Here is a 57,671-nt window from a genome sequence, read left to right as displayed (position 1 = left end):
CACTAGTGGTTTAAGAGGAGAATTAGCAGAAGAAATTTCAAAGGGATTAATGAATGAACCAGTGATTATTAGATCACATGGTGGAAGAGCAAGGGCAATAGAAGATGGTGAGATTAAGATTGATGTAGCATTTCTAGGTGCACCTTCCTCTGATGAATATGGCAATGCAAGTGGATCAAGAGGCATTGCCAATTGTGGTTCAGTAGGTTATGCAAAGATGGATGCGATATATGCAGACAAGGTAGTTATCATTACAGATTTTCTAGTTTGTTTTCCTAATATGCCTGCAAGTATTCTACAAACTAATGTTGATTATGTAGTCAAAATAGATAAAATAGGGGACCCTGCTGGAATAGCGTCTTGTGCCACAAGATATACTAAAAACCCAAAGGAACTATTGATTGCAGAATATGCAAGTAAGGTAATAACAGAATCTGAATACTTTAAAGAGGGATTCTCATTTCAAACTGGGACTGGAGGCTCTGCACTTGCTGTAAGTAGATTTTTAAGAGATAAGATGATAGAAAAAGGAATTAAGTCAAGTTTTGCATTAGGTGGAATAACTAAGCCGATTGTTGAGATGCATGAAGAAGGTTTAATAAAACATATTTTTGATGTACAAGGTTTTGATTTGAGTGCAGTCCAGTCAATAGATAAAAATCCAATGCATCATGAGATAGATGCATCCTTTTATGCAAATCCTCATAATAAGGGGTGTATAGCCAATAAATTAGATGTAGTAGTTTTATCAGCATTAGAAATAGATACCGATTTTAATGTAAATGTAATGACTGGCTCAGATGGGATTTTAAGAGGAGCATCAGGTGGACATTCTGATACAGCAGCTTGTGCAAAATTGACTGTTATTGTTTCCCCACTAATCCGTGGTAGAATACCTTGTGTGGTTGATTCAGTTAATACAGTTATTACTCCAGGTGAAAGTATAGATGTTTTAATTACTGAAATAGGTATTGCAATAAATCCAAGAAGAGTAGATTTAATAGAAAAGTTTAAATGTATAAATGTTCCAATATATACAATTGAAGAATTAAAGAAAAAAGTTGAATGTATTGTAGGTGTTCCTGAAAAAATTCAATATGATGATGAAGTTGTAGCAATCGTTGAATATAGGGATGGAAAAGTTATTGATGTTGTAAGGAAAATAAAAGAATAAGGTGTTGGTCTTTTAAATATTGTTTATAAACCTTCTTATATAAAAAGTAATATAAAACTATAGCTTTATATTACTTTTTATATCAAGTACAATCTCTTCAATTATATCCTTGATTTGCATAGTCCTTGTGCCGGGTATATAAATACCATGTTTTTGTAGTGGAAGTATATATTTAGTACAATCCATATTAAATATTGACGTGGCAATCATGGGGGTAATTTCACCGTTAATGCCACCACTACATATTATTCCAATTGGACCGATTATGCTATCAATTTTATTTTTCTTGCAAAATGAGCAAATTGATTCCTCTCCACTTATACCAATATTTGCACCAGCTCTTACCATATTTGAACAAGCAAATGTATTTGTACCAAGTGCAACAATATAGATATCTAGGCCAATCTCTTTACGAATTTTTTTTATGATTGTTTGACCAAGACCTGCCCCTTGTGCGTCTATTACAGCTATTTTCATGGTAATACCTCCAAAAAATAAAATTATAATATTATTATACTATAATGTTTATGTATATTCTGTGTTTAGTTCAAATAAAATTACAACGTTGGTATAAATAAAATGATTATAAAAAAGCAAAAAAAATTCTCCCATAAAGGTATTAATTTTATAATTCGAGGCAAAATAAAGAAAATAATATTAATAATATAATTGATATAAATGAAGGGGAGAATTTAGTGAAAAACGAGGAAAGTATAAAGGTTATTCCTTTAGGAGGCCTTGGAGAAATAGGTAAGAATATAACAGCTTTTGAATATGCGAATGAAATCATTGTTATAGACTGTGGTATAGCCTTTCCTGATGAGGAAATGTATGGTGTAGATTTAGTAATTCCAGATATAACTTATTTAAAAAATAATGCAGAAAAAGTAAAAGGTATTTTTTTAACTCATGGACATGAAGATCATATAGGGTCGCTTCCGTACATTCTAAAACAATTGAATGTACCTATTTATGGTACTAGGTTAACGTTAGGGCTAATTGAAAATAAACTAAAGGAGCACAATATATTATCTAATTGTGAACTTCACAATGTAAATGCTGGAGAAACAATAGAACTACAAAATCTTAAAGTTGAATTCATAAGGGTTACTCACAGCATAGCAGACTCCTGTGCTATTGCCATCCACTCACCACTAGGTGTTATATTACATACTGGTGATTTCAAAATTGATTATACCCCTATTGATGGATTGGTCATGGATCTTGAACGTATCTCAAATTTAGGTAAAGAGGGCGTGCTACTTCTTATGGCGGATAGCACGAATGTGGAACGTGAAGGGCATACAATTTCTGAAAAAACTATAGGGAAGACTCTAACTAGAATAATTTCTAATGCAGAGGGAAGGGTTATTGTAGCTACATTTGCTTCAAATATTCACAGAATACAGCAGATCGTAGACGCCTCTGTGAAACATGGTAGAAAAATTGTTTTTAGTGGGAGGAGTATGGACAATATCTCACAAGTAGCTATTGAACTTGGATATCTCCATGTACCAGAAGGTTACATTATAGGTATAGATGATATGCAAAATTACCACAATAAAAATATTACAATAATAACTACCGGAAGTCAGGGCGAACCTATGGCAGGACTTGCTAGAATGGCTTTTGCTACTCATAGGAAAATCACCCTTGAACCAGAGGATTTATTTGTTATTTCTGCATCCCCAATTCCAGGCAATGAGAAACTTATATCTAGAGTAATCAATGAGCTATTCAAAAAAGGGGCAGAGGTAATTTATGAGGATTTAGAAGAAGTGCATGTATCCGGTCACGCATATCAAGAAGAATTGAAATTAATTCACGCATTAGTTCATCCTAAATATTTTATGCCAGTTCATGGTGAATACAGACATTTAAGTCACCATGCTAAGTTAGCACAAGAATTAGGTATGCAAGGCAAAGATATATTTACTATGGAAACAGGGCAGGTTTTAGAACTTACAAAGGATGAAGCTAAAGTAACAGGACGGGTACACACTGGATCTGTATTTGTAGATGGACTTGGTGTTGGGGATGTTGGAAGCATAGTGCTTAGAGATAGAAAGCACTTAGCAGAAGATGGCATGCTCACTGTTGTGGTTACTTTAGAACGCGAATCTTATAGTATTATTGCGGGACCAGACATAATAACTCGCGGATTTATATATGCAAAGGAATCGGATGAATTAATTAGTGAAGTAAAAGAAATTGTTAGGGTTGAGCTTAATAAGTGCTTAGACAAGAAAATTATTGAATGGTATGTATTAAAATCTAATATAAAAAAATCCACAGAGCGATATTTGTATGAAAAAACAAAGCGTAGGCCAATTATTCTTCCAATTATTATGGAGATTTAACAGTTTTTTTAAGCTGGTGGTATATACAAAAGGCCAGCAAAAATCATATAGTAAAACTAAAAAATTGCAGTAGTTAGTTCTACTGCTTTTTTATATTGCTATTGTATCTAAAAATAGTATTAATTTTTAACATAACAAAAGACTGCCCTGTTAGGTACAGTCTTAATTGTGATATTGTAGCATCGAAGATGATGAACAGAATCGCAGGTTATGATTTAACGTGCTGTTTTTTTCATGAATTCTTCAGAATTTACTATGTACCTTATATGAATTCCTTCACCTATTTTACCCATGTCATCATAGGCTTCCACCTTAAAGAACAATTTTTTGCCTTCTGCCTTTGATAATAAGGCTTCAGCTCTAACCTTAACGCCAACAGGTGTTGCCTTTATGTGTTTAACACTAATCTCTATACCGACGGTTGTGAACCCATCAGGTAAATTTCGTTGAACACAATTTGTTGCTGCATTCTCCATAAGCGCTGTCATAGCTGGAGTAGCATAAACATCTAGACTTCCAGATCCATAAGAAATCGCGGTGTCACTGCTGTTAATAGTCTGCTCCATAGTAAATTTCAAGTCTTTATTAAAATTGAATTCCAATTTTATCACTCCATTCCGTTTATTATTTTTTACTATACCAATACCTTATTATACCATGTTAACACCTTTAGGATAGTGTTATTATGATATGTCTTATGATATAAATTAAAATAGAACCCCATTACTGGAATTCTATTGTTTAATTGCATGGTTATATGATCTTTTAAAATATTCAAATTGAAATAATATCATAACGAATAATTCATTTCTTACTGTTTGGGCTAATTATTTAGCCACATCTATACAGTTTTCTTTGAATTTCGGAATTACTGTAATTATACAACTCTACTAATTTTATTCCTTTGGAATCAATGTGTATTTTATCTTCACAAATCATAACTACATTATTATTATATTTAGGGCTACGACTTCCACATTTTACAAAGGCTTCTTTCTCTTCATATTTTACAAAACCTAACCTTTTTAATTTTCCCAAATAGGAAGCAAATTCTTGATTCTTCTCTTTTGGATCTTCCTCTGTTAAATTGTAATTTTCAATTTCGAATGACATTCCTGGCAACATATCAGCATCGTAAATGTCAATTAGCATCTCGCTTTCTAATGTGTTTAATTCCATATATTCCCCTCCCGCTATAGTATAAAACAATGCCGGTTAGATAATTTACATATAAAGGTAAAATGCCTATCCGCAATATTTTAATTATACCACAAAGCAATACATTATTTTGTAATATTGTGTTATCATTGGTAATAATTATTCTGCAAATTTCTGCAATATTTCTAAAAATGTGCAAAACTTATTTATGTTGAGTTTACAAAACGGTATATGGGGAGGAAAGATTTTATTTGGTTTATATTTTTGATAATTCTACTAAGGCACATCCATCTATTACTTGCATTCCACTTGATTTACAAAAATTAATTATTTCAGGGCTTTCAGCTCCTGGTTGAATAAGGACTTTATCTATTTTTAAATCATGGGCTTCATGAAGAATTTTAATACCTTTATATGGATTAATGCATAAATCTAAAACTTCTACCTTGTAGGGTATATCACTTAGGGTGGTATAAATCCCCTCATTTTCAATAGATGGATTTACCCCCACTACGTTAAATCCATGTTTTTTTAAGGAATTCAATATTTTATAAGCATATTTGGAAGGGTTTAATACATCCCCAACTACAACCCAGTTTTTATAATTTAAAAATTGACTAGCATCCAATGTTGTCATCTCCTAATAAAATTAATTTCTATAATATTATCATTCCCTAGTAGCGATAAAAAAAACATGCTAATTAGCATGTTTTTTTACAGGTTGTTTACAAACCCAGTATAATTTTTTTATTATACTGGGCTTTTTACATGCAATTATGCGATAGCGCTTTGAGTTATGGATAAATTTAAAATAACAACTATCTTCTTAGTTAGAAAATCAAAAAACAGTAAAGATAGCAGGCTAGCTATCTTTTTCATATTCTGCACTGCTGCTGTAAGCAGACACTGCTCTTGCACATTTTCTAATCCACGCATATGGCAATAGCGAAGCCCATGCAGTTGTTTTGAATCTGCGAAGCTTCGCTCTATAGTTTCTTTTCTTCTTCTATATATATTTCTGCCTTTATCTGTTCTGGTGAACTTTACAACATCTTCTTTATACGTTTCCCAAACATGTCTTCTAATAGTTTTAAACTTGCTTTTTGCAGAAAAGCATTGAGCTCTATTTGGACATATCTCGCAATATTTTGCATTACCAACATATTCTTTATATCCTTCTCTTGTTGTCGTTTTATAATGTAAAGCCCTTAAGTCAGGGCATACGTAAATGTCCTGTTCTTTAACATATTGGAATTTATTTTTTGTGTACATTCCTTTTGTATGTGGAGACCTACGGTATCCCATTACAGATTTTAATTCCCTCTCATATAGTTCTTTACATATAAGATTTGTAGCATAACCAGCATCTGCACCAACATATTTTGTATTAAAATTAAACTTTTTTATTTGCACATCTAATCTATCGATATAAGGATCAACATCATTTATGTTTCCAGGAGTAACATACACATCAGTAATTATATTATGTCTGCTATCGACAGTTCTGTGATCTAAATATGAGAAGCCTTCCGGCTTGCCATCTCTCATCATATATCCACTGTCGGGGTCGGTTGTGCTAACTTTAGTTTCTTTTATTTTGGTAACAGGTTCTTTTTCCTTTAAAGGTTTTTTACCATGGTTTATTCTATCTTCTTCCACTGCTTTATTAAGTTCAGCTACATATTCTTTCGGCGTTTTTTCAACTTCAATTTTCACAAGCTTTCGCTTATTAGCATTTGCTTTTAGGTGTGTAGAATCTGTGTAAAGTATTTTACCGGTTACCATCTTAAGATTTATAGCCTTAAATACTACTTCGTCAAATATTTTTTGAAACACATCTGTACCTTTAAACCGTCTACGTCTATTTTGGCTAATTGTTGAATGATCTGGAATAGGATCAGTAAGACTTAGTCCTAGAAACCATCTATAAGCCACATTTACTTCAATGTCCTTTACAAGTTGTCGTTCAGATTTTATTCCAAATAAGTACCCAATAAACAGCATTTTAAAAAGTATAATAGGATCTACGCCAGGTCTTCCATTATCTAAGCAGTAATATTTTTTAGTCAGTTCTCTTATAAAAGAGAAATCCATGTATTTATCTATATTTCTCAGAATATGGTCTTTAGGAACTAAATCTTCTAAATACACCATTTCTAGTTTTTGTTGTGTGAAGTTCTTTTCATTAATCATAATAATGCCCTCCGAATTATAAAGTTTGTATACTATATATATTCGACATTGATGTCCTAAAATCCTTTTTGAATATGAAAAAAAACACTCCAATTTTAAATTAGAGTGTTTTACATTTTATGTTTGTCAACGGTCTGAAAAAAAACATGCTAATTAGCATGTTTTTTTATTGTTATTTTATCAAAAGAAATTTGGATAATCTGTTCTTCGCTTTTTTTATTTCACTATGAAACATAAAAAACCTAACTGAATTATATGCCTATTTAAAATTTACAGAAGTAACTAAATGTCTTATATTATCGATAATTGGATTTATCACCTGTAAAAGATAGCTAAGAAAATCAGTTAATACAGGTATTGCAATACCTATTTGTTTAAGGACATATATTAAAAGGAAGACACCGAGTGTAATGCTTAATATCCTTCCAATTATTTTAAATACTGCAATACCAAGATAAGCAAGTAATATAGCTAATGCAACCATAATAATGGTATTCAGATTAATATTAGAAAAATCAACATTCATAAACACACCTCCATTATTTATAAAATTATAACTTAAACTCTAGGGCTTGGCAAAGGTAAAATATCCTAAAGTCCAATTTAAGGGTATGTGAAAATGTATTGACATAAAATATATATGGGATTATAATATAATTCGTAAGCTAAATATACGGATACGAAATATTAGTACACGAAATACATTTAAGGGGGTAATTAAGTGAAAAAAATAAATGAAAGCGTAGAAGTTGCAAGACTTTTTCAAGAGGTTATGCAGCTATTTAAACATAATATGAGTAAAGTTCTTTGTGATACAGGTATTTCTGCGCCTCAAGGTATGGTTTTGGGACTTTTAAGTAAAAAAAAGAAACTTAAGATAACAGAACTTAGCAATGAGCTTTGTTTATCAAATAGTACAGTCTCTGGAATTATTGATAGGCTTGAAAAGCAGGAAATGGTAGTAAGAGAAAGAAGCGATGTGGATAAGAGGGTAGTCTACGTAAGTATGTCACCAAACTTTAAAGAGATGCATAAAAACTTTCATAACCAATTTGAAAAAAACATTGCAGATATAATGAGTAAGGGAAGTACAGAAGAACTTCATAAAATATTTGAAGGCTTAGATACACTTAAGAAGCTTTTAAATGACCAATAAAAATAATGCAATAACAAATGAATGGAGATGATACTTTTGATTAAATTATTTAGATTTTTAAAAGAATACACATTGCAAATAGTGCTAATAGTTATATTGATTTTTACTCAAGTACTTGCGAACCTATATTTGCCAACCTTAATGGCTAATATAGTTGATAAAGGTATAGTACAAAAGGATGTAGTTCAAACTATTTCATTTTTAGGATTCAGTGGAACTTATAAAGGAATAGATTATATTATTAGAATAGGCGGACTTATGCTATTATTCTCAGCAGGTGGAGCTATATGCTCAGTTGTAGCTGCATTCCTATCGTCAAGAACTGCTGTAGGGTTTGGCAGGATTATTCGTAATAAATTGTTTGCTAAAGTTGAAGGGTTTTCGCTGCATGAGTTTGATAAGGTCGGTACTGCAACCCTTATAACAAGGACTACAAATGATGTTACTCAGGTTCAAACAGCAACTGTAATGATTTTTTCTATTATGCTTTTTGCACCTTTAACTGCTATAGGTGGTATTGTTATGGCTTTAAGAGAGGACGCACATTTAACCTGGATTTTTGCAGTTGTAATTCCGTTACTTGGAATTATTATTGGAATAACCCTTAAATTCGCTATGCCATTATTTAAATTAATGCAAGTGAAGATAGATAAATTGAATCTTGTATTACGTGAAGGACTTACTGGTATTAGGGTTGTACGTGCATTTAATCGTATAGATACTGAAAAGGCTAGATTTGATGATGCAAATACTGATCTTATGAATAATGCTGTAAAAGTGAATAAAATCATGGCATTTTTATTGCCAGTAATGATGTTAATTATGAATGTCACAACAGTTGCTATTATTTGGTTCGGCGCTAAAAGAATAGATGCTTCAAGTATGGAAGTTGGTTCATTAATAGCATTTATACAATACGGAATGCAAATTTTATTCGGATTCTTAATGCTTGCTATGGTATTTATAATGATACCAAGGGCGCAAGCTTCTGCAATAAGAATAAATGAAGTATTAGAAATGGAACCGGAAATCATTGATCCAAAGGTTATTAAATTGGCTGATAAACAAAGTGGATATGTTGAGTTTAAGGATGTAACATTCGGCTACCCAGGTGCAGATCAACCAGCCATTAGCCACATAACATTTAGTACAAGACCTGGTGAGACAACAGCTATTATTGGTGGTACAGGTTCTGGTAAATCAACTCTTATAAACTTAATACCGCGTTTTTATGATGCAGTTAGTGGCTTAGTATTGGTTGATGGAGTAGATGTTCGCGAAATGAGTCAGGAAGCTCTAAGGTCTAAGATTGGTTTCGTTCCTCAAAATACTGTACTCTTTTCTGGAACTATTGCCGAGAATATTAAATATGGTAAGGATAATGCTACTATTGAAGAAATTCAGCATGCAGCTACGGTAGCACAAGCTACAGATTTTATTAATGGAATGAAAGAAGGATATGACCATCTTATTGCCCAAGGAGGAACAAATGTTTCTGGTGGACAAAAACAGCGTCTATCTATTGCACGTGCCTTAGTTAGAAAACCTGAAATATATATTTTTGATGATAGTTTTTCAGCACTTGATTTTAAAACTGATGCAAAACTACGTGAAGCACTTAAAAAAGAAACAGCAAAATCAACGGTAATAATCATTGCCCAAAGGGTTGCAACAGTTATGGACGCAGATAGAATTATAGTTTTAGATGAGGGCAAAATTGCAGGCATAGGAACTCACAAGGAACTTTTAACTAGTTGTAAGATATATCATGAAATTGTATCTTCACAGCTTTCAGAGGAGGAATTATCATGAGTGAAAATAACAAGAACAATAAATCAGGTGAAGGAGCGGGAAAAGGCATGGGGCGCTCAGGTGGACCAATGGGATCCTTCGCAGGTCCTGTAGTGAAAGCAAAGGACTTCAAAGGTACATTAAAAAGGCTTTTAAGTTATTTAAAGCCTCAAAGAACTAATTTTATTCTGGTATTTATATTTGCGATAGTAAGTACTGTTTTTACAATAGTAGGACCTAAGGTTTCAGCAAGAGCTTTAGATAAATTATTTGAAGGCATAATGAGTAAAGTTGGGTTACTTCAGTTGCATGCTCAGCAGGGCAAAATAGCAGCTTTAATAAAGTCTGATCCAGCAGTTGCAAAGAGGCCTGAAGTAATTGAGGGCCTTGCCAAAATTAAAACTGGAATTTCTAAAATAATGGATGTAAATGGTGGAAAGATAGATTTCATATACATTCGAAATATTATTCTTTTATTATTTGCATTATATATAGTAAGTACAGTTTTTGCATTTCTTCAACAATATATAATGGCTGGAGTTGCGCAGAAAACTGTTTATAATTTGCGTAAAGAAGTTGAAAATAAGCTTTCGCGGTTACCACTTAAGTTTTTTGATTCAAGAACTCATGGTGAGATATTAAGTCGTGTAACAAATGATGTTGATAATATATCAACAACGCTTCAACAAAGTCTTACACAGCTTATTACGTCTGTTGTTACAATCGTAGGTATTATCATTATGATGCTCACAATAAGCCCATTAATGACGCTGGTTGTTATATTAACTTTGCCACTATATATTGTTGTGACAGCGTTTGTAGCAAAACGATCCCAAAAATATTTTGCAGCGCAGCAAAAGGAAATTGGAGCACTTAATGGTCATGTTGAAGAGATGTATACTGGACACAAAATTGTTAAATCTTTTGGACATGAGAAGGATTCTATTGAGGAGTTTAAAAATATTAATGACAGATTATATGTTTCGGGTTGGAAAGCTCAGTTCATATCGGGAATAATAATGCCTATGATGAGATTTGTTAGTAATATAGGTTATGTAGTAGTTTGTGTTGTTGGTGGATTTTTAGCAACGCAAGGTAAAATTAGTATTGGTAATATTCAAGCCTTTATTCAATATTCTAGTCAGTTTACTCAGCCAATAGTTCAAACTGCAAATATTGCTAACATAATTCAATCAACAGTAGCTTCAGCTGAACGTATTTTTGAATTATTAGATGAGGTCGAAGAGCTTGTAGAAACTGAGGATACCAAGGTAGTTGAGCTTCCTAAGGGAGAAGTTAAGTTTGAGAATGTTGACTTTAGTTATAAAGCAGAAGAACCTCTTATTAAGAATATGAACCTCGATGTAAAAAGAGGTCATACAATTGCAATTGTTGGACCAACAGGTGCTGGTAAAACTACACTTGTTAACTTGCTTATGAGGTTCTATGAGATAGATGCAGGTTCAATTACAGTTGATGGAGTGGATATCAGAGACATAAAGCGTGGAGAACTACGTAATATGTTTGGGATGGTACTTCAGGATACATGGCTCTTTAATGGTACTATAATGGAGAATATTGCGTATGGTAAAGAGGGAGCAACTAATGAAGAAGCTATAGAGGCAGCAAGAGCAGCTCATGCGCATCACTTTATAAAGACTCTTCCTGATGGATATAATACAATACTAAATGAAGAAGCTTCAAATATATCACAGGGTCAAAAACAACTTCTTACTATAGCTAGGGCAATACTTGCAAATCCAACTATTATGATACTTGATGAAGCTACAAGTAGCGTTGATTCAAGAACAGAAGTTTATATACAAAAGGCTATGACAGAACTTATGCAAAATAGAACAAGTTTTGTAATTGCACATAGACTTTCTACAATTAAAGATGCAGAGTTAATATTAGTTATGAATAAAGGAAGTATTATTGAGATGGGGAGTCATAATGAACTTCTTGCTAAGAATGGATTCTATGCAGATCTTTATAATAGTCAATTTAGTGGAGCAAACTTAGATAATGAAGTAGTATAAATAAAAGAATAATGATAAATGAAATTTTTAAATACCCTATAGAGTAGACAAGTAAAAAAAGTCTGCCCTATAGGGTATCTTTATGCATAATTATGTTTGGGATATTACTTGTAAAGGTATAGGCATCATTTTCATCTTAAGAAATACCAGCAGAAATGCCAATGCATTGATGTTTTAGATTATTAAAACAAACATTCAAAAAGTAGTAAGAGTGACTCTTACTAGTATTTTTTTATGAAAATTTATCATGTCACGATATTTTAATATTGCAAATATAATGTAGTGAGGTGGTAATTTAATGAATCAAAAAAATTGTAAAGATAGATACGAAACACTTTCGAAAACTGTTGATATTCCTATAGAGCTGTACGAATCTATGCGTGGACAATATTTTATTGGGTATGCTGATGATTTAGTATTTGGGAAAGGTACAAGTGCCTGGGCAAGATTATACAATCCAATTAATTCAGGTGTTATTTTACATGTGAATGTTTGGACTGTAACTGATGTTGCAGAGTCAGCTTTCCGTGCACAGTTTTGGTTTAACGCAACTCCTCCTGAGTCAGATGTTAAGTATGCACTTGTAACGCCTACAAATTTAAGTGTCAAACCACAACCTAGAGCAAAGGTGAAATTAGAATACGCATCTAATGTTATAGGTGAGCCAACTGGTGGAATCAAAGCTTTTGTAAGACGTGCCCAGCCTGAAACAACATTGGTGGAAAGTGAAAATGGTAAAATAATTATTGGCGAAGGTGGTAATTTCTTAATATTTCTATCAAATCCAGAAACACCAGAAGTTTTAACAGAAGGTAGGATAGCTTTTGGTTGGTGGGAAGAAAGCATAAGTAACAAATGTAATAATTAACACTTTTCTAAGCTACAAATACGTACGTTGTAAATCATACAAATAAAAAAAGACCATTAAATAGTATAACTATTTAATGGTCTTTTTTTAATTATAAAACTGAAATGTTTTCTGCTTGTGGTCCTTTAGGTCCTTTAACGATGTCAAAAGAAACTCTTTGACCTTCATCAAGTGATTTGTAACCATCTGAATTTATTTGAGAAAAATGTGCGAAAACATCTACTCCGTCTTCTCCTGTAATAAAACCAAATCCTTTTTCTCCATTAAACCATTTAACTGTACCATTCATATAATGTATACCTCCGAAATTTTATTTTCTTAAATGCTTTGTAATAGCTCACTAATAAAATTTCGATATTAAAATACTATATTTAAAAGTACCAATTGAAATATATATGTGCTACATTAATTACTATTCATTTAAGTCAATTCTTATGTTATCATAGTTTATTATAAAAAGCAAGTTATATTAACTAATTGTTTTATATTTAGCATAAAATTAATTGTAGATTAGGAGGATTAAAATGAAAGAAAATCAATTTTAAAAGGATTTTTAGATGAAAAGGGTCAGTAAAATATGCTACTATATATGTAGATAACTAATAAAGTTATAAAGATAATTATGTGACCGTAGTTATTGAAATGATTTTATTGGACAGGAACCTAAGATTCATAAGATATATGAAGAAGGCTATTCCACAAATGGAAAAGACGAGGACTAGGTCTGTACAGCGCAAAACAGATTATAGATAAAAAATATCATAATGCATTCTTAAATACAAGCATAGAAGGTAACATGTTTGTTCAAGAATTGTGGATAAAATATATTTAAAAAGCATCCTATGTGGATGCTTTTTTTGATGCATAGGAGATGCTATATAGTTTTCATAAACGTTAATTTTTTAAGACTCATCGTAAAAATAAGTTTTTTCATGAAGAACTAAGTTTCACTTGGGAAGACTTGGATAATATAGGGCCAAAAGTTTGGTCCTATAAAGTCATCAAACAGAAATGAAGGAAGTGACATTATGGGTATTTTAGAATGTGAAAATGTTCGCAAAAATATAAGCAATAAGGAAATCTTAAAAAATATCAATTTCGAATTAAATAAAAATGAAATTGTGGGTTTGGTTGCCCCAAATGGTGCAGGTAAAACCACCTTGATGAAGCTAATGGTAGGTTTATCTAGTATTACTCAAGGAAAAATAAAGCTCTATAATTTTGATGTGGAGCAAGAATTTTTAAAATACATTAAAGAAGTTGGTGCCATCATTGAGGTGCCCATTTTCTATCCAAGTTTAACATGTTTGCAGTGTTTAAAGTTTTATGCAAAACTTAGAAATGTGGATAAAGACTCGTTATCAAAAACTATTCAATTAGTGGGTTTAGAAAATTTATAGGGTTATTTAATATTAGCACCAAAATTAATAAATATATTCTACCTACTATTGTATTTTTATTAAGGTGCTTTCCCTTCAAAATATCCCATTCCAAACTCTCTTAATATCTTAGGTACATAATTGCATCTACATTTAAACAGGAGCAAGATTTTGCATTAACACGGAATTAACATTGGATAATGTATAATAGAGTTCAGTCAAAAAATTATAATTTACAATAAACGCTTTTAGAGACAATGATTATGATTTAGTTGAAATAGCATGGAAATCAGTACTTAGGTCTATAATAGGGTTAATACTATTTAAAAGATAAATCGAGTTGGAATTATATGAAAAATCATAAGCTGGTGAAAATAATTTAAATTAGGGAGATAAGTCATTGATATTTTTAAGTTCATAAACACAGTCACGAAATTGTGACGTGATGATTTTTATGTAAAAACAAATTAAGGAATATCAATGGCTTGAGAGTTTTCGAGGGTACGGTACTACAGGATAGTTTGAGAGGTGATTAAAAATGCGTCTACTTATCATAGAGGATGACAAAGAATTGTCATATGTAATGAAAATCGGACTTGAAAAAAATGGGTTTACTGCCGATGTCGCGAACACAGGATTTGAAGGTGAAGAAAAAGCCTTTGCAAATAGTTATGACACAATTTTGCTTGACCTTAATCTTCCGGATAAAGACGGGATAGAAATTTTGTCCTTTTTACGTGAAAACAATATCCACACACCGATTATTATAGTTTCAGCGCGGGATGAAGTTCAACAAAGGGCGTTAGGACTTAATAGTGGTGCTGATGATTATATCATCAAACCATTTGACTTTGTAGAGCTTGAAGCGAGAATACAGGCCGTTGTTAGGCGTTTTTATGGACGCACGAAAAATGAAATCGATCTTGGAAAAATTAAGGTTTATCCAAATACGCGCAAGGTGTTTGTGGGTCAATTTGAAACAGTACTGTCGGCAAAGGAATTTGACATATTGGAATATCTGGCAAGTAGAAGCCCGGATATTGTATCAAGTGAAGATATTGTAGAACATGTGTATGATGAGTTTTATGACCCTTTTTCGTCCGTTTTACGCGTTCACATTGCAAATTTGCGCAAGAAGCTGACTCGGAAAGGCGGAGAAGGATTGCTGATTACGATTAAAGGGAAGGGGTATCAGTTATGCGAAAAAAAACAATGAAAATTAATTGGCTTCTTCTTTATTATTCCGGTGCGGTAACAGCACTTTTAATTCTTGTTTTCTATATTTTTGTTAGCACAATATCTGTTCCAAAATCAAATTTGCCAAAACATTTATTTGTTGCAAACGAGAAAAACATTGCTTATTCTATGCAGGGCGAAAGTATGGAAATACCTTTTAATGACAAGTACACTTCTGTTGTTACAAAAACTAATTTGGAAAATTATTATATAAGTGCGTTGCTTAAAAACATACCGATTCTTATTATATGCATTATAGGAATGTTCATTGTTGGAACAATTATCTTATCCAAAATACTAAGAAGGCAAAACGAGGAGCAGGCGCTATTGCTTGCAAAGCAGCTTTGTAATATTGGCGAAGAAAATTCGTTACCAGACCAACACCCAGCTGTTGTCAAAGAATATCAGAAAATAAAGGACAGATTGGAGGCTTATGCACTTGATTATGTCCGTCTAAGCTCCTATGTGACACACGAGCAAAAAAACATTCTTGCATTACTTCGGGCAAAACTACAGCTTTCGGAAAACTCGGATTATACGGCTGAGGTGGATAAACTCACCGATAGTTTGAACGATGTTTTGACCCTCTCCGCAACAAAAGACAGTGGGGAAACTGAAATTGTAGACGTTGCTTTAGTGTGTGCGGATGTATGTGACGAATACAGAAAAATTTACCCGCAGGTTGATTTTAATTTTGACGATTATGCTAACAATTTGGTGTATGGACGTGAACTATGGATTAGCCGCGCGGTCTCTAACCTTGTCTCAAATGCTATTAAGTACGGTGGTAGTGGAGAAATACAGGTTTCAGTTGAAAACAAAAAAGGTAGCATCATTATTACTGTTTCCGATGAAGGAGAAGGTATTGATGAAGAGGAACAGGAAAAATTATTTGATTACCAGTATAGAGTAGGCAAGCTCAAAAGAAATGGATATGGCATTGGATTAAGTATTGTGAGGCATGTCTGTGAGCTTTGTGGTGGTATTTGTTGGGTGGAAAACCGGGATGTGCGTGGCACAACCTTTTTTATGATTTTACCTGAGGCCTTAACGTTAGATTAACATTAGATTTGCTAAAATGAAATTGTTCCAAAGTGAATTCGTCTAAAAAGAAATCTTCAGATGAACCACTTTGTGAAATCTAACAAATTAATTCAAGGAGGCAAAGCAATGTACATTTTTCAAAATGCAATAAAAAACGTAGGCAGAAACAAGGGACGAAATATTCTTATGGGTATTATTATCCTTATCATCATAATTACGACAGTGGTATCATTGATAATAAACAACGCAACAAGTGAAATTATTGACAATTACAAATCTGAATTCGGCGCAAAGGTTAGTATAGCGCCTGATATTGACAAAATTATGGAAAGCGGTAAGCGGGGGGGCAGATTAACTGCTGATCAATATTTATCATTTGCTAAATCTGATTATATTAAAGAAAGTAAGTTATCCGCAGAAATACAAACTAGTAGTGAGAAACTAAAGGGAATAGGTCAAGATGAAGATGAGAAAGCTAGGAAAGAAGAAGGGGAAGGAGGGTCCATTTCATCAAATGGTTCAGGTAAAGAAGTACAAATTCCAACAATGAAGCTTAAAGGCGAATCAGATATTGATAATCTTGAAGAATTTAAGGATGGAAAAAGAAAGATAATAGACGGCAGAATTTATAAAGCTGAAAATGAATGTATTTTGAGCAAAGAATTTGCAAAGCTTAATAATATTTCTGTTGGTGATAGTATTACTGTCAAAGGTAATGGAAAAAGCATTAAATTAACTGTAACAGGATTGTATTTCGATACAACAGATGAGTTCGGAGGAATGCCGATACACTCTAGTTGGGCAAATAGACGTAATGAGATTCTTACCACGTTTAATACGATAATTAATGCGAAAGATGAAGGAGTTATGATTAATGCGTCATATTATCTAAAAAACCCTGATTTATTGCCTAAGTTTGAAGCTGAATTGCGTACAAAAGGACTTGCTGACACTTTTGTGGTAAGTGCAGACGATGCAGGCTATGACAAAGTAGTCGGACCTGTGGAAGGTTTAAAAAGCATATCCATGACATTTATGATTGTTGTCCTAATATTGGGAATGCTCATTCTTGTTTTACTTTCTTCCATCTCAGTAAGAGAACGTAAATATGAAGTCGGAGTTCTTCGTGCAATGGGAATGAAAAAAGGCAAGGTAGCGGCGGGATTTATAACTGAATCACTGATAATTACCACAATATGCCTTGTAATAGGGCTTGGTATAGGAAGTGTATCATCACAACCTATAGCAAACGCCTTACTTAAAAATCAGATAACAGCGGCAGAAAATGCTTCAGCTGGCGCTGATAAAATGATGTCGTTTGGCTCAGATTCAGATACCAGTAATGATAAACCAGTCAGTGAACTAGGTGCTCATTTGAGTCTGGACTCTCTTTGGAAAATATCGCTTATTGCCCTGCTACTTGCATCAGCTTCAAGCATTGTAAGTACCAGCAAGATTACGAAATACGAACCTATCAAGATATTGATGGAAAGGAATTAGGAGGGTTAAAATGAGTGTATTAACATTAAAAGATGTGTCGTATCAATATGAAGGCAGTAAGAAATCAGTTTTCAAAAACGTCACTGCGACGTTTGAAGCTGGGAAAGTATATACTATTGTTGGGAAATCCGGTTCGGGAAAATCAACATTGTTATCTCTTGTTTGCGGACTAGATGTCTGTGCGGGTGGAGAAATATTGTATGGTGGTACAAGTCTTAAAATATTGGACCGTGACGAATACAGGTCAAAAAGCATCGGCGTTATTTTTCAGGGTTTCAATTTGATTACTAATGCGACAGCCATGGAAAACATCGTTCTTTCCATGAATATAAGCGGCAGTAAAGAAAAAGATAAAAAAGCGTTTGCATATGCGCTTTTAGAGAAGGTTGAAATTGACAAAGAAACAGCAGATCGCAAAATTTTAAGGCTTTCCGGCGGAGAGCAGCAACGTGTCGGCATTGCCCGCGCATTGTCGCACAATCCTGATGTCATTATTGCCGACGAACCCACAGGAAATCTGGATAGTGAGACTGAAGCGGAAGTTTTGAAGATTTTAACGTCACTTGCCCATAATGAGGGAAAGTGCGTTATCATCGTCACCCATTCCAAAAAAGTCACATCCAGTGCAGACGAGGTTTGGGGAATAAATGGTGGAAAATTGCTTTTAATTAAATAGTGATAATTCATAGAAAGGGAGTAAATGAAACAGGGGTAAAAAGAAAATTCCGATTTTTAGTATCATTTTATATGTATTTGCCGTTTTACTTGTGCTTTATACGACTTGGGCAGTGATCCACTGCCAAGACCAAATTTCTACGATGATTGCACAGGGAAAGTTGGAGCTAAAAGGAAACGAGTATGATATCGTAAACTTCTACATGGCAAACTGTGCACAATATGTGTTGTTTGCAGTTATTATATTTACGCTGGGGTGGATATTGCAAAAGAATTCATCCGATACGGAAACAAAGCTTAACGTTGAGAATCAAGTAACCCCTTCACCATCCAACATTTCTAAAGATGATGAAATAAAGGATGAGGATTTTAAGGATTGGCTCAAGGATAACGATAAATAATATAATCCTTAAAAGTGTTTTGTCCGTAAGCGGTAAATAACCAGTCATGGAGTAGTTCACTCATATTCTTAAAACATCTATTAAGTTATTCCAGAAGATTCAACTAATTTAGCATTACTTGGACAGTTCTGTGAAATAGAAGATGATGCACTTAAATCTTTGCAAAATAATTTAAATAACATTAGGGAGTTATAGGCTTTTAAGTTAAAAGCCTATAACTCCCTTTTAATCTCACACAAAATAAATACACCAGTTATTTTATGAAAGTTACTCTTTTTTACAAAGAAAAGGATTTTTTATTTAGAAATTGAATTAATTTAAACTATGTAGTATTATATACTATATAGAAAAATATATTTTAATGTTTTTTAGCGGTTGGACAAACTGAAGCTTAGTTTGATTCCGAGAATTTTGTTTCTAGGGCGGGAAACTCTTATTTGAGTCCCGCCTTTTTATTTTTTGATTAATAAACATTAAAAATTATTTATAGATACTAATACAAGGAGGCAATGATATGAATTCTCAAGATATGATTGTAATTGTTACTGTTGGAATATTAATTATAGGATTTGTTTATATTAATTTTATTTTTTTTCCAAAAGTTGAAAAAGAAAGAAGAGAAAAAGAAGAACAACAAAAAAATAAATAAAAAGTAGATTCATTTTTTAAGTGGCAAACAGGACCTTATTAAAGAAATTAGTTATGGATGGGATCTTTATGAAATATTATGGAAACACCTCTTTATTATTTGTCATCCGGGCGATGTTTAAGAATACAGATAGGAATAGTAACAAAGTTGTTAATTATTATACAAAAAAACTAGTAGCAGGGGAACAAAAGAAGCCTTACCCCTACTACTAACATCTTAACTGATAGCTACTTTTCTATTCATATATCACTTTACTTACGCTGCGAAGTCTACCTTTGATAGGTGTTTCTTGTAATTCCTTAAATACCAACTCACCTTTATTATTTAATATTTCTACAAAAGTAGATATATCAATTATATTGATGATTCCTATATCATCTTTTGTCATGCCGTTAATACTGCAAAGTGTACCTACAATATCCATTGCTCTCATCTTTGTTTTCTTACCTGCGTTAATATGTAATTTCATAATTTCTTTGCTTAGCTCGGCGCCTTTTGCTTCTTTAACTTCAGGTCTTGTATTCATTTTTCTCGCAAATTCTTCTTTGGCATTACTTACGGTTTCGGTTGAAGGTCTTTCGTTTAAAATAATCTCTTTGCCAATATATTGATGTATATCATTTAAAAATCTGCTTTCGTTTCTGGTTACAAAGGTAATTGCATGGCCTGTCTTTCCTATGCGTCCAGTTCTTCCTATCCTATGGACATAGCTTTCTTTGTCGCCCGGTATATCATAATTAACTACAAGGCTAATGCTATCTATGTCTATGCCTCTAGCTGCAACATCTGTAGCCACTAGATATCTAAAATAACCTTTTTTAAAATCATTCATTACTCTTAATCTATCAATTTGTTCCATTCCACCATGTATTTTTTTACAAGTATACTCGAGATTTGCCAGTTTATTATAAACTGCATCTACTTTTAGTTTTGTATTGCAGAATATTATACAGCTATCAGGGTTTTCTACTATGGTTATATCTCTTAAAAGGTCTATTTTATCTAGTTCATCTACGTTATATCTTTCTTGACATATATTACTTTTTAATTTATTTTGGTCCTCTATTTCTATGTATATAGGATCTTTCATGTAGTTGTTACATAAAGTCTCTATATCTTTGGGCATTGTGGCTGACAATAACATAGTCACACGTTCTTTTGATAAGCCACCTATTATTGTTTCTATCTGATCTACAAATCCCATATTAAGCATTTCATCAGCTTCATCTATTACAAGATACTTTACATTTGATGTATCAAATGTACCTTTTTCTAAATGATCAATAATACGACCAGGTGTGCCAACTACTACATGTGTTTTTTGTTTAAGTTCCTTTTTTTGATCATAGAAAGGAGACTTTCCATAAATTGCAGATACTTTAAGTCTTTTAAATCTACCTATATTAAAAATATCTTCTTTGACTTGAATAGCAAGCTCTCTTGTTGGTGTAAGCACTAATGCTTGGGGTTTATTTTCTTCCCAATCTACTAATTGGCAAATAGGAATGGCATATGCGGCAGTCTTCCCACTTCCGGTTTGGGACTTTACTACTACATCCTTTTGCGCGATTACCGCTGGTATAACCTGCTTTTGGACTTCTGTGAAATTCTTGAAATTTAACATGTTAATTGCTTTTAATAACTCACTGCTTAACTTACAATCGTTGAAATTTGCATTTATCATTTGATCATCTCTTTCCTTATAATTCTATTACTATTATTGTTAGGATTATATTTTTTTATGCTCCACATACAAGGATTCTCCGTTTTTTTATTTATTGCAGATAGGTACATTGTCCCTATCATTACATTGGGATCACCAATATACACACTAACTTTTTTATTATATCACACCCATGTATTTCAACGTAAATATTACCACCGAAACAGGAAAACATTGAAAACAGCTAAATTTAATTGGAAGTAATGACTTCATACCAGCTATTATCGATAATAGCAGGGTACTAATGTTTTGCAATATAAATTCATTGATAAACAGTGAATTTGCATTGTAAAAAAAAAACTAATGTGATAATATTGTTTTAAAGTTCATATAAGTTAAATTACAATTTTATATCATTTAAGAATCTGGAGATAAAAAGCAAACAACATAAATTGTTGAAATTAATAACATTGATTTATACTTACTTGTTAATATAAAGTAGCATTTAATTTAAAAAAATAAAAGTACAAGTTATGGAGGAAATTTTTATGAAATATTATGGAAAAACTTCTTTATCATCCCTACTAAAGTTAATGCTAGATGGTTTAATTGTTATAGGGTTTATTGTGTATTTATTAATACTTAGAAAAGCATTGGTGGCTGAGCAAGTAAACTTACTTAACTTTAAAAATATTATCACCTGCGTTCTATTCGTCCTAGGTGGTTTTGCATTACTTTGTATAATGTATTATCTTAGGTGCATTATGAATTCATTAGTTAAAGCAAACCCTTTTGTATGGAAGAATGTTGAAAGTTTAAAAATTGTTGCTGCTTCATGTTTTATAATTGCTGCTTGTTATGTGCTCAATTTTTTTATTAACAATCAATATTTAAATTTAAAGTTAATAGAAATTGATGCTAAAGGGATTCACACAGACATTGAGTTTATAATTTTTTTCTTTGCAGGTTGTTTTACATTAGTTCTTTCTAAGGTTTTTAAACAGGCGATTGAAGTTAAAGAAGAAAATGATTTTACGGTATAGATATTTGCGTTATATAAACAAATTGAGGTGAAATACATGGCAATAATAGTGAATTTAGATGTAATGATGGCCAAAAGAAAAATTTCTTTATCTGAACTGGCAAACAGAGTGGGAATTACAAATTCGAATTTGTCTATATTAAAAACCAATAAAGCAAAGGCAATAAGATTCTCTACCCTTGAGGCTATATGTAGTGAGCTTCAGTGTCAGCCAGGAGATATTTTAGAATACAGAGAAGAATAGTAACAAAAAACTTAGTGAAAGCTATCGAAGGTAACTACTGAAATATACATATATTTCAGTGGTTTTTTGTCGTTTAAATATAATTTACTTTAATACAAATATATGGAGAGATAGTTTTATTTTTCTTTTAAAATGCTTGTTATTTTGGTAGAATGAAATTAGCGGAGTAACTCCGTTATTGTAGATAAGGGGGAGATTTTTATGGCAATTCGAAATATTTTGTTTGATTTGGATGGGACTTTGTTAGATACAAATGAACTAATTATACAATCTTTTCAGCATACTTATAAAATGCACTTGAACAAGCAAGTAGATAAAGAGGAGATTATTAAAAACTTTGGAGAAATTTTAAAAATTACATTAGATAGGGAATTTGGTGATGACAGTGAAGAAGCCATTAAAACCTATCGTAGATTTCAAACCGGTAACTTCGAAAAGTTGATTACAATCCACAAGGGCGTAAGGGAAGGAATAATAGAGCTCCATAGACAAGGATATAATCTTGGAATCGTTACTTCCCGTTTAAATGATTCGGCCATTAAAGGATTAAAACATTTCGGATTAATGGATTATTTTGAAAGCATTATAGGGGCAGACGATACAGACCAACATAAGCCAGATCCTACCCCAGCACTTATGGCTTTAAAGGAATTGAAAGGGAAGCCAGAGGAGACCATCTTTGTGGGGGATAGTCCATTTGATGTTTTATGTGCCAAAAATGCAAAAATTACATCCGTGGTTGTTGGGTGGAGCGCACTGCCTATGGACATGATTCTTAAGTATGAGCCCGATTATGTTGTAAACAGCATGGAAGAATTTATGAGATTGGTTGAAAAAGTAGTATAATTTAAAGAGAAATAGATTTAATATTGAGATTTTGAATGTGAGGAATATATATGATTGAATCCATACTTCTAGCTCTTTTTATTGCAAAAATAAAAGGGTACAAAGTAAGACCACTTTTTAAGACATGGGCAGTATATCCTGTATTAGCATTTGTACTAATATATGTAATTTTAGAGGTAATGCTATTTCATGGTAATTATGCATTTATAAAGTATGCTAGCACTTTTCATTATTTTTATCTTTTAACGTTTTTGATTTTGATTATTAAATATAAGCTTAATGTTAGTGCAATTATAGGGTCAATATTTATTTTTATTGGAACTGCTTTGAATAATACTGCTATAGCAGCTAATAATGGGAAGATGCCAGTATTTCCAACTTTAGCATACTTAACTGGTTATGCAAAACCAGATTCTTTTATGAAAGTCAATGACATACATATTATGGGGAGTGAAGTAACTAAGTTGAAGTTTTTAACAGATATAATTGATGTGGGTTATAGCGTTATGAGTATTGGAGATATATGTATAAGAGTTTTTGCCTTTATTATTATATTCAATACCATAAAGATCATTAATGAAACAGAGATAATGAAGTCTGAGGGTTGCACTAGTAGTATCTGAAGTTTTATTGAATTGTATTAAGAATTATATCCTATTTTGTAATATTAATGATATAATTGGCAATATATACATAGATATTTTAGAAGGGTGTTAGGGGAGAAGTAAAATATGTTGAAAATAACGTTGTTAGAGTTTTTATTTAGAGGTCTGCCGGAAGGATTTCTAATTTTTTTCGCAGTATATGTATTTTCAAAGACTGTTATTAATATAAAAAGATATATAATATCAAGTATTATTTTTATTATAGCAGTTTATTTAATAAGATTACTACCAATTCAATATGGAGTACATGCTATTCTTAATATTATAGTAATTATTGTATTAACGGTTAATATAAATAAAATTAGCATAATTAAATCCATAAAAGCAGGCATAATGACAGTAGTTCTGGAACTTATTTGTGAGGGAATTAATGTTTTTATAATTGATAATATCTTTAAAGCAGATCTTATGTATGTGTTAAGCGAACCTTTATTAAAAACATTATATGGAATTCCATCATTGTTGGTTTTTGCAATTATAGTATCCACATATTATTTATATGTTGCTAGAAGAAAAAAGATGAGCGAGGTAATAAATGGAGAAATTATCTGATAATATTGCTAATAAAGTAGCATTAGAATTATCCCTTGATGAGGATAATAGAGAGGTAATTGCCTATGGCACTTTTGCTTTAATGCAGATGTTTATTTCTATAATTATTGTATTTTTATTTGGATTGTTGTTTCATGTAGCGTTTGAAGCTCTAATAATTTCCTTTACAGCAAGTATTCTTAGAAAATATTCTGGAGGAGTTCATGCAAGTTCACCAGGAATTTGCACTTTCATAGGAACAATTGTATGTGTAGGAGAAGCGGTATTAATATCGCTTTTAATGAGCTCAGTGGTTAATTTAAAATTAATTATAATAATAGGAACATTGATTTTTATATGGTCCTATTACATAATTTACAAATTAGCCCCAGTGGACAGTGCCTCAAAGCCTATAGTAAAAGAAGAAAAAAGAAAGCGGATGAAAAAAGGATCTACAATACTTTTAAGTGTTTATTTAATCATTTCAGTATTTATTATCCTGTTGTATATAAATAGTGGTGGAATAAATCTACTTTTTTATGCTCTATGCATATATTCAGGCATCTTATGGCAAGCATTTACGCTTACAGCTCCAGCACACTTATTAATAGGTAAAGTAGATACCTTTTTAAATCATAAATATTAAGAAAAGGAGGTAAAATTAGTATGAAGAAAATAAATAAACACCTATTCACTTTAATTGCAGTGGTAACTACATTTGTGGCGGCTTCTGTAGCTTCTTCAGCATGCTGGTGGTTTACTTATCAGCCTGTAGAACCAAAATGTCTAAGAGAAAAATAATAAAGAAATGAGGTCAGTTTTACTGACCTCATTATTTTTTTCGTAGTGCAGACCTTACAATAAAAGCAAAATTTATAAAGACGCTATTGATGAGATTAGTAGATCTAGCGGTAATCAGTTCGATAAAGAGATTGCTGATGCCTTTATCCAAGTTATTAGGGGAAGTGAAAATGTACTTGGTGATAGAGAGACCTTGAAAATATAAAAAGCATTGATATTATAAAGAAATTATAAGATAATACATTAGTAGCGAATCAAATGAAGAAGGAGTTTTATTTTATGAATGAATTACTTAAAGAAATTGAATATAATAATGGGAAATTTCCAGAAGCACAATTAAAGGAAATAATAAACCGCAAAGAAGAGTTCATACCTGAATTACTTGAGGTATTAAAAAATGCCAAAGAAAATTATGGAGAGATTTTAGAAAAACCTAATTATTTTGCGCATATATATGCCATTTTCTTGTTAGCACAGTTTAAAGAAAAGCAAAGTATTGAGCCGATTATAGATTTAATTAGTTTACCAAATGAAATTTCAGACGATATTTTTGGTGATTTTCTTACAGAGGATTTACACAAAATTTTAGCATCAGTTTGTGGAAGCGATATGGATCCAATAAAAAGATTAGTAGAAGATAGCAGTGTTAATGAATATGTTAGAAGTGCTGCGATTAAATCCTTTATTGTACTTCTGGGCGAAGGAGTTATATCACAAAGTGAAGTTATTGAATATTACAAAAGTTTATTTGAAGAGAAACTTGAACGGGAATTTTCACAAGTTTGGAATGAACTTATATATGATTCTTGTGAAGCGGGTCCTAGTGAATTATATGAACACATAAAAAAGGCTTATAAAGATGGACTAATAGATGAGGAGTGCATTTCTTTAGAAGAAGTGGATGGGGCTATTAAAATCCATGATAAAGAAAAATTTCCAAAGTTAAAAGAGGAAGGGTATTCATTTCTTAAGGATACTATAGAAGAGTTAGGGTGTTGGAGATGTTTTCCTAGAGAGAGTATTGAGTCTAAGTCGCAATATATGCTAGGAATTAACAAGATGAATAAAAATAAAAATAAAAAAAAGCAGGTAAAAGCTACAAAAAAAAAGCAAAGAAAAAAATAGAGGATAACCCGTAGATTGATTTCTACGGGTTTTTTTAGGTTATAATTTTTTTAGCAATAACCATTATTTCATTATCAAGTTCATATAAATCCCAAGAATTTCATAGTATTACAACAAGGTAAAAAGCCTAAAATAAGAGTATGAAATTTAAAAAAAAGAGGAGGTTTTTTTATGTCACACAATAATAATATACATTATAATGAAGATCGTGATAAAAACCAAAAAGATAATGCGATAGCGGTGCTAAATAATATAGCAGAAAGTCATAGTATAAAAGATCGAGTTCTTAAAAAACATTCTGATATTGAGTCATTAGAAAGTGTGAGTAAGGTGAGAACAAAGAAGGATGAGAGTGAAGATAACAGTGATGGAAGTTATAAAATTTCAAATTTTTTATAAGGTACATTAAAAACAGGCAAGATCCTAAGGAACTTGCCTGTTTTATTTTCTATTATATAATTAATTCTCTTCAATATAATTTATGATATTGTCAGGATTTCTTAGTGCTAATAAATCCACACCTTTTTCATACTTTTTAATATCGCCTGTTGTATAAATCTCAAATGAACCGTTAGTCTTATCATTATTAATAATATTATTTTCTTGTAAATACTGCTTTAACTCAGCACATTGTTGTAAAGCAGGATTTATAAAGTTTATATTGGGATAACATTCCTTAAATATATCCATTATTAGTGGGTAATGAGTGCATCCTAAAATAATAGTATCAACATTTTCTTTAGTAATAATAGTTCCGATATGATTTTTTACTATACACTTTACAGCCTCAGATTTATAATCGGAACTATCAATGATTTCTGCTAGTTCTGCACTCCCTTCTGATATAATTTGTATTTTACTATTAACTTTTAATAAAGCTTTATTATAACAATGAGTATTTACTGTAAAACATGTAGCTATTAAACCAACAGCATCTTTGTCTGTACTTTTACTTATAGTATCAATAACAGGATTAATAATACCAATTATTTTAATGTCATAATCCATACTAAATAGTTCTATTATACTGGATATTGTATTACAAGCAATTGCTATCACCTTTACGTTTTTACTAATTAGAAAATCAATCATACGTTTTGTTAAACCCGTAATCTCGCCTACTGTTTTGTTCCCGTATGGTACATTTTTATTATCTCCAAAATACATTATATTCTCATAAGGCAGGAGAAGTTGAAGTTCTTTAACAACTGATAAACCTCCTATTCCTGAATCAATAACTCCTATAGACCTATTATTATTTATCACGATATCACCCCTTAAAATTAAATTTGTCTTTCTGGAAAAATATTAAAAATATTCCCCATATTTGAGTTAATTGTTTTTCTTATTTATATATATGTAGGGTATCTATGTACCGTTAATGAACATGTTAAACTAAAGTAAATATAACATAAAGTTTATTTAGCGTAAAGAATTACATTATGATTTATAAGACTAAGACTAAGACAGAGGCCATTATGGCTGCTATTATCGTATTTTGAGGACTATAGAGGTGCATTTTTTACAATAAAATCAAACAATTGGTTTATAAGTGAAAGTAGTAGTTGATTATAGGTTACTAATATTGGTATAATTGTATAAAGCAAGGCTAGTGATTGCACTAACCTCTAAAATTAGGGAGGTAAATTATGAATGATACAAAAAAACTTGGCTTATGGACTTTGGTAATGTTAATTTTTGTTCCAACATTTGGATTTGGGAATATTGCTTCAAATGCAGTGGCACTCGGACCGGCAGCTATTCCATCATGGCTTATAGTTGCTCTATTATTCTTTCTACCTTTATCAATAATGATAGCAGAGTTAGCTTCTTCTAATAAAGACAAAGAAGGAGGTTTATACACCTGGATAGAATGTTCAATTGGTCCAAGATGGGCGTTTATAGGTACCTGGTCATACTTTGTTGCTAATTTATTCTATTTGCAAATGGTTTTTGCCAGAATACCAGTCATGGTATCATGGACTCTTTTTGGTGAAAATAGATTTAACGATGCCAATGCATATTTGTTACCTTGGATAGGATTGGGACTAGCAGTGGTATTAACGTATATAGCTACAACTGGAGTTAAAAGATTCTCGAAAATCAGTGATTTAGGTGGAAAACTAACTTTAGCAGTTACAGTTATATTTATATTATTTGCAGTTGTTGGAGCATTAGTTGGTAAGCAACCATCAGCTACAACTTTCACAAAAACAACACTTATTCCCAAGTTTAATGCTGACTATTTTTCAACTTTCTCGTGGCTGATTCTCGCTGTTGCAGGGGCTGAGGTGGCAGGGACTTATATTAAAGATGTTGCAAATCCTAAAAAAGTTTTCCCAAAGGCTGTTCTTATAGCAACTACATTTATAGCTGGAGCATATGTACTAGGATCACTTGCAATATGCTTAGTTGCATCACCTGAATTAATAACCAAAGCTGGTGTTAAGGATGCAGGTTATGTTGTTTATAAGATATTAGCAGAATCCTGGGGTTTAAATGGTAAAATATTTGTTCAAATATATGCTTTTATTTTAACTGTATCGTCTATAGCCGCATTTGTGGTTTGGTTAGAATCCCCAATTAGGGCTATGTTCTCAGAGGTTCCGAGTGGCACCTTTCCTAAATTTTTAACTAAGAAACGTGAAGATGGAACACTAGTTAATGCACTTTGGGTTCAATGTGGAATCTTATCAGCATTAATAATAGTACCACTAATAGGATTGAATTCAATAGATACTTTTTTTAACACATTAACTACATTATCCGGTTTATGTCTTGCAATACCTTATATTGTTCTTGCAGCTGCATATTTAGTATTTAGGCTTAAAGGTAATGTACCTCCATTTGTAATGTTAAAATCAAAAGCGGCTGTAGTTACATCTTCAACTATTGTTTTCGTATTAGGTGTATTAGCATTCTTTGGCGCTGGCTGGGGAGATATTGCAGGAGCTACAAGTTTCAAAGAAGCAATAGTTCCAATATTAAAGAATTATGGTGGGCCAGTAGGATTTATAATTTTTGGATTTTTTATAACATATTTAACAAAAATATTTACTAAGAGTGATATTAAAAGATAATTTGCTAATGAAATAAAAATTATAATAGGACATTTGTTTAAACGGACATCCTATTTTTTAAGGATTATATATAGGAGTTACAAAGAAAGAGGTATAGCAGGATTTTGCTATACCTCTTTCTAATTCAAGCTAATTTAATTAAAGAGGGGGGGGGGATGCAATGAAATTATTGTTCTATGTGGAAACATAGAAGATTTAAAAATAAGTTAGAATATTTTTAGGAATTTAAATATAGACTAATAAGATGTAATATTGAAACAATTACGATTCCATCTAAAACGTATATATAGTAAGCATATAAGCGGATGGGGATTAAAATGTTATAGTTTTGTCAATTTAGTCGGGGATTTGTTTTTATTTTAGCTTAAATGAAAGAATACAAAATTGAAGTCTTTGAATCAATACTATATAATAAATAAATAAATAAATATAGTAATGAAAAATTCTATAATAGAGGTGTAATTATGTTTTCAAAATTAAGAGAACTACTAATAGGTAAGACACTAAAAACAGAAGAATTAGAAGGAGAAAAATTAAATGTTTTTTGGGGACTTCCTATATTATCTAGTGATGCCGTTTCTTCAGTTGCATATGCAGGGGAAGAAATTTTAATTGTGTTAATTAGTGTTATAGGTATTATAGCATATAGATATATGTTTTATGCTGCGTTGTGTATTGTCGTACTATTATTTATACTTGTTTTTTCTTATAGGCAAACTATTGATAGCTACCCATGTGGTGGTGGATCATATATAGTCGCAAAGGATAATCTTGGTACAAAAGGTTGGAATGTTCTTAAAGTGGAAAAGAAGTAGAACTCTGGGATGGAAACATAAGGAACTTATAAATGGATTAGGTGCAGTTGTAACTTTTATTACAGTAATACTCATAGGTATAACAAAGTTTTTCCACGGAGCTTGGATAGTTTGTATTGTAATACCTTTACTTGTTTATCTTATGGTTAAGGTTAAGCAACATTATACTAAGATAGCGCAACAACTTAAATTATCATTAGAACAAAGACCTAATGAAGGAGCGACAACGAATAACCAACAACATGTAATAATACTTGTAGGAGCATTAAATAAATCATTTTTAAAGGCATTAAACTGTGCTAGATGCCTATCACAAAATGTAGTTGCATTTCATGTATCAACTGATGCTGAAGCTACTGAAAAATTAGAAAGAAAATGGGAAGAGTATAATCCTGGGATTCCATTAATAATAAAACATTCCTCCTATAGAGACATAATGAAACCATTAATGAATTTTATAGAATCTGAAGAACGTGCTTCAAAACATGGAGAAACTGTGACAGTTGTAATATCACAATATGTCATTACTAAGTGGTGGCATAATTTACTTCATAACCAAACAGCATATTTTATAAAGAGTATGCTATATAAAAATAGAAATGTAGCAGTGCTTACTGTACCATATATAATAAAAGAGTAGAAACTCTAAAATTCTTTGCCTAGACCTATACTTCATGCTATAGAAATAGTTGGTCATTATTAACATTATTAAGAAAAATTAAATAATTTAAACAAAAGCACTTAATATGATTAAGTGCTTTTTTCAGAGCACATTATACATCTACCTTAAACTCTAAATGTTTCGCTTTTTCAAAGTTAGGAGTTAATTTTAAGAAAAGAACTAAATTTCTAGAAATGTGCGCAGGCAAGTACCGCCGTTTTAAGTGGTTTAGTTCTTAATTATTATAGGGTTACTCTATTTTTGACGTATAAACTGTTTTGAGTTGAACCAGTTTGTTTTAATTGTAATAAATCTAAATAATGCTAAGGCTGATCCGATTGCAGAGCGAAGCATAAGATGATCTAGTCAAAAATCACAGCAAAAAAGATTGCGATGGAGGAGCATTACAAAGCAATTAGAATATTATTACTTATAATATTTCATAGCTGCATTATGTTATAATTAAAGCTAATAATATGTAAAGCAGATTGTAGTAGAATATTGCTTTCATTGTAAGAGGTGAAATTATGGAGAAAAAAGTGCTCATTATAGAAGATGAGGAATCTATTAGAGGGTTTATTAAAATTAATTTCCAAAGAAATAACTTTTTAGTGCTTGAAGCTGTATCTGGAGAGGAAGGTTTAGAAAAAGTCCACCAGGAGCGACCAGATTTAATAATCTTAGATATAACACTTCCTGGTATGGATGGGTTTAAAACCTGTGAATTGTTAAGGGCGGATTTTCCGAATTTGGGTATTATCATGCTTACTGCTAGAGGACAAGATATGGATAAAATAATGGGCCTTGAGTATGGTGCTGATGATTATATGGTAAAACCATTTAATCCTTTAGAACTTATTGCCAGAGCAAATTCTCTACTTAGACGAATGAGTCATAGTGAAGAGAAAAATCCTGAGCGATTAATATCTGGGTGCTTCATCATAGATACTGTTTCAATGAAGGTATATAAAAATCGCCAGCTTCTAGATTTAACTCCTAAAGAATACTTGATTCTGAAGGCCTTCATGGAAAATGAGGAAAAAGCTTTTAGTAGAGATGATTTATTAAACTTAGTATGGAATTATGAATACTTTGGAGACTCTAAAATTGTAGATGTTAACATACGACGTCTTAGAGAAAAAATTGAAGATACTCCTTCTAAGCCCAAATATATAGAAACAGTATGGGGCGTTGGATATAGATGGAGAAAGAGGTGATATTTTGAGAGGAATAAAAGCCAGACTTGTTTGGAGTTATCTATTAGTGATTTTTTTTACGGTAATTACCTTAGAAGTTTTTCTTACGGTTTCTATAGAGAAATATTACTACAAAAACATGGAGTCTTTGCTTTCGAGCCAAATTAAGGGGTCTGTTGATTTTTATAATAATTATTTTTCTTCATCAAGTTTAAAGGAAAATGTGGAGAATAATGCTGATATTTTTTGGAAAAACACCTCTGCTGAGGTCCAAATTATTGATAACTCAGGAATGATGCTAATGGATTCAATTGGTAATTTTAATGAGAAACCTATTGAAGATGATGATGTAAAAAAGGCATTGATGGGGGGACTTGGAACCTTTACTAAGAAAGATAAGTATACAAAAGAAAATTTTATGTACGTTTCATACCCCTTAAAATCCTCTAATAAAATAGAGGGTGTACTGCGTTTTGTTACTTCATTATCTGAGGTAGATGCACTGATTCGTAAAATAACATTTCTTTTCTTAGGAGTTGGGGCTCTTGTAATTGTGATTTCTGGTGTTTCTAGTATATTTATATCTAATACTATTGTGGAACCCTTAGAGGAAATAAAAAACCTAGCTAAGAAATTTGCGTCTGGAAACTTCAATGAAAGACTAGAAAAAATAAGAAATGATGAGATTGGAGAACTATCCGATACATTTAATTTTATGGCTGAAGAAATTGAAAAAAATCAAAAGTTGAAAAATGAATTTATTGCGTCGGTTTCTCATGAACTTAGAACTCCGTTGACATCTATAAAAGGTTGGGCTGCAACTATTAGTTCTGGTAGTTTAGAAGATAAGGAAGAAATCCTAGATGGACTTAGCATCATAGAAAAGGAAAGCGATAAACTTACAGGAATGGTGGAAGAACTGTTGGACTTTTCTAAATTTATATCTGGAAAAGTACCACTTACAAAAGAATATGTAAATATTCAAAGCATTATAGCCTATATAGAAAAACAGTTTATGCCCAAGTCAATACGTCACAATATTAATTTTACTGTTAAAATACAAGAAGCTTTATCTCCAGTTTTTGCAGATGAAAAAAGGGTGAATCAAGTTATTATTAACGTTTTAGATAACGCCTTTAATTTTACAAAAAAAGGGGGCAATGTAACACTCGAAGCATGCATTGCCGGTAATAATATTTGCATTATTATAAAGGACGATGGAATAGGAATTTCACCGGCGGATTTGCCTAAAGTCACAGAAAAATTTTTCAAAGGCAGAACAAGTATGTCACAAAATGGAATAGGACTTTCTCTTTGTAAAGAAATCGTAGAAATGCACAATGGTAAACTTGAGATTTCAAGTGAACACGGCATGGGTACAGATGTTAGAATATTCTTACCGTTGGCATAAGAAATAATAAAATTTAAATATATAAGAGGTGGCTCGCAGTGAAAAAGGCGTTATGTTTATTTTTTGTTTTATTTTCTATTATAATTTTTATATGGAGTCAGTATGTAGGATTAAATTTAAACTCTCAGGGATTACATAAAAAACTCAAGGTGTCTCCTATAGGAGGAAGCTGGACAGTAGAAAAATATGTTTCTATTGGTGGAGCTACAATAGATGATAAAAAGGCAAAAGAATTAATTGGAAAGAGTGCTTATTTTAGTGAAGATACAGTTGACTTTAATGGTGACATTTCTAATAATCCTCAATATAAAGTTAAGTCCGTGAATACTAAAAACTATTTTTGGAATACTGTAAAAATAAGTGCTAAAAGTTTAGGAATACAAAATGATGATGTGCAAATTATAACCATTAACTCCAATAATATTTTTTACGATGAATACATAAAGTTGGATGAGGTAACTTTAATAAAAAATTATGAGGGCATTTTATTATATTTTCATAAAGTAAAAGATTCTAGTACTACGCATTCATATGATAAAGATAAAGAAGATAACACAAAAATTTTAATCAGTAAGGCAGAAAAAGAAATAAGATCTAAGTCAGGATTATTACTTGGACTAAGGTATGAAAACCCTAAAGCGGAAGATGGGCTTAGCAAATATTTATATAAAACATTAATGATTAGTTCGGTAAATGATAAAATTCTACCCATTGTGGAAACTAAAGATTTGCTACTTCCAAGGCAAGATGGATTTTGGAAGGTAGGGATAAGTAAGAAAATAGAAAATGGAGATGCTAAGGATGTACTTTGGTCTTATCCAATTAATCCAATTAATCCGATAAATACAAATTCAAAACAAATAAAGTATACCAAAACGGAAGGTAGTATGGCTATTAAATTTGTAGGTAGCAATTATGTTTCAATTGATACTTTAGAGGATGTAAATAATAATTATTCAGAAAATAAATACACTAATAATCAGCTTAAAATTCTTCCTATGGATAATCTATTGGGAGAATCCATAAAACTTACAAGCATACTGGGAAGGGAAATAGAAAAGTCTACTTTGGCAGGTACACTTTTAAATGCACCTAAAAACATTAAAGATGAAAATCTAAAAAAAGTGGATACTAATTGGGGTGTAATAAGAAGGAGTGGACGATGGATACTAAGGGGAAGAATGGAAACGAAAATAAATAGTAAGAATTCATTTATAGATTTTGATATTCCTTATGCTACACCTAAATCATTAACTACATATGATAATTTATTTCCTTCTTTTAACGTAATAAAAACAAAGGTTCCTAGTGCAGTGGATGCTTATTCCTCACCTAATAGAGACTTTGTTGTTGTTCTAACCAATACAGAATTAATGGTTTTTACTATAAAAGGATATAACCTTGGAGAAAAATCATTAACTTTGAAGTTTAAATCAGGAGAGCTGCCAGTAATGGCCCATTGGGCTACGGGTAGTTATGTGGATGATTGGCAAAAAAAAGTAAAATAAGTGCTAACGCGACTAGTCGCGTTAGCACTTATTTTATTGTTTTAAATTCATATCCTTGACCCTTTAAATATTCTATAATTTGAGGTAATGCATTAGCAGTTCCTATTTTACCATAAGTATCATGCATCAATATAATTACTTTTTCTTTTGTTCCAACCTCTTCCTTTAATATGCTAAGGAACTCTTCTGGACTTTTATTGCGCTTACCTTCCGCGTCTTTAATTTGAGCATTCCAATCTATACTGACCATGTTTTTTTTCTTTAATATTGTATCAAACTCTGGTAAAGTTGGATCTTTATAATATGTCCTGGACATATATCCTCCTGGCACCCTTAAAATATTTGTATTAAAATCCTGGCCAAGAATATTTTTTAAAGCGTCCTCGGTTTTTTTTACATCATTCATGAAAACAGGTATATTAATTTTGTTGTTAGGAAACAACACATTCAGGCTATGACAATAAGTGTGATTGCCTATTGCATGTCCTTCATTAAATTCACGCTTTACAAGTTCTTTACTTTTTTCATTCTCTTCTATATTTTCTCCAATCAAAAAAAATGTTGCTTTAACGTCATACTCTTTTAGAATATCTAGTATTTGGGGGGTTACAGTGGTAGATGGACCATCATCAAAGGTAAGAAATGCTATCTTCTTACCATCATTTTTTTCTTTGTAATTTACTATGGCATTTACCTTTGTAGCATCATAAATGTACTTTTGTCCATCTTTATTTACGGTATAATTTTTTGGTGGTTTATTGATGGTTTCATTATTATGCTGTAATGCATTATTATTTGTAGCAGTAACTGGTTCAGCTTTAACTTCTTCTTTAAGAAAATTTTTACCTATTATGAGAGCACCTATTAAAATTAAAAAAATGCAGCCAGATAATAAATTTATTTTTATAGTTCTTTTATTAAGTCTCTTTGTTTCATTAATATTTAACACTTATTTAACACTTCCTTAACAGCTTATTTGCAAATAATAAACACTGAATAAAATTACAATTAAATACAACTTGTCCAAAATTTGCAATATTATCATCTCATATGTAAAATGTTGTCGTATCTATACATTTATAATACTACTTATTCTAATTTAAGAGATTACAGAATTATTACAATTTCATTACATATTTCATATTACGTTTAAATTTAACTTGCTAAGCACTCAGAAAAAATAAGGATTAAACAAAATAATGAATATGATGTAGTTGTATTAGATGAGCTTACTATAGAATTATATTTTAAATTTATGGATATAGAATGTATATTGGAATTAATAAAAAATAAACCAGAAGTTTAGAACTTATTATAACAATGGTGTTTTGTCGAGGAAAGGTATTGTGGGTACTTGAGGGGCCCACTTGCTGATTTCTTAACATAGTGATATTATTTTAATGTAACTAAAACCAATTATTAGGAACAATACATATATATATTCTCGATAATAGGAATTGAATATCTTTTACACGTTTTTAAAAGTGTCTAGAATTTGATATTCGTACTTTACATTATAAAAATAGGAGAAGTGATAAATTTGAAGCAATTTGATAATGATATACAACTTATAAAATATGAGGTAATAACAGAGGTAGTTAAACTTGCGATTAAAGGAACTCTAAAAAAAGAAGGTAGAAATCTATTTAAGGTTCTTGTTCCAGGCCCTAAAGCAAGAACTCGTTGTTGTATTCATAAGGAAAGAGCAATTATTGGGGAAAGAATAAAACTTGTAATGGGCGGATGTAAAAAAAACAAAAATGTTATTGAAGTAATAAGTATTGCTTGTGATGAATGTCCCATACAACGATTCACGGTTACCGAAGCTTGTAGAGGTTGTTTAACACACAAATGCATTCAAGTATGCCCTGTGGATGCAATTCACTCTATAAATCGTAGATCTTACATTGATACAGAAAAATGTATTGAATGTGGCAAATGTGAAGCTGCTTGCCCGTACAACGCAATCTCTGATGTTATGAGACCATGTCGTAGAGCTTGCAGTGCAGGCGCATTAAGTATTGATGAAGATAAAAAAGCAGTAATAGATAATGATAAATGTATACAATGCGGTGCTTGTGTTTATCAATGCCCTTTTGGTGCAATTATGGATAAATCATCAGTAGTAGATATTACTAATGCATTAATAAAATCAAAAGAAGATAAAAATATGCATGTATATGCTGTCGTTGCCCCTGCAATCGCTAGTCAATTTACCGATGTTAAGATTGGTCAAGTACTTTCAGGTATAAAAAAAATGGGCTTTTATGATGTCGTAGAAGCAGCTATTGGTGCAGATATGGTAGTTCAAAATGAAACAAAAGAATTTATAGAAACTATCGAGGAGCTCAAAACTATGACAAGCTCTTGTTGCCCAGCTTTTGTTTCATATATCAAGAAAAATTACCCAGAGCTCGGTAAACATGTATCAAGCACAGTTTCTCCGATGATAGCAATTTCTAAGCTCATTAAAAATACAGATCCTTTAGCTAAAGTTGTATTTATTGGACCTTGTACGGCTAAAAAAATGGAAATAAAGCAATCAGATATAAAAGGCATTACTGATTATGTAATGACTTTTGAAGAACTTCAGGCAATGCTTGAGGCATTTGAAATAGATCTTCAAGAGTGTGAAGAACTTCCTTTGAATAATGCTTCTTATTATGGAAGGATTTTTGCTAAAGCTGGTGGTCTTACCGAAGCAGTAAAACACTTAGTTGATGCTGAAAATGTTTCAGTTGAGTTTAAACCTATTAGTTGTGACGGCCTTATTGAATGTGATAAAGCCTTGAAATTATTGAAATTTAATAGATCAAACGGCAATTTCATAGAAGGAATGGCTTGTTCTGGTGGATGCATAGGTGGAGCAGCATCCCTTAAACATGGTTCACGAGATAAAAATGAAGTAAATAAGTACGGAAAATTAGCGTTAGAAAAAGATGCTAGCGATTCACTCAAAGTAATAAAGATAGAGGAAATTGATATGCACCGTGGTAAAAACTTCATGTCTAAATAATCTTTTATAAGAAGAGGTATAGCAAAATTTTGCTATACCTCTTCTTATAAAAGATATTCTATAACTTTATATACTACTTAATCAATTTATTTTCCCTCAAAAAGTCTTCGGCAACCTTTGCTGGTTCTTCGGAAAGCTTATCAACTTTATAATTTAAGTCTATCATTTTTTCTTTCGTAATCTTGCCGCCTAATTTATTAATTAAAGGTTTAAGTTCTGGATGTTTTTCAAGAGTTTTACTACTAACTATGGGTACACAATCATAATTTGGGAAGAAGTTTTTATCATCTTTTAAAACCTTAAGGTTATATGACTTTAATAACCCTTCAGTTTTAAAAGCATCTATAGCATCTACTTTTTTATTGTCTAAGGCTGTATACCGAAGTCCTCCATCAATCGCGCTAGAACTTTTAAATTTCAAATTATATACTTTAGTTAATCCTGAATAACCATCTGCTCTATTGCAAAATTCTAATGTAGCACCGAGATTAAGCTCGCCTCCTACTTTTGCAAGGTCTGAAATGGTCTCTAGATTGTATTTTTTAGCAGTGTCTTGTCCTACCGATAATGTATAAGTATCATTAAAACCAAGGGGTTTTAGCCAAGTTATACCGTAGTTTTTAATGTAATAATCACTTACAATTTTATAAGCTTTAGCTGGATCATTAATTGGGGACCTCTTCATAATACCGACTAAACTCATTCCAGTATACTCAGGGTACATGTCTATTTCACCAGTTTTTAATGCAGAATAAGCGAGGCCTGATCCTCCTAAATTTAAATGTGTCTCTACTTTGATATCTGTATTTTTTTCTATTAGTGTTGCTAGTATATTACCTAATATAATTTGTTCGGAACTGTTGTAACAACCTACCACAATAGTGTCAGTCTTTTTAGTGGACATATACACACCGCTAGCTATCAGTATCATAGCTAAACTTCTAGCTATGATTTTTTGCGTTTTACTAAACTTATGTTTTTTTCTCTTAGACAGTTTAATTGTTCCATCTGCTTTTCTGATTCCTGGAGGTGTTACCCCTTGTTCAATTTTCTCTACAATAGAGTCCATTAACAGTGCTAATAAACATGCAGGAATTGCTCCAGCTAGAATCATATTATTATCTACCGTTTGCACACCTGAGAATACCATATATCCAAGTCCGCCTGCACCTATAAATGCTGCAATTGTCATAAGTCCAACAGCAGTAACTGCTGATATTCTTATACCAGTCATAATTACTGGGAACGCAAGTGGTAATTGAACTAATTTAAGTACTTGTTTATTTGTCATACCCATGCCTTTAGATGACTCGATTACATCTGGATTTATATTCATAAGGCCAGTATAGGTATTTTTTATAATAGGAAGTAGTGAATATAAAAATACCATAAGTATTGCTGGCGTACTACCTATTCCAAGTATTGGTATTAAAAACCCTAATAAAGCTAAACTAGGTATTGCTTGTATTAAATTCGCAAGACCTATAACGGGCCCCGATAACTTCTTAACTCTAGATATTAATATACCTAAAGGGATTCCAATAATTATGGCTATAACCACAGCAAATACGGTTAATTCAATATGTTGAAGTGTTAAATCTATTATTTGACTCTGCCTTGAAACTACAAAGTCTTTAAAACTAACTATTCCATTTAATATGCCCATTATTCATCATCCTCCTGGTTAATATACTGATTGCTTAAAACAATCAACAAGCTACTCTCAGTAATTAATCCAACTAATTTAGAACTGTCATCTACAACTGGAACATATCCAATTTTAAGTTCATTCATTAGATTTAATATATCTATTAAAGAGTCATCTAAATTAACGGTTTTAATTTCTGTGCCCATAATAGTATTTACCTTTATAGAACCTATATAATTCCTTATAATATCTTTTATTGTAATGATTCCTTCCAGCTTATCTTCTTTATTAATAATTAACAAGCTGTCCACTTTGTTTGCCTTCATGATTTCTAAAGCTTGGACTACTGTTCTGTTGCCACTAGTTGTAATTGGCTCTGTAATCATAATATCCCTAGCTTTTATAAACCCTGGTTGCTGCCATATTCTATTTTTACCTATAAATTCTTTAACGAAATCATTAGCAGGATTATTTAAAATTTCTTCTGGAGTATCATACTGAACAATGTTTCCGTCCTTCATAATACAAATTCTATCACCGAGCTTAAGGGCTTCATCCATATCATGAGTTACGAAAACTATTGTCTTTTTAGACTCTTGCTGAAGATTAAACAATTCATCTTGAAGCTGATTTCTCGTAATTGGATCTAAGGCACTAAAAGGCTCGTCCATAAGGATTACATCTGGATTTGTTGCCCAGGCCCTTGCTACCCCAATTCTTTGTTGCTGACCTCCGCTTAATTCACATGGATATCTATCAACATACTCTTCTGCCTTCATTCCTACCATCTTTAAAAGTTCAGTTGTTCGGTCAAGTATTTTATCTTCTGGCCATTTTTCCAGCATTGGTATTATTCCAATATTCTCTCCTACAGTCATATGTGGTAAAAGTCCTGTTTGCTGAATGACATACCCCATATTCCGTCGTAGCTTAATTGTATCACCCTTTAATATATTTTTACCATCCAAGTGTATGCTCCCTGATGTTGGTGAAATTAACCTATTAATCAATTTTAAGGTTGTGGTTTTACCGCAACCACTTTGTCCTACTATAACTACAAATTCTCCCTTATTTACAGTAAAACTAATGTCGTTAATTACGGTTTTGCCCTTGAAAACCTTCCTTATATTCCTAAACTCTAACATATAACCTCTCCTCAATAAAATAATAGAATGTCAGTCAAATTTTATTAATTAAAACTAACAACCTATATGGTATCATAGGATTGTCTGTTTACAAAACTCCATAAATTGAGAATAAATGTGACAGGTCTGTCAATATTGGGGTATAGGTGATATACGGATAAAAATGGAACATATGCTAGATAATAGTACCATTACTGGCTATATGGTCTTTTATAGGGGCCGAATATAGGCTATTTATGTTTTAAACATTTTATATTTTGTTTCTGTAGTACAAATCGAGTTTGTTTTAGTCGCCCACGTAAGTTTTACGTTTTAAGTGATGACGGTAAAGAAGCATATCATTGTTTAAAAAGTGAGTGGAAATCTCTTTCAAAACACTTAGATGTATTATTAATGGAGGATGGGTTTAAAACTTGGAAACCCTAGTTATAAATTGTTCACAATATTGACACTTAAATGCAACAATTATTTGTTACTATTATTAAAAGAAGCAGAAGTGCTGAAAAATAATATCAGTATTAAAACGAAATTATAATATAGCCTTTAATGGCGGAAATGGGGACGAATTACTATGAAAATCAAAGCAAAAAATGCGTCTAAAAAATCAGGAAAATCTGCTATTTCAATTACTTTGTATGTTGTCGCTTCAGTTGTTGCAATTATGGGAGTTGCATTATTAGTTAATAATGTTTTCTTATATAGAACTAACTTTAATCAAGCTGTAGCTCAGGGTTATTCTGCCGCTACTGTAAGGGATGCGTTAGTGCCATCACAATTGTTGCCAGGAATATTTGAACCAGTTGCAATATATGGAGGTATCGCATTTCTTCTATTAGGAGTGGGTGTAGTAAACAAAAAAGTTTCAAAATGTTTAATATGCTTAACTAAAGCTGAGGTTTGTAATGATATTGTTGAAGAAGATATTGATGAAGAATATTTTGATGAGGAATATATTGTAGAAACAATTAATCAGGAAGAAATTGATGGAAAAATTCAAAAAGCTTAATCGAAATACAACAAAAAGACTTGTCTCATTATACGAGGCAAGTCTTTTTTTCGCCTAACCTTATAATTTAATTAATATCTACAATGGTATTTTTATCTACAATGTTCCAGCAAGTTTTTCCAGGATTTAATGGCAAATTATTACCACCCTCATCAGTTAGAAGTGTTTGCGAAGTGGCATCTTTTTTAGCCCAATGCATTTTTATAAATTTACCATTACTAATAACATAACCATCCCCCTTACCTACAAGAGAAATGTCTAAATGTTGTCCATCTGCTTGTTTTTTAATGGAGGTGATTTGCACCACTATGGTTTTAAATGCTAGTGGAAGCTTATTCTCTTTATTAGTTGATGATTTTCCATCCATGCTTTTGAGGTAAAGGCCATCCTTATAATTGTAACCAGTGTTGTAATTTTTGTTTATTTTTAAAAGTACATCTATAGCTTTCGGTGATTTAGCGTTATCCCAATAGCCTTTGTCAAATTTTAATTTTACAGTAGGAGCTTTGACAAAATCTTTTCTTTTAACAAGTTCTCTTAATTTTTCTGTGGAGGTATAAAGATTATGAGGAGCCTTTCGCAGCGAATCTCTCCAATAAGTAGAAGCATGTGTCATTTCATTCATACTCATCAAGTTTTCATTTTTTATTTTAACAAGAGCTTCCGAACTTCCACCACAATGAGCAAAGGGCAGGTTATATTCTTTTGAAATATCTAAGAAGTAAGGCCTGGCACTTCTAATTGGTCCAACCTTTTCAGCATTGTTTTTTTGAAATAATGCAATGAATCTAGGTGTGCCACCTTCAGCCATGGTCTCATAAACTATATCCGCAGCATTCAAACCCGATTGAGGTCTTGCAGCTACTGAGTTTTCTACTACCACAAGCACAGCAATATTATCTAATAGTTCTTTTTTTACCGCTTCACCCGTATAAGGAGAGAAGTACTTTTGTGAGGTCTTTACAGCTGATTCTGTTTTTTTAGGGTTTGATTGCTTTGGCGTAGCAATAGATTCAGCTTTTTTGCTACAACCCTGCGAAATAAAGCTTATGGAAATAATTATACAAAATAATAGTATAGATTTGTTTTTCAAAGCAACATCTCCTTAGTTAATTTTAGAGGAAAACGTCATTACATTCATTCCTCTATTTTAATCTATTCGAAATGTCGTGTATATAGAATAATATAAAAACTAAAAATGCCATAGGAGGATTAAATTCGCTCATAAAAACCACGGCGGGCATAGCTCATGTAACTAATTAGCAATGTAGTGTTTTTTTGTTGGAAATGGTATAATAATAATGTAAATTGTCATATTATTATAAGTTTTAGTTTGAATTCTTATTAAGGTGGTGCTAAAATGCTTGATATAATTATTTGTGAAGATAATGAGATGCAAAGGGAAAAGATTGAATGTATTATAAAAAATAAATTAATAGATTTAAAGCTTGATTTAAAGATAGTTTTATCAGCTGATAATTCTAAAGATGTAGTTAATCATCTTAAGAACAACATAGAAAAAAGCTTTATTTACTTTTTAGATGTAGATTTAGGCACTAAATCAAATGGAATAGACCTTGCAAAAGAGATAAGAAATTATGATACAAAAGGATATATTGTTTTTATAACTTCACATGCTGAGTTATCATTTTTAACATTTAAATATAAAGTACGAGCTTTTGATTATATCTTAAAATTTGATGATGAGGCTCTTAAAAGCAGCATTTCAGAATGCTTAAGTGGAGCCTACAATAATTATAAAAATGTTAATGTTAAAGAAAAAGAAGTCATTTCAATAAATCTAGTGAATAGGATTGAAAACTTTCTATTTAATGAAATCCTATTCTTTGAAACAGCAGATATTGGTCATAAATTAAGGGGTCATACGACTAATGGCCATTTTGAGTTCTATGGAAAAATGAAGGATCTAGAAGCTAAATTACCATCATATTTTTATAAATGTCACAGATCTTATATAGTTAATACCACCAAAATTAAGTTTTTTGATAAAAAAAATAAAACTATCTATATGATAAATGATGAAATCTGCTATAGTTCAGCATTATATCTAAAAGGATTAATTAAAAAATGTTTAATATGATAATGGAGTTATTATATATATTTATTATTGCATTAAATTTTGGTATTATTATGATTAATATAAGTTATATGGAAATAACTAAAAAAAACCTTTTAGTTATTAATAGTGTTTTATTTTCTATAATTGTATTATTGAATAATTATAATGAAAACAAGTTGATAATTCCTATTACAACAATAATAATGAGTATATATTTATATATACTTTTTAAAAAAGTATACTATGCTCTATTAATTTCTATTTTTATACAATTGATTTTTGCTTTTGGTGATGCTGTTACTGGGGTTATCTTAGTTTTTATTTTAAAAATTAAATATTGTGATATACTAAATAATCCTAAAATTAAATTATTAACAGCTTTATTAATCTTAATAGTATGTTATTTTCTAAGTAAATTTTCATGTAAAGTTTTAAAAAATAACTATGTTAAAAATTTTTTGAATATAAAATCAAAAAATATTTCTATTTTAGTCTCCACTGTAGTAATATCACTTATTTCTATATATTCTTATTCTTTATCATTAAAAATGATATTTAATAAGCCTAATAAATTTTTTATTTCATTAAACCTTTTTTTGATAATTAGCTATTTTATTGTGATATTAATATTAACTCATACAAATAACGAAAGTATTAAAAAAGATTTAGAATGGGATTACAGAGAAAAGGAATTGGCCCATCTTAAAGAATATACTATAAATTTAGAAAATCTTTCAAATGACTTAAGAAGTTTTAGACATGACCAAATTAATATATTCCAAACAATAGGGGCATATATTGAGTCAGAAAATATAAAAGGGTTGAAGGAATTCTATTATAAAGAATTAATGCCTGAAAGTAAAAAAATATTGGAAAAGAATCGATCTTATACATCACTTATGCATATAAAAATTGATTCGTTGAAAGGACTACTTTCTTCTAAAATTATTAAGGCTCAATCAAAAAACATAAAAGTCAAAATAGAGATTGTGGACGATGTTAATGAATTGTCAATATATTTAATAGATATCTGTAGGATTATCGGAATTGTTTTTGATAATGCAATAGAAGCTGCGATATTATGCGATAACAAATTTATTGAATTTTTAGTATATAAAAATAATAATAGTACTACATTTATTATAAAAAATTCTTGCCCGGAAAATACTGCATCTATTCATAAAATATACGAGAAAAATTTTTCAACAAAAGGCGTCAATAGAGGAATAGGCTTAAAAACTGTTAAAGATATTTTGAATGAAAAATATGATAATGTATATTTAAATACTAGTATTGATAATTTCGTTTTTACACAAGAACTAATTATTGTTAATAATTAGTTCTTGTGTTGTAAATTTTCATAGTCATTATTTGATTTTCTGAAAATAAAGAAGTCTAAGAGAGTAATTTATTGATAAAAATTAATATTAATTACATTTCACGCTCAAAAAAGCCCAACTTAGGAAATAATGTAGAATCAAATAATTAAACATGGTAAAATAAAGTCATGGTAATTCAAGTAAATCGATAGAAGAACTGAGGAAAAAGGGTTTATAAGATTGTGCTAAAAGTTTGGATTTAGTGCTATAGAAATAGACTAATAATTACATTGTATGTAAACGATTGTCTGAATTGAATAATTATTAATCATGATGATATCTTGTTCCATTCTTTTGTTTAGGTATTTTAGTTCTCGCGAAACTAAAATACCAAATCATGAGCGGGAAGCAAGTTATTTATATAAATTATTAAAATATAATGGGGTAAGTCAAAGATAGATTAATATTTTTGACAATACCACAAAAAAGGGGTGTCTTATGGAAACTTATTTATGTCCAAAAATAGATTGTACTTCAGTTGAAGTTACTGAAGATCAAGCGTGGGTTATAGTATTTATGGCAGCGTTACTAGCGGTAGGTGTTACATGGATGGTAGGCATGTCAGTGTGGTGTGTTAGTAATGGTTACAAGGGATTCACTGGTGATTATAGCATAGTTGAATGGGGATTAAAAGTCAATTTTGAATGTAAATAAAATGTAATAATAAATTTATTTTATTATTGCAACATCTTAGACAAGCTTATAATTAGGCTTGTCTAAGATTTATTTATAATCTATATTTGGATACTGTAAGGATATTTAGAATTAAAAATATAATAATGTATATTTAAATATTAGTATTGATAACTTCGTTTTTACACAAGCACTAATTATTGTTAATAATTAGTGCTTTAAAGTTGCAGATTTTTATAGTTATTATAAGGTTTTCTGAAAATAAAGTAGGCAAAGGGAGTAATTAAAAAGGATTCTTGGAAGATGGAATAAATAATTATATTTTTATAAATTGAATTTGGTAATAATAGACTTACTGAACACGAAATTAATACAACAGCGATAGATTTTAGTTTTAAAGCTTTTCTTAATTTTTTGCTTACAAGGGGACGCTCAGCTGTATCGGCAGGAGCATATTTAACAACTAAAATTAAGCTTATTAAAAATAAGATAATTATTGAAGTTCTATTTAGAGTGAAATTTAGACTTAAAAACACATTTCCTAAGAAAATTATATAATTTAAAAAAATACACTTTAGGCTAGAGTCTGCATGAACGCCATTAGCAAAAGATCTAAGGAAGCCAAAAACTATAAATGCTATTAATGTATAGGTGAATACTTTAAGAAAATATGATGTTACAAACAGAATAATCAATTTGTATATACTAATTAATATAACTTGAGTGCCATAATGGAGTATTTCAAGTTCTTCCTCTGTCTTATCTAAATTTTTTTTGACAAATTCCATGTATAAGTTGCTTAATTTTTCATTTATATTCATATAACGCCACCCTAAACAATAATTTATTGATAAAAATTAATATTAATTACATTTCACGTGCAAAAAAGCCCATCTTAGGAAAAAATGTAGAATTAAGCAATCACAATATGGTAAAATAATATCATGGTAATTCAAGTAAAGCAATAGGAGAACTTAATAATAAGGGGTGGAAAAATGAAAAATTTAATATTAGAAAAAGTAGCTTCAATAACTTGTTCTGGTGTATCGGCAGTGGCGAAAGCTTCATCATCAATGTGTATAGTTTGGTCATTTAATGAATGTAAGATGCCTAAATCACTATATAAGGTTGATAAAAAATTATAAAGAGATTTGGTATGGGTTTGTATTTTAGGTAAGAATATTAAAAGGACAACCCTTAAAGGTTTATAATATGGTAGTAGAGGAATAAGGGTAGTAATTATTTTGTATGTAAACGATTGACTGAATTGAAGAATTATTAATCATGATGATATCTTGTTCCTTTCTTTTGATTAGGTATTTTAGTTCTCGCGAAACTAAAATACCTAATCCTGAATTGGAAGCAAGTTATTTATATAAATTATTAAAATAAAATTGGGTAAGTCAAAGATAGATTAATATTTTTGACAATACCACAAAAAAGGGGTGTTGTATGGAAACTTATTTATGTCCGAAAATTGACTGTACTTCAGTTGAATATACTGAAGATCAAGCGTGGATTATAGTATTTATGGCAGTATTACTAGTAATTGGTGTTACATGGTTCATAGGTATGTCAGTGTGGTGTCTTGCTAATGGTTACAGTGGCTTCACTGGAGATTATAGCATAATTGAATGGGGATTAAAAGTCAAATTTGAATGTTATTAAATGAATAAAATGCAATAAAAAAGCTATTTTATTGCATCATTCTTCAACTTAGACAAGCCTATAATGGATAATAAGCTTGTCTAAGTTTCATTTAAATTTATAGTTGATTGCAAAATAAAATTTTACAAAAACAATATTCTATTTAGGGAGGAGAACTTTTATTATGTTATCAATTAAAGACCTTAGTAAAAAATATTCAAATAATTTTTGGGGCATTCAAAATTTTGATTTAGAACTAAAAGAAAGAGAATTGGTTTCAATTGTTGGTCCAAACGGTTCTGGAAAAACTACAATAATTAATTGTTTACTTGGAGTTATTTCTCCAACCAAAGGGACTTTGTCTTTATACGGTCAAAAAAATAATACTAAGAAATTTAAAGAATATATTGCATATGTACCGGACGAACTATTACTTATTGAGTCTTTGACAGGTAAAGAATATATTAACTTCGTAAAATCAATGTATCAAAATGTAAATGACGAAAAGATTAAAAAACTTGTACAAATATATAATATGGCAGAAGCTATGGAGCAAATAATAAAAAATTATTCACATGGAATGAAGAAAAAGCTTCAATTAATTGCAGCATTTATGTTAGAAGGCAAATTGATGGTGTTAGACGAGCCATTTAGAGGATTAGATGTAGAATCGATAATAACAACAAAAAAAATGTTGAGAAAATTTTTGAAAGATGGAAAAAGTATTTTAATGTCAACTCATGATCTTCTTTTAGCTGATAGTTTGAGTGATAGAATTGTAATAATTTCAAAAGGGAGGAAAGTTGCAGAAAATACTAGTAATATATTAAAAAAAGAATATAACTGTAATTCACTTGAAGAAGTTTTTATTAAAGCATCTCTTGATAAAAGTAGGAGTGATAAAATTGACGAAGTCATTAATAATTTGTAAATTAATTTTTAAAATATGGCAGAGAAGTTTAGCAAAAATATTGAATACTAAAAGTAAGGTTGTAGGAGTAATTTCATTTTTATTATTTATTACCTTATTATCCGTAATAGCAGGATACTGTGTTGTAAATCCTATAATAGTAATGTTTGTGAATGGGGATACTAGGTCACTATATTTATTGTTTTCTGGTATATTGGTAAATATTTCTGTGGTAACAACGGCACTATTTGTATTGGTGAAATCTGTAATACAAGAACGCGGTGAATTTGAAATGCAGTTAAATTGGTTTCCGCTTACTACATTCGAAAGGAATTTAGGATACAAGCTTCCAATATTTTTTGTTGTATTTGTCAGCGAATTGTTTATAAATACTTTATTAGTTGTACCTTCATTGGTTATGAATGATTTACAGGGAGGTTTTTTGCTAGCCAGTATATTAGCTTTTATTATACAAATTACTTTTGTATTCTTTTTAAATACAATAATATATGACTTTTGTATATTTATTATATCTATGATTGGACTCCCTTATAGAAAGCTTATAACGCTTTTAATTTTACTAATGTCAGTATTTTATTATTTTATAGAAAATTTTTCGGTGGAAGGGATTTTATCTTCATACACTAAATTTGATTATAATATACTTTATTTAATTAGTGGAGTTCTTATGAAATCAGTAAAGGTTGCAGCATTTAATTCTGTAAGCTATTTAAGAATAAGTATTTATATCTTAATTACTGCATTTTTAGCTTTAAGCACTTTATTTTGCTATGAAAAAGTTCAGAATAACAACTCTTCTAAAATATTAAAATTTCTGCCTATGTCAAAGGGGTTTAATAGATCATTAATTATAAAAGAAGTTAAAGTTCAAATTAGAAATGAAGAAAACTACATAAATATAATAATTTTTTTGCTATTGTCAATTTTAGTAAGATTTAAATTGGGAAATTTAGAGCCGAATATTATGATAATAGGGATAGTAAGTTTAGTTTCTAGTATGTTGGCGCTAAACTCCTTTGGAAATGAAAATAATTACTTTATAATGTATAAAGCTAATGGGGTTGAATTGTTAAAGGTGTTGATTTCAAAGGCAATAGGATTATGTATTATCGGATATGGTTTATTTCTACTTATAACTATAATAATACTAGGAATTGATATGGATATATATCAAGTATTGATTAGCATTCCAATAGTTATTAGTTCAATAATATCATTATATATTTTAGGAATATTAATTCCAGTAGATAACAAGAACCCTTATATGGGTGTATTTGCTTTTTTTATTCTCTTTTTTACAATGATTCCTATAGTAGTTATATTAAATCAAATAATTACAACAAATATGTCTTTGATAATTGTGGCGGTAGTACTTACAATTATATTATTTACTGCTTTTTATTTAGTGGCCAAATGGAGGATAAAATATGAATAAATTAAAAAGAATACCATATATACCTCAAAATATTGAGATTAATAAAGATCACATATTTGATCATAATCTACATGCTGATATTCCAATAAATGAAACGGCTTATAAAATATTATTACTAGTTGATGGAATTAAAAGTGTAAGTGAGATTACAGAATATTTAAACAAAGAAATCAAGATCGATTATGATGTTCTATATAATGATATAAATAATTTATTCTATGAATTAAATAAAAATTATCTTTTAAACTGGAAGTATGACACCAATATAAGGATAAAAAAAATATTTATAAATCTTATTGCACAATATAAAAAAGGATATAAAGAACGAGTTACTATAAAAAACAGCAACTTTTTTTCTGTATTTAATAGTATTAATAATGTGATTTTTAAAAAAATAGGAATATTATTTATATGGACATTAGTTCTATACATATTGAGTGTAGTTTTAATTAGTGATAGTTTAGCTTCGGGAGTAGCATTTGGATTTTTGATCGCTTTTGTTGGATTAATTTTGAGCACAAACATACATGAATTATCTCATATGTATTCTTTATGGATAAAAAAGAAAAATAAAAATATAGGATTTTTAGGGGTAAGTCCATTGGGAGTGAGATTTGTAAGACCAGCAGAAACTAATTCTAAGAACAATATTATTATAGCCTTATCAGGATCAATAATTCCTGGAATCTTAGGAGTCTTAATGTACATCATTAGTTTCACTATGTTTAAAGAGTGGCAATATTCTGTGTATATCAATATTTTTGCGGGAATGTTTGTTATTCAATTAGTACATTTACTACCATTTACAGGTGATGGTAAAAATATTCTTAACTATATATTCTTAATGATATACAATAAAAAAATAATTTAGATACTAGGGGAGATTAATATGATAAAAATTAGTGAAAAAACATATGGTTTAGCGGCTGTTTTAAGTATAATTATTTTACCTATAACTGCTATGAGTTTAATCTTTCTTAAAATGTTTGGTAATAAAAGTGGTAAAATCCTTTTTAACACAATGGAGATTCTTAAAATTGGAAACAATGGCTATACGTTTAATATAAAGACTACATTTTTATTATTAGTTTTGGCTGTATTTTTGGCGACTATTGTCTTATCAATAATATTTAATATTTTATTGAAAGGATTAAGGAAAAATGAAGTTTAAAAGAAAGAAAAAATGTGTTGTCATTACAATAAGTTTAGTTCTATTAGTGATTATGGGTATTTTTATAAATAGATCTGAGGGTTTAAGTAAAAAAGATGATATTAAGACTATATCTAATGCTGGTATTGTTTTTGGTGATATTAAGGCACCTGTTAAGATAATTGAGTATACGGACTTTAATTGTCCAGATTGTAAAAAAATGAATGAAAATATTGAGCCAATCCTATTAGAATACATAGCTAATAAGAAGGTTGTTTTAATATTTAAGACTGTTAATGAAAATATGCATTTAAATATTCCTAAAATTAGTACAGAGGATTATAAAGAGATTGGAAAGATATTTAATGAAAAAGAAAAGTATATTAATCCAAAATCAGAGCAGTACTTAAAGTCATATTTAGGAGAGAAATTATATAATAAAAGGAAAGATGATAACAAGGAAATAAAGAAAGAAATAGACTATCTCAAGATTAATACGATACCAACAATGTATGTAGGTAATGAAAAAATGGTTGGTATTTATAAAAAAGACGAATTTAAAAGAATTGTAGAAGATATATTAAACTCCAATTAGGAAAATAAATTGTGGTGGAATTATGATTAGATGTTTTAATCGTAAATAAATAGTAGGAACTTTATCATATTCATAGTGAAATTGAAATAATAAATAATCCAAGTGAGGTTAAAATATGAGAAGTATGAATATTAATAAAGTAGTAAAAAGATACTGTAGAATATTATTTTTACTAATAATATTCTTTGCCATTAATTTCTTAATGGTCGACACAATTCATGCAAAGACTAATGAGTTAAATTTGATTTATTTCAATGTGCCTCTTTGTAATACATGCAATAAGTTTGAAGATGAACTAAATAAGTTACAGAAAGAACATAAAAATATTAAGATATATAAATATGATATAAGTAAAAGTCAAAATTATGAGATGCTTGTTAGATATAATAATGAATATAAGTTAAATAAAGAGACTGGAGGAGCACCAATTATATTCGTATCAGATAGATATATAAAAGAGCCGTCTGAAATAAAGTCTATAATAAGAGAAATATTACAGAATGAGAATGAGAATGAGAAGGTTAAGGAAACACCTATTTTGGAGGGAATTCAGATAAATGCAAATTCATTCAATTATGATATTTTAGGTTTTATATTTACAGGATTTATTAATGGACTTAACCCATGCTCTATATCCATGCTCTTATTTTTTCTCTCACTTATTAGTGTCAAAAATGTTGGAATAAAGAAGCTTGGTTTTAGTTTTATTTTAGGTAAATTTATAGCATATTTATTAATAGGTTCAGTCTTATACACATATCTATCTAAAATAAATATAGGAATATATAATACAATAATGAAAGAAATATTTATATTGTTTTCTGCTATAATTATTTATTTGAATGTAAATGATTTTTTAAAAGCAAGAAAGGAAAAATTTGGACAAATTAAAAATCAACTCCCAAGAAAAGTTAGACGTTTTAATCACAATGTAATAAAAAGATTTTTGGAAAATAAAAGTGGGAAAATATTAGTTATTATAAGTTTTTTATTAGGTGTAGTTATTTCATTAGGAGAATTTTTATGTACAGGACAAGTATATCTTGCAAGTATAAGTTACATGATACAAAAAAATAGCATTTATTCTCTTAAGGCTTTTTCTTATTTATTCTTATATGATTTAGTATTTATTATACCACCAATTATAATCATATTTATTATTGATAAAGGGACTGATATGTTCAAAGTATCATCATTCCTTGTAGAGAAAATGTATTTAATAAAATTATTAACCGCAATAGTGATGTTCTTATTTTGTTTATTTATAGTTTTTATAATTTAATATAGTAAATATAAAGGAGTTTATTAAATGCCGAGAAATATTAAAATAACAGATAATGATAATTGCATTTTATATGAGGGTAATCTTTATAAACTACCAGTTGCAGAGAATATTATTATTGAGCAAAGTATTGAATACTTCAATGATTCAGAACCCTGTTTTTTACATAAAAGTGCAGTTACAAAAAAAATATATTATGAAATTGAAGACTTTTTTCAAGAAAAAGATAACATTGGCGTTAAAGAGATAAAATTAGGTGAATTTCCATTAATTTTGAAACGTCTTCTTGAGAAGATTGGAAATGCTAAAAGCATTTACTTGTAGTATGACATATTTGATGTGTATTTTTATTAATTAATATACCAATAAACTAATTTCTTTTAAAAAAGATAAGTAATCATTAATTATTATTGATTACTCATCTTTTTTCTTTTGATATTAATTTCTATTCTTTTGGATATCAACTTGAATGAAGAAAGAAATGGATTGTCATTAGGTGGAGAAATCAGGAAATTGGATGATTATAAAAATGAAATGATTTTTGTGACAAATCACATACAAATGGCATTTAAAGTTTTTCAGTATAAACTAAGAGTTTTAGAGTTTATTGATAAAAATTATAATATTGATAAACAGTTAAAAGAAAGTATTTTAATTGCAACGAAAATATTAAACAAGAATAAGGAAGAAATTGAAGAAAAATCATTGCAAATTAAGTTTGGAAAATATGTAGGGGAAATGGATGTGAGATTTTGAAAATCATTAATAAATTTTATGAATTTGCTATGTCCGATTATGCAGCTAATGTTAGAAAATATATTCCTTGTTTAATTATAATTTCAATTATCCAATTTAATATTAGTAGCTTTTGGCCAGAAGGCATATTAGAAATTTTTATGTTTTTAGTATTGTTTGTAGTTAATTTGAAATTTATTTGCGCTGTAATCAAAAGCTATAAAGAATTTTGCAAGTAGAATTATGGTGTTTTTTATGGGTGAATTTAAACGGTATTACCCTTATTTTACAAAAAAGCTATCCAATAAAACGATACTTAGTTTAGAAGTGGAAGGCTTCGTAAATCTACAAAACAAATACAACATTAATTATATTCGAAAAGTAATAGAAAAAAGGTGGGTATAAATGAATATATTCAAGGACTTTGTTAAACAAGACACTATACTCTCAAAATTATCAACTAATGGAAGTAATTTATTTTTGGCGGTAGTATTACTTTTAGGCACATCAATAGTCTTAATTAATAGCTTTTTTTATTATTTCTGATATGTTTTTTATAAGTAGATTTTTACGGTGTTGTTAAAAAAAGGATTAACAGGTGTAGAATTGTTAGGTGCCTGTAAAAACATGGATGCGGGCACAAGCCTAAGGGGGAAGAAGTAATCACCTAGATAAAACATTTAACATAGTTGGTATCACCCTATTGAATGGACACAACTAAAAAAGAGTTGTAAAATTCATTTTATGGAATGATTTTTTTGAAAAAATAAAGAAATTATCAAGTTAAAGTTAATCTAAACACTGTAAATATGTATTTAGAAGAAAATATAGGTGGAATTACTATCGCAAAGACTTTAGGCCTTAACAGGTGTGGCAGAGTTTTATTAATGCTCAAGAAGTGTTTTATGTGGGTAGGATAAAAATTAATACTAATATTTATACAGAAAATGAGATCACCGAATATGGACCTAAAACAAGAAAAACGTATTATCATCTAAATATTAAAGAGCTCGCAGAGTATTTAGCCAAATATTCACTCTGTTGGGGAGTAATATATCCAATGCTACTATGTATCATTTTTATGGTTTATTGACCTTTTATTTATCTAATCTGTTACTGTTGATTTTGATAGGGAATATTCACTGCTTAACCCTGCTAAGCTTTTTTCCAGAGTTAGATAGCTCTACTATTGTATTTTTGAATAAAGCTGTATATTGTTTTTGACCTCTTGCAATTATAAACACATCCTTATCATATTTATATTTTAATGTGTTCGGTTTTTAGTGTCTACAATATTATACTAACACCAAATGAGTGGTAATTTCTCTTGGAAATATAACCATTAATTTCGCTAGTAAGCTATTAATATATATTATGGAAATCAGTATTCGAAGTCAAGCAAGGGAGCAGGCACGATGAGTAAAAGCATTTTATGAAATTTGACTAAATCATATTACAATAGAAGTCTGTGAAAGCAAATTATATAGATAATAATGTATTTAATAGAACGGGAAGTTGATTTAAGCAAAGAGATAACTTCTGGTTAGCATATAATAATAAATTACAAAAGGGGAACATATGAGTTTAGTGTTTATATATATCATTATAAGTTTTTTATTAACGAACATAATTCACGAGCTAATTCATTTTTTGGCTTTGAAATTAATAGGATTGGATATATATTGTCTTGATGCTTATCCAATTAAAATTTATAAAAATGAAGATAAATATAATATAAAAATAGATATAAGCTTAAAGAATACATGCCTGGTTTTGTTTTACCTGAAATAAGTATGCTTAGAAATAAAACTGATTTTAAAATTCAAAAAAATAAAATTATATTTATAACTTTGGCCGGTTCTTTTGGAAGTTCAGTATTGGGAATCATAATTAATATAATATATAATTATTATATTCCAAATTTGTTTATTAAAGTTTTTGGTGTTATGTCAATGATAATAGGGGGTCTTACTCTTTTATTTAGTGATGGGATAATGTCTTATAGGCTATACAAGGATAAAGTGTTTGCCGTATCAACTTTATTTTACTATAATAATATATTATCAAATCAAAAGCAAAATATTAATGAGGAGAATCTGTTTATTTACAAATATGCTAATGATGTATGTGAAGAATTAAATATGGAAGATAAATTTTTCCACAACATCAGCCATAATAAAAATCAAATAAATTTACAGACATATATACTTTATTATGTATTAATTAATAGTATTGATGGTTTTAATATAAATATAATTAAAAACATGGAGAATTTAATAGAAAAGTTATCCCAAATAAAATATTTAAATGGAAATCTGTTTGAATATATAAATGTAATTGTTATATATATGGTAATTAAAGAGGGAAAATTAGAAGAGGCAAAAAAAATATTTGAGTTAATAAGAAATAGTTCTAATAAGAGAAATTTTTATCAAAAATACATTATTAGTAGAACAAAATATTTTCTTAACGAGATTACTTATAATGAGGTTTTAAACTCAATTCCTAAATCATCTATTGTAAATAGTAGATTAGAAAAATTATTATTTGAACAATTTAGGAATTTATATATTCTTTAGAACGGACATCTCACCCCATTATAAAAAATGGAACGTAGTGACTAGTTTTTAGTTACTAATTAGCTGCAAATGCTACAAAATTTGCTGATTAATAAGGTTACATAAAAATAATTAATAACTAACACCTTGACTTTAATCTAAGAAGATCTAATTACTTTTGGGGTTAGTGATGATAAACAAGAACCATTGAGATACGTCTAAATACCCATGTCAAAAAATAATTATAAAAATAGGAGATATTATAAATGAAAAAGTCTGTTAAGATCTTAATGTTATTAAATTTAATTAGTTATATAAGTAATTTTGCATTTGCATTTATATATTCATACGATAAAATCGTATTGAAAAATAATTTAACAATAGAAGTGTTTTGGGTATTGTCACCATATGTATTTTTAATCGCTACATCATTTATATTAGCTACTGATAACAAAGAAGGATATAAAATGTTTAAAATTGAAGCAATAATCGATTGGGTTATAAGAGTTGCATCATGTTGTGTTGCTTTTCAAGGATTTAATTTCAAATTTTTATCAGCAGGGTTTATTATACAACAAGTCATATTAGCTTCTTTATTAATTGTTAATGTATATTTGGAATATAAGATGTATAAAAAAGCAAAAAAACATACACCTGTTAAAAAAGAAAATATGGAAGTTGAAATAATATCTGAAGAAGAAAAACAAAATATAAGAGAAATTGGTAAAGCGGCAACACTTGGAATGAATTCATTTTTTATATTTGCGGGTTTTGGAATGGGTATAACACAAATACATCAGATTGATATTAAATTACTAAGAATATTTATTGTATTTGTTTCTATTTATTCATTTATATGGTTTTGTATTGCTAATTATAGAAAGTGTTATTTATTTTATTTAGATAAATCTTTAGCAAAGAGAATTTTTGTTAGAGACGGTTTGTATGCATCTCTTGGATATATATTAGTTCTTATATCTGCATTTGGATTTTTTGGGATAGGTACTTTGCTTGAATCTGCGGTTATATTGATTGGGATTTTATTACTATATCCAACAATATGTACTGATAGAAAAATAGGACTTAGATATACAAAAGTTAAAGATATTTTAGGTGAAAATTTTTATTCGTATTTTAATTGTAAAGAAAAGAATTTGTAGCAAGGTGAAGAATGCGACTGCGACTCCTGCAGTTTGTGTATAAATCGGATTTTCTGAATT

At 30.0% G+C, this 57,671-nt stretch carries 61 protein-coding genes, 1 pseudogene and 1 other annotated feature (1 of these 63 cut by a window edge); of the genes and pseudogenes, 48 read left to right on the top strand and 14 right to left on the bottom strand.

The features are described 5' to 3' along the window. Positions 1–1,174, top strand: partial view of a citrate lyase subunit alpha gene (gene citF, locus KTC92_RS09835; RefSeq protein WP_220287694.1) — the 3' portion only. The gene continues 362 nt to the left of window position 1, outside the view; 1,174 of the gene's 1,536 nt are visible here — the last part of the coding sequence; its start codon lies off the left edge, out of view; the stop codon is at positions 1,172–1,174. A 57-nt stretch (positions 1,175–1,231) separates the two neighbouring features. On the opposite strand, the gene KTC92_RS09830 is transcribed toward citF, so the two are convergent. Beyond that, positions 1,232–1,651 carry a DUF3842 family protein gene (locus tag KTC92_RS09830; RefSeq protein WP_220287696.1) on the bottom strand — a complete coding sequence of 140 codons (420 nt, stop codon included), beginning with the start codon at positions 1,649–1,651 and terminating at the stop codon, positions 1,232–1,234. 218 nt (positions 1,652–1,869) lie between these two features. Here KTC92_RS09830 and KTC92_RS09825 point away from each other — a divergent pair, with 218 nt between their 5' ends. Beyond that, positions 1,870–3,534: a ribonuclease J gene (locus KTC92_RS09825; RefSeq protein ID WP_216303849.1), complete on the top strand. Its 1,665-nt coding sequence runs from the start codon at positions 1,870–1,872 to the stop codon at positions 3,532–3,534. 215 nt (positions 3,535–3,749) lie between these two features. Here KTC92_RS09825 and KTC92_RS09820 read toward each other — a convergent pair whose 3' ends face one another. The 5 genes from KTC92_RS09820 to KTC92_RS09800 all read right to left on the bottom strand — a co-directional run bounded on the left by KTC92_RS09820 (position 3,750) and on the right by KTC92_RS09800 (position 7,411). After that, a complete protein-coding gene (locus KTC92_RS09820; protein ID WP_369811890.1) occupies positions 3,750–4,136 on the bottom strand; it encodes a thioesterase family protein in 387 nt (128 codons plus the stop codon). 229 nt (positions 4,137–4,365) lie between these two features. Then, a complete protein-coding gene (locus KTC92_RS09815; protein WP_216303848.1) occupies positions 4,366–4,713 on the bottom strand; it encodes a hypothetical protein in 348 nt (115 codons plus the stop codon). 235 nt (positions 4,714–4,948) lie between these two features. Continuing rightward, on the bottom strand, positions 4,949–5,320 hold the full coding sequence (locus KTC92_RS09810) for a CoA-binding protein (RefSeq protein WP_216303847.1): 372 nt from the start codon (positions 5,318–5,320) through the stop codon (positions 4,949–4,951). Positions 5,321–5,466: 146 nt separating this feature from the next. Then, on the bottom strand, positions 5,467–6,885 hold the full coding sequence (locus tag KTC92_RS09805; RefSeq protein WP_258280577.1) for an IS1182 family transposase: 1,419 nt from the start codon (positions 6,883–6,885) through the stop codon (positions 5,467–5,469). A 259-nt stretch (positions 6,886–7,144) separates the two neighbouring features. After that, positions 7,145–7,411: a hypothetical protein gene (locus tag KTC92_RS09800; RefSeq protein ID WP_165415082.1), complete on the bottom strand. Its 267-nt coding sequence runs from the start codon at positions 7,409–7,411 to the stop codon at positions 7,145–7,147. A 195-nt stretch (positions 7,412–7,606) separates the two neighbouring features. On the opposite strand from KTC92_RS09800, the gene KTC92_RS09795 reads away from it, so the two are divergent. The 4 genes from KTC92_RS09795 to KTC92_RS09780 all read left to right on the top strand — a co-directional run bounded on the left by KTC92_RS09795 (position 7,607) and on the right by KTC92_RS09780 (position 12,739). Beyond that, positions 7,607–8,041 (top strand): MarR family winged helix-turn-helix transcriptional regulator, encoded by a 435-nt coding sequence (locus KTC92_RS09795; RefSeq protein ID WP_220286780.1) that lies wholly within the window; start codon positions 7,607–7,609, stop codon positions 8,039–8,041. Positions 8,042–8,077: 36 nt separating this feature from the next. Beyond that, a complete protein-coding gene (locus KTC92_RS09790; protein WP_216303845.1) occupies positions 8,078–9,853 on the top strand; it encodes an ABC transporter ATP-binding protein in 1,776 nt (591 codons plus the stop codon). After that, positions 9,850–11,871: an ABC transporter ATP-binding protein gene (locus tag KTC92_RS09785; protein WP_216303844.1), complete on the top strand. Its 2,022-nt coding sequence runs from the start codon at positions 9,850–9,852 to the stop codon at positions 11,869–11,871. The genes KTC92_RS09790 and KTC92_RS09785 overlap by 4 nt, the downstream gene beginning before the upstream one ends. A gap of 298 nt (positions 11,872–12,169) precedes the next feature. Next, positions 12,170–12,739: a DUF6143 family protein gene (locus KTC92_RS09780; protein WP_220286779.1), complete on the top strand. Its 570-nt coding sequence runs from the start codon at positions 12,170–12,172 to the stop codon at positions 12,737–12,739. A 91-nt stretch (positions 12,740–12,830) separates the two neighbouring features. Here KTC92_RS09780 and KTC92_RS09775 read toward each other — a convergent pair whose 3' ends face one another. Then, positions 12,831–13,028, bottom strand: coding sequence for a cold shock domain-containing protein (locus tag KTC92_RS09775; RefSeq protein WP_165413285.1), 198 nt, complete (start codon positions 13,026–13,028; stop codon positions 12,831–12,833). 739 nt (positions 13,029–13,767) lie between these two features. Between KTC92_RS09775 and KTC92_RS09770 the strand changes: the two genes are divergently transcribed. The 8 genes from KTC92_RS09770 (at position 13,768) to KTC92_RS09740 (ending at position 19,623) form a co-directional block, all read left to right on the top strand. Next, the gene (locus KTC92_RS09770) at positions 13,768–14,139 is read left to right on the top strand and encodes an ATP-binding cassette domain-containing protein (protein ID WP_220286778.1); all 372 of its coding nucleotides are present in this window, start codon (positions 13,768–13,770) and stop codon (positions 14,137–14,139) included. 517 nt (positions 14,140–14,656) lie between these two features. After that, positions 14,657–15,334 carry a response regulator transcription factor gene (locus tag KTC92_RS09765; RefSeq protein WP_216303841.1) on the top strand — a complete coding sequence of 226 codons (678 nt, stop codon included), beginning with the start codon at positions 14,657–14,659 and terminating at the stop codon, positions 15,332–15,334. Further along, entirely contained in the window at positions 15,316–16,416 is a 1,101-nt protein-coding gene (locus KTC92_RS09760) for a sensor histidine kinase KdpD (RefSeq protein ID WP_220286777.1), read from the top strand. Before KTC92_RS09765 ends, KTC92_RS09760 begins: the two co-directional genes overlap by 19 nt. A gap of 108 nt (positions 16,417–16,524) precedes the next feature. Further along, positions 16,525–17,898 carry an ABC transporter permease gene (locus KTC92_RS09755; RefSeq protein ID WP_216303839.1) on the top strand — a complete coding sequence of 458 codons (1,374 nt, stop codon included), beginning with the start codon at positions 16,525–16,527 and terminating at the stop codon, positions 17,896–17,898. A gap of 10 nt (positions 17,899–17,908) precedes the next feature. Next, entirely contained in the window at positions 17,909–18,574 is a 666-nt protein-coding gene (locus KTC92_RS09750) for an ABC transporter ATP-binding protein (protein WP_216303838.1), read from the top strand. A gap of 142 nt (positions 18,575–18,716) precedes the next feature. Then, complete coding sequence (locus KTC92_RS09745; RefSeq protein ID WP_220286776.1) at positions 18,717–18,974, top strand: hypothetical protein; 258 nt, start codon at positions 18,717–18,719, stop codon at positions 18,972–18,974. 87 nt (positions 18,975–19,061) lie between these two features. After that, positions 19,062–19,169, top strand: a complete 108-nt coding sequence (locus tag KTC92_RS18700) for a hypothetical protein (protein ID WP_369811899.1) — start codon at positions 19,062–19,064, stop codon at positions 19,167–19,169. 178 nt (positions 19,170–19,347) lie between these two features. Next, positions 19,348–19,406: a sequence feature (sodium ion sensor (DUF1646 type); this cis-regulatory element may regulate processes involved in with the transportation of sodium ions), on the top strand. 82 nt (positions 19,407–19,488) lie between these two features. Further along, a complete protein-coding gene (locus KTC92_RS09740; protein WP_258280576.1) occupies positions 19,489–19,623 on the top strand; it encodes a hypothetical protein in 135 nt (44 codons plus the stop codon). 235 nt (positions 19,624–19,858) lie between these two features. On the opposite strand, the gene KTC92_RS09735 is transcribed toward KTC92_RS09740, so the two are convergent. Further along, complete coding sequence (locus KTC92_RS09735; RefSeq protein ID WP_216303836.1) at positions 19,859–21,307, bottom strand: DEAD/DEAH box helicase; 1,449 nt, start codon at positions 21,305–21,307, stop codon at positions 19,859–19,861. A 527-nt stretch (positions 21,308–21,834) separates the two neighbouring features. On the opposite strand from KTC92_RS09735, the gene KTC92_RS09730 reads away from it, so the two are divergent. The 9 genes from KTC92_RS09730 to KTC92_RS09690 all read left to right on the top strand — a co-directional run bounded on the left by KTC92_RS09730 (position 21,835) and on the right by KTC92_RS09690 (position 26,939). Beyond that, positions 21,835–22,329 (top strand): DUF2975 domain-containing protein, encoded by a 495-nt coding sequence (locus KTC92_RS09730; RefSeq protein ID WP_216303232.1) that lies wholly within the window; start codon positions 21,835–21,837, stop codon positions 22,327–22,329. A 36-nt stretch (positions 22,330–22,365) separates the two neighbouring features. Continuing rightward, complete coding sequence (locus KTC92_RS09725; RefSeq protein ID WP_165413294.1) at positions 22,366–22,572, top strand: helix-turn-helix transcriptional regulator; 207 nt, start codon at positions 22,366–22,368, stop codon at positions 22,570–22,572. Between the two features lie 201 nt (positions 22,573–22,773). Next, positions 22,774–23,418 carry a pyrophosphatase PpaX gene (gene ppaX / locus KTC92_RS09720; protein WP_216303231.1) on the top strand — a complete coding sequence of 215 codons (645 nt, stop codon included), beginning with the start codon at positions 22,774–22,776 and terminating at the stop codon, positions 23,416–23,418. Between the two features lie 50 nt (positions 23,419–23,468). Beyond that, a complete protein-coding gene (locus tag KTC92_RS09715; protein ID WP_216303230.1) occupies positions 23,469–24,041 on the top strand; it encodes a DUF5317 family protein in 573 nt (190 codons plus the stop codon). A 108-nt stretch (positions 24,042–24,149) separates the two neighbouring features. After that, positions 24,150–24,635 (top strand): hypothetical protein, encoded by a 486-nt coding sequence (locus tag KTC92_RS09710; RefSeq protein WP_216303229.1) that lies wholly within the window; start codon positions 24,150–24,152, stop codon positions 24,633–24,635. Next, a complete protein-coding gene (locus KTC92_RS09705) occupies positions 24,619–25,260 on the top strand; it encodes an accessory gene regulator ArgB-like protein (RefSeq protein WP_165413298.1) in 642 nt (213 codons plus the stop codon). Before KTC92_RS09710 ends, KTC92_RS09705 begins: the two co-directional genes overlap by 17 nt. Before the next feature lie 20 nt (positions 25,261–25,280). Next, positions 25,281–25,415 carry a cyclic lactone autoinducer peptide gene (locus KTC92_RS09700; RefSeq protein WP_216303228.1) on the top strand — a complete coding sequence of 45 codons (135 nt, stop codon included), beginning with the start codon at positions 25,281–25,283 and terminating at the stop codon, positions 25,413–25,415. Between the two features lie 279 nt (positions 25,416–25,694). After that, a complete protein-coding gene (locus tag KTC92_RS09695; protein ID WP_216303227.1) occupies positions 25,695–26,540 on the top strand; it encodes a DUF1186 domain-containing protein in 846 nt (281 codons plus the stop codon). Positions 26,541–26,711: 171 nt separating this feature from the next. Then, on the top strand, positions 26,712–26,939 hold the full coding sequence (locus KTC92_RS09690; RefSeq protein ID WP_165413301.1) for a hypothetical protein: 228 nt from the start codon (positions 26,712–26,714) through the stop codon (positions 26,937–26,939). 60 nt (positions 26,940–26,999) lie between these two features. On the opposite strand, the gene murI is transcribed toward KTC92_RS09690, so the two are convergent. After that, entirely contained in the window at positions 27,000–27,806 is an 807-nt protein-coding gene (murI, locus tag KTC92_RS09685; RefSeq protein ID WP_220286775.1) for a glutamate racemase, read from the bottom strand. Between the two features lie 383 nt (positions 27,807–28,189). On the opposite strand from murI, the gene KTC92_RS09680 reads away from it, so the two are divergent. The 5 genes and pseudogenes from KTC92_RS09680 (at position 28,190) to KTC92_RS09660 (ending at position 35,211) form a co-directional block, all read left to right on the top strand. Continuing rightward, positions 28,190–29,620 (top strand): amino acid permease, encoded by a 1,431-nt coding sequence (locus KTC92_RS09680; protein ID WP_220286774.1) that lies wholly within the window; start codon positions 28,190–28,192, stop codon positions 29,618–29,620. Positions 29,621–30,084: 464 nt separating this feature from the next. After that, positions 30,085–31,075: pseudogene (locus KTC92_RS09675) on the top strand (hypothetical protein). Positions 31,076–31,623: 548 nt separating this feature from the next. Further along, positions 31,624–32,313, top strand: a complete 690-nt coding sequence (locus tag KTC92_RS09670) for a response regulator transcription factor (RefSeq protein ID WP_220286773.1) — start codon at positions 31,624–31,626, stop codon at positions 32,311–32,313. Between the two features lie 4 nt (positions 32,314–32,317). Then, positions 32,318–33,703, top strand: a complete 1,386-nt coding sequence (locus KTC92_RS09665) for an ATP-binding protein (RefSeq protein ID WP_216303223.1) — start codon at positions 32,318–32,320, stop codon at positions 33,701–33,703. Positions 33,704–33,741: 38 nt separating this feature from the next. After that, positions 33,742–35,211, top strand: a complete 1,470-nt coding sequence (locus KTC92_RS09660; protein WP_216303222.1) for a hypothetical protein — start codon at positions 33,742–33,744, stop codon at positions 35,209–35,211. A 28-nt stretch (positions 35,212–35,239) separates the two neighbouring features. On the opposite strand, the gene KTC92_RS09655 is transcribed toward KTC92_RS09660, so the two are convergent. Then, positions 35,240–36,160 (bottom strand): polysaccharide deacetylase family protein, encoded by a 921-nt coding sequence (locus KTC92_RS09655; protein WP_220286772.1) that lies wholly within the window; start codon positions 36,158–36,160, stop codon positions 35,240–35,242. A 231-nt stretch (positions 36,161–36,391) separates the two neighbouring features. Here KTC92_RS09655 and KTC92_RS18695 point away from each other — a divergent pair, with 231 nt between their 5' ends. Beyond that, positions 36,392–36,517, top strand: a complete 126-nt coding sequence (locus tag KTC92_RS18695) for a cob(I)yrinic acid a,c-diamide adenosyltransferase (protein WP_216303237.1) — start codon at positions 36,392–36,394, stop codon at positions 36,515–36,517. 234 nt (positions 36,518–36,751) lie between these two features. Beyond that, the gene (locus KTC92_RS09650; RefSeq protein ID WP_220286771.1) at positions 36,752–38,227 is read left to right on the top strand and encodes a 4Fe-4S dicluster domain-containing protein; all 1,476 of its coding nucleotides are present in this window, start codon (positions 36,752–36,754) and stop codon (positions 38,225–38,227) included. Positions 38,228–38,300: 73 nt separating this feature from the next. Here the strand turns inward: KTC92_RS09650 and KTC92_RS09645 are convergent, their stop codons facing one another. Both KTC92_RS09645 and KTC92_RS09640 read right to left on the bottom strand, forming a co-directional pair. After that, complete coding sequence (locus KTC92_RS09645; RefSeq protein WP_220286770.1) at positions 38,301–39,893, bottom strand: glycine betaine ABC transporter substrate-binding protein; 1,593 nt, start codon at positions 39,891–39,893, stop codon at positions 38,301–38,303. Beyond that, a complete protein-coding gene (locus tag KTC92_RS09640; RefSeq protein WP_165413311.1) occupies positions 39,893–41,020 on the bottom strand; it encodes an ABC transporter ATP-binding protein in 1,128 nt (375 codons plus the stop codon). The genes KTC92_RS09645 and KTC92_RS09640 overlap by 1 nt, the downstream gene beginning before the upstream one ends. Positions 41,021–41,591: 571 nt before the next feature. Between KTC92_RS09640 and KTC92_RS09635 the strand changes: the two genes are divergently transcribed. Further along, on the top strand, positions 41,592–42,026 hold the full coding sequence (locus tag KTC92_RS09635) for a hypothetical protein (protein ID WP_253198191.1): 435 nt from the start codon (positions 41,592–41,594) through the stop codon (positions 42,024–42,026). A gap of 67 nt (positions 42,027–42,093) precedes the next feature. On the opposite strand, the gene KTC92_RS09630 is transcribed toward KTC92_RS09635, so the two are convergent. Next, a complete protein-coding gene (locus KTC92_RS09630; RefSeq protein ID WP_220286769.1) occupies positions 42,094–43,119 on the bottom strand; it encodes a DUF3048 domain-containing protein in 1,026 nt (341 codons plus the stop codon). Positions 43,120–43,386: 267 nt separating this feature from the next. On the opposite strand from KTC92_RS09630, the gene KTC92_RS09625 reads away from it, so the two are divergent. From KTC92_RS09625 to KTC92_RS09615, 3 genes are all read left to right on the top strand, one after another. Continuing rightward, positions 43,387–44,127, top strand: coding sequence for a LytTR family DNA-binding domain-containing protein (locus tag KTC92_RS09625; RefSeq protein WP_216303218.1), 741 nt, complete (start codon positions 43,387–43,389; stop codon positions 44,125–44,127). Further along, complete coding sequence (locus KTC92_RS09620) at positions 44,115–45,446, top strand: GHKL domain-containing protein (protein WP_220286768.1); 1,332 nt, start codon at positions 44,115–44,117, stop codon at positions 45,444–45,446. The genes KTC92_RS09625 and KTC92_RS09620 overlap by 13 nt, the downstream gene beginning before the upstream one ends. 477 nt (positions 45,447–45,923) lie before the next feature. Beyond that, positions 45,924–46,139: a hypothetical protein gene (locus KTC92_RS09615; protein ID WP_216303216.1), complete on the top strand. Its 216-nt coding sequence runs from the start codon at positions 45,924–45,926 to the stop codon at positions 46,137–46,139. Between the two features lie 197 nt (positions 46,140–46,336). Here the strand turns inward: KTC92_RS09615 and KTC92_RS09610 are convergent, their stop codons facing one another. Beyond that, a complete protein-coding gene (locus tag KTC92_RS09610; protein ID WP_220286767.1) occupies positions 46,337–46,939 on the bottom strand; it encodes an accessory gene regulator ArgB-like protein in 603 nt (200 codons plus the stop codon). A 174-nt stretch (positions 46,940–47,113) separates the two neighbouring features. On the opposite strand from KTC92_RS09610, the gene KTC92_RS09605 reads away from it, so the two are divergent. The 14 genes from KTC92_RS09605 (at position 47,114) to KTC92_RS09540 (ending at position 57,611) form a co-directional block, all read left to right on the top strand. Continuing rightward, positions 47,114–47,263 (top strand): cyclic lactone autoinducer peptide, encoded by a 150-nt coding sequence (locus tag KTC92_RS09605; RefSeq protein WP_165413317.1) that lies wholly within the window; start codon positions 47,114–47,116, stop codon positions 47,261–47,263. Positions 47,264–47,570: 307 nt separating this feature from the next. Next, on the top strand, positions 47,571–47,786 hold the full coding sequence (locus KTC92_RS09600; protein ID WP_216303214.1) for a hypothetical protein: 216 nt from the start codon (positions 47,571–47,573) through the stop codon (positions 47,784–47,786). Positions 47,787–47,949: 163 nt separating this feature from the next. Further along, on the top strand, positions 47,950–48,696 hold the full coding sequence (locus KTC92_RS09595) for an ABC transporter ATP-binding protein (RefSeq protein ID WP_216303213.1): 747 nt from the start codon (positions 47,950–47,952) through the stop codon (positions 48,694–48,696). Continuing rightward, positions 48,671–50,131, top strand: coding sequence for a hypothetical protein (locus tag KTC92_RS09590; protein ID WP_216303212.1), 1,461 nt, complete (start codon positions 48,671–48,673; stop codon positions 50,129–50,131). Before KTC92_RS09595 ends, KTC92_RS09590 begins: the two co-directional genes overlap by 26 nt. Next, positions 50,124–51,002 carry a PqqD family peptide modification chaperone gene (locus tag KTC92_RS09585; protein WP_216303211.1) on the top strand — a complete coding sequence of 293 codons (879 nt, stop codon included), beginning with the start codon at positions 50,124–50,126 and terminating at the stop codon, positions 51,000–51,002. The genes KTC92_RS09590 and KTC92_RS09585 overlap by 8 nt, the downstream gene beginning before the upstream one ends. Positions 51,003–51,020: 18 nt before the next feature. Beyond that, positions 51,021–51,302 carry a hypothetical protein gene (locus tag KTC92_RS09580; protein WP_165413322.1) on the top strand — a complete coding sequence of 94 codons (282 nt, stop codon included), beginning with the start codon at positions 51,021–51,023 and terminating at the stop codon, positions 51,300–51,302. Continuing rightward, positions 51,292–51,876: a thioredoxin domain-containing protein gene (locus tag KTC92_RS09575; RefSeq protein WP_220286766.1), complete on the top strand. Its 585-nt coding sequence runs from the start codon at positions 51,292–51,294 to the stop codon at positions 51,874–51,876. The genes KTC92_RS09580 and KTC92_RS09575 overlap by 11 nt, the downstream gene beginning before the upstream one ends. A gap of 115 nt (positions 51,877–51,991) precedes the next feature. Further along, positions 51,992–53,158, top strand: coding sequence for a sulfite exporter TauE/SafE family protein (locus KTC92_RS09570; RefSeq protein WP_220286765.1), 1,167 nt, complete (start codon positions 51,992–51,994; stop codon positions 53,156–53,158). 27 nt (positions 53,159–53,185) lie between these two features. Continuing rightward, a complete protein-coding gene (locus tag KTC92_RS09565; protein ID WP_165413325.1) occupies positions 53,186–53,482 on the top strand; it encodes a hypothetical protein in 297 nt (98 codons plus the stop codon). Positions 53,483–53,590: 108 nt separating this feature from the next. Continuing rightward, positions 53,591–53,914 (top strand): hypothetical protein, encoded by a 324-nt coding sequence (locus KTC92_RS09560; protein ID WP_258280575.1) that lies wholly within the window; start codon positions 53,591–53,593, stop codon positions 53,912–53,914. Next, positions 53,911–54,132: a hypothetical protein gene (locus KTC92_RS09555; protein ID WP_220286763.1), complete on the top strand. Its 222-nt coding sequence runs from the start codon at positions 53,911–53,913 to the stop codon at positions 54,130–54,132. The genes KTC92_RS09560 and KTC92_RS09555 overlap by 4 nt, the downstream gene beginning before the upstream one ends. Positions 54,133–54,298: 166 nt before the next feature. Further along, positions 54,299–54,439 (top strand): hypothetical protein, encoded by a 141-nt coding sequence (locus KTC92_RS09550; RefSeq protein WP_220286762.1) that lies wholly within the window; start codon positions 54,299–54,301, stop codon positions 54,437–54,439. Positions 54,440–55,656: 1,217 nt separating this feature from the next. After that, complete coding sequence (locus tag KTC92_RS09545) at positions 55,657–56,472, top strand: hypothetical protein (protein WP_220286761.1); 816 nt, start codon at positions 55,657–55,659, stop codon at positions 56,470–56,472. Between the two features lie 245 nt (positions 56,473–56,717). After that, on the top strand, positions 56,718–57,611 hold the full coding sequence (locus KTC92_RS09540) for a hypothetical protein (RefSeq protein ID WP_258280574.1): 894 nt from the start codon (positions 56,718–56,720) through the stop codon (positions 57,609–57,611). The last annotated feature ends 60 nt before the right edge of the window (positions 57,612–57,671 follow it).

This window comes from Clostridium sp. CM027 (assembly GCF_024730565.1).
Taxonomy (GTDB): domain Bacteria; phylum Bacillota; class Clostridia; order Clostridiales; family Clostridiaceae; genus Clostridium_AD; species Clostridium_AD estertheticum_B.
Note: the sequence above shows the minus strand (reverse complement) of the source record. Positions and strands in the feature narration are given on the sequence as shown.

Excerpts from the sequence above, each read along its gene's own strand:
- KTC92_RS09745 (WP_220286776.1), top strand. The coding sequence starts at position 18,717 with ATGATTGCACAGGGAAAGTTGGAGCTAAAAGGAAACGAGTATGATATC.
- KTC92_RS09705 (WP_165413298.1), top strand. The coding sequence starts at position 24,619 with ATGGAGAAATTATCTGATAATATTGCTAATAAAGTAGCATTAGAATTA.
- KTC92_RS09580 (WP_165413322.1), top strand. The coding sequence starts at position 51,021 with ATGATAAAAATTAGTGAAAAAACATATGGTTTAGCGGCTGTTTTAAGT.
- KTC92_RS09770 (WP_220286778.1), top strand. The coding sequence starts at position 13,768 with ATGGGTATTTTAGAATGTGAAAATGTTCGCAAAAATATAAGCAATAAG.
- KTC92_RS09780 (WP_220286779.1), top strand. The coding sequence starts at position 12,170 with ATGAATCAAAAAAATTGTAAAGATAGATACGAAACACTTTCGAAAACT.
- KTC92_RS09800 (WP_165415082.1), bottom strand. The coding sequence starts at position 7,411 with ATGAATGTTGATTTTTCTAATATTAATCTGAATACCATTATTATGGTT.
- KTC92_RS09550 (WP_220286762.1), top strand. The coding sequence starts at position 54,299 with ATGAATATATTCAAGGACTTTGTTAAACAAGACACTATACTCTCAAAA.
- KTC92_RS09730 (WP_216303232.1), top strand. The coding sequence starts at position 21,835 with ATGAAATATTATGGAAAAACTTCTTTATCATCCCTACTAAAGTTAATG.
- KTC92_RS09805 (WP_258280577.1), bottom strand. The coding sequence starts at position 6,885 with ATGATTAATGAAAAGAACTTCACACAACAAAAACTAGAAATGGTGTAT.
- KTC92_RS09815 (WP_216303848.1), bottom strand. The coding sequence starts at position 4,713 with ATGGAATTAAACACATTAGAAAGCGAGATGCTAATTGACATTTACGAT.
- KTC92_RS09690 (WP_165413301.1), top strand. The coding sequence starts at position 26,712 with ATGTCACACAATAATAATATACATTATAATGAAGATCGTGATAAAAAC.
- KTC92_RS09760 (WP_220286777.1), top strand. The coding sequence starts at position 15,316 with ATGCGAAAAAAAACAATGAAAATTAATTGGCTTCTTCTTTATTATTCC.
- KTC92_RS09700 (WP_216303228.1), top strand. The coding sequence starts at position 25,281 with ATGAAGAAAATAAATAAACACCTATTCACTTTAATTGCAGTGGTAACT.
- KTC92_RS09740 (WP_258280576.1), top strand. The coding sequence starts at position 19,489 with ATGAATTCTCAAGATATGATTGTAATTGTTACTGTTGGAATATTAATT.
- KTC92_RS09830 (WP_220287696.1), bottom strand. The coding sequence starts at position 1,651 with ATGAAAATAGCTGTAATAGACGCACAAGGGGCAGGTCTTGGTCAAACA.
- KTC92_RS09680 (WP_220286774.1), top strand. The coding sequence starts at position 28,190 with ATGAATGATACAAAAAAACTTGGCTTATGGACTTTGGTAATGTTAATT.
- KTC92_RS09750 (WP_216303838.1), top strand. The coding sequence starts at position 17,909 with ATGAGTGTATTAACATTAAAAGATGTGTCGTATCAATATGAAGGCAGT.
- KTC92_RS09670 (WP_220286773.1), top strand. The coding sequence starts at position 31,624 with ATGGAGAAAAAAGTGCTCATTATAGAAGATGAGGAATCTATTAGAGGG.
- KTC92_RS09785 (WP_216303844.1), top strand. The coding sequence starts at position 9,850 with ATGAGTGAAAATAACAAGAACAATAAATCAGGTGAAGGAGCGGGAAAA.
- KTC92_RS09695 (WP_216303227.1), top strand. The coding sequence starts at position 25,695 with ATGAATGAATTACTTAAAGAAATTGAATATAATAATGGGAAATTTCCA.
- KTC92_RS09710 (WP_216303229.1), top strand. The coding sequence starts at position 24,150 with ATGTTGAAAATAACGTTGTTAGAGTTTTTATTTAGAGGTCTGCCGGAA.
- KTC92_RS09735 (WP_216303836.1), bottom strand. The coding sequence starts at position 21,307 with ATGATAAATGCAAATTTCAACGATTGTAAGTTAAGCAGTGAGTTATTA.
- KTC92_RS09565 (WP_165413325.1), top strand. The coding sequence starts at position 53,186 with ATGCCGAGAAATATTAAAATAACAGATAATGATAATTGCATTTTATAT.
- KTC92_RS09600 (WP_216303214.1), top strand. The coding sequence starts at position 47,571 with ATGGAAACTTATTTATGTCCGAAAATTGACTGTACTTCAGTTGAATAT.
- ppaX (WP_216303231.1), top strand. The coding sequence starts at position 22,774 with ATGGCAATTCGAAATATTTTGTTTGATTTGGATGGGACTTTGTTAGAT.
- KTC92_RS09775 (WP_165413285.1), bottom strand. The coding sequence starts at position 13,028 with ATGAATGGTACAGTTAAATGGTTTAATGGAGAAAAAGGATTTGGTTTT.
- KTC92_RS09635 (WP_253198191.1), top strand. The coding sequence starts at position 41,592 with ATGAAAATCAAAGCAAAAAATGCGTCTAAAAAATCAGGAAAATCTGCT.
- KTC92_RS09595 (WP_216303213.1), top strand. The coding sequence starts at position 47,950 with ATGTTATCAATTAAAGACCTTAGTAAAAAATATTCAAATAATTTTTGG.
- KTC92_RS09585 (WP_216303211.1), top strand. The coding sequence starts at position 50,124 with ATGAATAAATTAAAAAGAATACCATATATACCTCAAAATATTGAGATT.
- KTC92_RS09765 (WP_216303841.1), top strand. The coding sequence starts at position 14,657 with ATGCGTCTACTTATCATAGAGGATGACAAAGAATTGTCATATGTAATG.
- KTC92_RS09615 (WP_216303216.1), top strand. The coding sequence starts at position 45,924 with ATGGAAACTTATTTATGTCCAAAAATAGATTGTACTTCAGTTGAAGTT.
- KTC92_RS09715 (WP_216303230.1), top strand. The coding sequence starts at position 23,469 with ATGATTGAATCCATACTTCTAGCTCTTTTTATTGCAAAAATAAAAGGG.
- KTC92_RS09570 (WP_220286765.1), top strand. The coding sequence starts at position 51,992 with ATGAGAAGTATGAATATTAATAAAGTAGTAAAAAGATACTGTAGAATA.
- KTC92_RS09625 (WP_216303218.1), top strand. The coding sequence starts at position 43,387 with ATGCTTGATATAATTATTTGTGAAGATAATGAGATGCAAAGGGAAAAG.
- KTC92_RS09645 (WP_220286770.1), bottom strand. The coding sequence starts at position 39,893 with ATGGGCATATTAAATGGAATAGTTAGTTTTAAAGACTTTGTAGTTTCA.
- KTC92_RS09620 (WP_220286768.1), top strand. The coding sequence starts at position 44,115 with ATGTTTAATATGATAATGGAGTTATTATATATATTTATTATTGCATTA.
- KTC92_RS09610 (WP_220286767.1), bottom strand. The coding sequence starts at position 46,939 with ATGAATATAAATGAAAAATTAAGCAACTTATACATGGAATTTGTCAAA.
- KTC92_RS09755 (WP_216303839.1), top strand. The coding sequence starts at position 16,525 with ATGTACATTTTTCAAAATGCAATAAAAAACGTAGGCAGAAACAAGGGA.
- KTC92_RS09605 (WP_165413317.1), top strand. The coding sequence starts at position 47,114 with ATGAAAAATTTAATATTAGAAAAAGTAGCTTCAATAACTTGTTCTGGT.
- KTC92_RS09725 (WP_165413294.1), top strand. The coding sequence starts at position 22,366 with ATGGCAATAATAGTGAATTTAGATGTAATGATGGCCAAAAGAAAAATT.
- KTC92_RS09640 (WP_165413311.1), bottom strand. The coding sequence starts at position 41,020 with ATGTTAGAGTTTAGGAATATAAGGAAGGTTTTCAAGGGCAAAACCGTA.
- KTC92_RS09575 (WP_220286766.1), top strand. The coding sequence starts at position 51,292 with ATGAAGTTTAAAAGAAAGAAAAAATGTGTTGTCATTACAATAAGTTTA.
- KTC92_RS09545 (WP_220286761.1), top strand. The coding sequence starts at position 55,657 with ATGCCTGGTTTTGTTTTACCTGAAATAAGTATGCTTAGAAATAAAACT.
- KTC92_RS09540 (WP_258280574.1), top strand. The coding sequence starts at position 56,718 with ATGAAAAAGTCTGTTAAGATCTTAATGTTATTAAATTTAATTAGTTAT.